The organism is Chryseobacterium sp. C3 (assembly GCF_014218905.1).
Taxonomy (GTDB): domain Bacteria; phylum Bacteroidota; class Bacteroidia; order Flavobacteriales; family Weeksellaceae; genus Chryseobacterium; species Chryseobacterium mucoviscidosis.
In genome coordinates, this window is record NZ_JACLCU010000007.1 from 229001 (window position 1) to 286671 (window position 57671).

At 35.2% G+C, this 57671-nt stretch carries 58 protein-coding genes and 1 tRNA gene (2 of these 59 running past the window's edge); 33 read left to right on the plus strand and 26 right to left on the minus strand.

All coding sequences use genetic code 11. The annotated features are described in order from the left end of the window. Nucleotides 1–221: the 3' end of an LLM class flavin-dependent oxidoreductase gene (locus tag H6W53_RS16545; protein ID WP_185208416.1), read on the plus strand. It extends 784 nt beyond the left edge of the window; the window shows 221 of its 1005 coding nt (coding positions 785–1005); the start codon falls outside the window, past its left edge; its stop codon occupies nt 219–221. Between the two features lie 68 nt (nt 222–289). After that, a complete protein-coding gene (ribB, locus tag H6W53_RS16550; protein WP_076390916.1) occupies nt 290–1411 on the plus strand; it encodes a 3,4-dihydroxy-2-butanone-4-phosphate synthase in 1122 nt (373 codons plus the stop codon). Between the two features lie 118 nt (nt 1412–1529). Here ribB and fmt read toward each other — a convergent pair whose 3' ends face one another. The 5 genes from fmt to folK form a co-directional block, all read right to left on the minus strand. Next, entirely contained in the window at nt 1530–2477 is a 948-nt protein-coding gene (fmt, locus tag H6W53_RS16555) for a methionyl-tRNA formyltransferase (RefSeq protein WP_185208418.1), read from the minus strand. A gap of 100 nt (nt 2478–2577) precedes the next feature. Continuing rightward, a complete protein-coding gene (locus H6W53_RS16560) occupies nt 2578–4479 on the minus strand; it encodes an ATP-dependent DNA helicase RecQ (RefSeq protein WP_185208420.1) in 1902 nt (633 codons plus the stop codon). A 79-nt stretch (nt 4480–4558) separates the two neighbouring features. Then, a complete protein-coding gene (locus tag H6W53_RS16565) occupies nt 4559–6016 on the minus strand; it encodes an OmpA family protein (protein WP_185208422.1) in 1458 nt (485 codons plus the stop codon). A 41-nt stretch (nt 6017–6057) separates the two neighbouring features. After that, nucleotides 6058–7173, minus strand: a complete 1116-nt coding sequence (locus tag H6W53_RS16570) for an outer membrane beta-barrel protein (protein ID WP_185208424.1) — start codon at nt 7171–7173, stop codon at nt 6058–6060. A 17-nt stretch (nt 7174–7190) separates the two neighbouring features. Next, nucleotides 7191–7610 (minus strand): 2-amino-4-hydroxy-6-hydroxymethyldihydropteridine diphosphokinase, encoded by a 420-nt coding sequence (gene folK, locus H6W53_RS16575; protein ID WP_185208426.1) that lies wholly within the window; start codon nt 7608–7610, stop codon nt 7191–7193. 19 nt (nt 7611–7629) lie between these two features. On the opposite strand from folK, the gene sppA reads away from it, so the two are divergent. Next, the gene (gene sppA, locus H6W53_RS16580; RefSeq protein WP_185208428.1) at nt 7630–9387 is read left to right on the plus strand and encodes a signal peptide peptidase SppA; all 1758 of its coding nucleotides are present in this window, start codon (nt 7630–7632) and stop codon (nt 9385–9387) included. 78 nt (nt 9388–9465) lie between these two features. On the opposite strand, the gene H6W53_RS16585 is transcribed toward sppA, so the two are convergent. From H6W53_RS16585 to lnt, 6 genes are all read right to left on the minus strand, one after another. Beyond that, nucleotides 9466–9735 carry a GlsB/YeaQ/YmgE family stress response membrane protein gene (locus H6W53_RS16585; RefSeq protein WP_076390923.1) on the minus strand — a complete coding sequence of 90 codons (270 nt, stop codon included), beginning with the start codon at nt 9733–9735 and terminating at the stop codon, nt 9466–9468. A 63-nt stretch (nt 9736–9798) separates the two neighbouring features. Next, complete coding sequence (ftsY, locus tag H6W53_RS16590; RefSeq protein ID WP_087712363.1) at nt 9799–10752, minus strand: signal recognition particle-docking protein FtsY; 954 nt, start codon at nt 10750–10752, stop codon at nt 9799–9801. Nucleotides 10753–10948: 196 nt separating this feature from the next. Further along, nucleotides 10949–11098 carry a DUF4295 family protein gene (locus H6W53_RS16595; protein ID WP_087712364.1) on the minus strand — a complete coding sequence of 50 codons (150 nt, stop codon included), beginning with the start codon at nt 11096–11098 and terminating at the stop codon, nt 10949–10951. A gap of 20 nt (nt 11099–11118) precedes the next feature. Next, nucleotides 11119–11301 carry a 50S ribosomal protein L33 gene (gene rpmG, locus H6W53_RS16600; protein WP_027379950.1) on the minus strand — a complete coding sequence of 61 codons (183 nt, stop codon included), beginning with the start codon at nt 11299–11301 and terminating at the stop codon, nt 11119–11121. A gap of 3 nt (nt 11302–11304) precedes the next feature. Next, the gene (gene rpmB, locus H6W53_RS16605) at nt 11305–11547 is read right to left on the minus strand and encodes a 50S ribosomal protein L28 (RefSeq protein WP_002976757.1); all 243 of its coding nucleotides are present in this window, start codon (nt 11545–11547) and stop codon (nt 11305–11307) included. A 192-nt stretch (nt 11548–11739) separates the two neighbouring features. Next, complete coding sequence (gene lnt / locus H6W53_RS16610) at nt 11740–13374, minus strand: apolipoprotein N-acyltransferase (protein ID WP_185208430.1); 1635 nt, start codon at nt 13372–13374, stop codon at nt 11740–11742. Between the two features lie 55 nt (nt 13375–13429). On the opposite strand from lnt, the gene H6W53_RS16615 reads away from it, so the two are divergent. Continuing rightward, nucleotides 13430–13852, plus strand: coding sequence for a VanZ family protein (locus H6W53_RS16615; protein WP_185208432.1), 423 nt, complete (start codon nt 13430–13432; stop codon nt 13850–13852). A 400-nt stretch (nt 13853–14252) separates the two neighbouring features. On the opposite strand, the gene proC is transcribed toward H6W53_RS16615, so the two are convergent. From proC to H6W53_RS16640, 5 genes are all read right to left on the minus strand, one after another. Continuing rightward, on the minus strand, nt 14253–15056 hold the full coding sequence (gene proC, locus H6W53_RS16620) for a pyrroline-5-carboxylate reductase (RefSeq protein ID WP_185208434.1): 804 nt from the start codon (nt 15054–15056) through the stop codon (nt 14253–14255). Nucleotides 15057–15181: 125 nt separating this feature from the next. Then, complete coding sequence (gene murB / locus H6W53_RS16625) at nt 15182–16195, minus strand: UDP-N-acetylmuramate dehydrogenase (RefSeq protein WP_185208437.1); 1014 nt, start codon at nt 16193–16195, stop codon at nt 15182–15184. A 4-nt stretch (nt 16196–16199) separates the two neighbouring features. Next, a complete protein-coding gene (locus H6W53_RS16630; RefSeq protein WP_185208440.1) occupies nt 16200–16679 on the minus strand; it encodes a hypothetical protein in 480 nt (159 codons plus the stop codon). 16 nt (nt 16680–16695) lie between these two features. After that, a complete protein-coding gene (locus H6W53_RS16635; RefSeq protein WP_076390929.1) occupies nt 16696–17901 on the minus strand; it encodes a pyridoxal phosphate-dependent aminotransferase in 1206 nt (401 codons plus the stop codon). A 452-nt stretch (nt 17902–18353) separates the two neighbouring features. Further along, complete coding sequence (locus H6W53_RS16640) at nt 18354–18524, minus strand: hypothetical protein (RefSeq protein ID WP_185208442.1); 171 nt, start codon at nt 18522–18524, stop codon at nt 18354–18356. A 510-nt stretch (nt 18525–19034) separates the two neighbouring features. Between H6W53_RS16640 and H6W53_RS16645 the strand changes: the two genes are divergently transcribed. From H6W53_RS16645 to H6W53_RS16655, 3 genes are all read left to right on the plus strand, one after another. Beyond that, entirely contained in the window at nt 19035–19493 is a 459-nt protein-coding gene (locus H6W53_RS16645; protein ID WP_185208445.1) for a DUF1801 domain-containing protein, read from the plus strand. Next, the gene (locus H6W53_RS16650; protein WP_185208447.1) at nt 19468–20127 is read left to right on the plus strand and encodes a YiiX/YebB-like N1pC/P60 family cysteine hydrolase; all 660 of its coding nucleotides are present in this window, start codon (nt 19468–19470) and stop codon (nt 20125–20127) included. The genes H6W53_RS16645 and H6W53_RS16650 overlap by 26 nt, the downstream gene beginning before the upstream one ends. Before the next feature lie 245 nt (nt 20128–20372). Continuing rightward, nucleotides 20373–20684, plus strand: coding sequence for an NIL domain-containing protein (locus H6W53_RS16655; RefSeq protein ID WP_185208449.1), 312 nt, complete (start codon nt 20373–20375; stop codon nt 20682–20684). 86 nt (nt 20685–20770) lie between these two features. On the opposite strand, the gene murA is transcribed toward H6W53_RS16655, so the two are convergent. Together murA and H6W53_RS16665 are read right to left on the minus strand one after the other, a co-directional pair. Then, the gene (gene murA / locus H6W53_RS16660; RefSeq protein ID WP_116097508.1) at nt 20771–22078 is read right to left on the minus strand and encodes a UDP-N-acetylglucosamine 1-carboxyvinyltransferase; all 1308 of its coding nucleotides are present in this window, start codon (nt 22076–22078) and stop codon (nt 20771–20773) included. 2 nt (nt 22079–22080) lie between these two features. Continuing rightward, nucleotides 22081–22749 carry a DUF4290 domain-containing protein gene (locus H6W53_RS16665; protein WP_185208451.1) on the minus strand — a complete coding sequence of 223 codons (669 nt, stop codon included), beginning with the start codon at nt 22747–22749 and terminating at the stop codon, nt 22081–22083. A gap of 191 nt (nt 22750–22940) precedes the next feature. On the opposite strand from H6W53_RS16665, the gene H6W53_RS16670 reads away from it, so the two are divergent. Further along, entirely contained in the window at nt 22941–24377 is a 1437-nt protein-coding gene (locus H6W53_RS16670) for an alpha-amylase (protein WP_108411211.1), read from the plus strand. Nucleotides 24378–24460: 83 nt separating this feature from the next. Here H6W53_RS16670 and H6W53_RS16675 read toward each other — a convergent pair whose 3' ends face one another. Both H6W53_RS16675 and H6W53_RS16680 read right to left on the minus strand, forming a co-directional pair. Beyond that, nucleotides 24461–24874: a thiol-disulfide oxidoreductase DCC family protein gene (locus H6W53_RS16675; RefSeq protein ID WP_185208453.1), complete on the minus strand. Its 414-nt coding sequence runs from the start codon at nt 24872–24874 to the stop codon at nt 24461–24463. 11 nt (nt 24875–24885) lie between these two features. Then, a complete protein-coding gene (locus H6W53_RS16680) occupies nt 24886–25347 on the minus strand; it encodes a heme-binding domain-containing protein (protein ID WP_087712380.1) in 462 nt (153 codons plus the stop codon). A gap of 333 nt (nt 25348–25680) precedes the next feature. Here H6W53_RS16680 and katG point away from each other — a divergent pair, with 333 nt between their 5' ends. The 3 genes from katG to H6W53_RS16695 all read left to right on the plus strand — a co-directional run bounded on the left by katG (nt 25681) and on the right by H6W53_RS16695 (nt 29986). Beyond that, nucleotides 25681–27960 carry a catalase/peroxidase HPI gene (gene katG, locus H6W53_RS16685; RefSeq protein ID WP_185208456.1) on the plus strand — a complete coding sequence of 760 codons (2280 nt, stop codon included), beginning with the start codon at nt 25681–25683 and terminating at the stop codon, nt 27958–27960. Nucleotides 27961–28094: 134 nt separating this feature from the next. Next, nucleotides 28095–28649, plus strand: a complete 555-nt coding sequence (locus tag H6W53_RS16690) for a hypothetical protein (protein ID WP_185208458.1) — start codon at nt 28095–28097, stop codon at nt 28647–28649. A 95-nt stretch (nt 28650–28744) separates the two neighbouring features. Next, nucleotides 28745–29986, plus strand: coding sequence for an IS5 family transposase (locus tag H6W53_RS16695; RefSeq protein ID WP_185208460.1), 1242 nt, complete (start codon nt 28745–28747; stop codon nt 29984–29986). Between the two features lie 75 nt (nt 29987–30061). On the opposite strand, the gene H6W53_RS21680 is transcribed toward H6W53_RS16695, so the two are convergent. Then, nucleotides 30062–31795 carry a helix-turn-helix domain-containing protein gene (locus H6W53_RS21680; RefSeq protein WP_185208462.1) on the minus strand — a complete coding sequence of 578 codons (1734 nt, stop codon included), beginning with the start codon at nt 31793–31795 and terminating at the stop codon, nt 30062–30064. A 249-nt stretch (nt 31796–32044) separates the two neighbouring features. Between H6W53_RS21680 and H6W53_RS16705 the strand changes: the two genes are divergently transcribed. The 7 genes from H6W53_RS16705 to H6W53_RS16735 all read left to right on the plus strand — a co-directional run bounded on the left by H6W53_RS16705 (nt 32045) and on the right by H6W53_RS16735 (nt 39941). Next, on the plus strand, nt 32045–32263 hold the full coding sequence (locus tag H6W53_RS16705) for a hypothetical protein (RefSeq protein WP_076390943.1): 219 nt from the start codon (nt 32045–32047) through the stop codon (nt 32261–32263). Between the two features lies 1 nt (nt 32264). Next, nucleotides 32265–34433, plus strand: coding sequence for an outer membrane beta-barrel family protein (locus tag H6W53_RS16710; RefSeq protein WP_185208464.1), 2169 nt, complete (start codon nt 32265–32267; stop codon nt 34431–34433). Between the two features lie 99 nt (nt 34434–34532). Beyond that, a complete protein-coding gene (locus H6W53_RS16715) occupies nt 34533–34688 on the plus strand; it encodes a hypothetical protein (protein WP_165796729.1) in 156 nt (51 codons plus the stop codon). 69 nt (nt 34689–34757) lie between these two features. Beyond that, a complete protein-coding gene (locus H6W53_RS16720; RefSeq protein ID WP_185208466.1) occupies nt 34758–36065 on the plus strand; it encodes a hypothetical protein in 1308 nt (435 codons plus the stop codon). 1 nt (nt 36066) lies between these two features. Beyond that, nucleotides 36067–37356: a hypothetical protein gene (locus H6W53_RS16725; protein WP_185208468.1), complete on the plus strand. Its 1290-nt coding sequence runs from the start codon at nt 36067–36069 to the stop codon at nt 37354–37356. A gap of 11 nt (nt 37357–37367) precedes the next feature. Next, a complete protein-coding gene (locus H6W53_RS16730) occupies nt 37368–37733 on the plus strand; it encodes a hypothetical protein (RefSeq protein ID WP_185208470.1) in 366 nt (121 codons plus the stop codon). Further along, complete coding sequence (locus H6W53_RS16735; protein WP_185208472.1) at nt 37734–39941, plus strand: peptidase domain-containing ABC transporter; 2208 nt, start codon at nt 37734–37736, stop codon at nt 39939–39941. 525 nt (nt 39942–40466) lie between these two features. Here H6W53_RS16735 and H6W53_RS16740 read toward each other — a convergent pair. Beyond that, nucleotides 40467–40537, minus strand: a tRNA-Gln gene (locus H6W53_RS16740). Between the two features lie 302 nt (nt 40538–40839). On the opposite strand from H6W53_RS16740, the gene der reads away from it, so the two are divergent. The 6 genes from der to H6W53_RS16770 all read left to right on the plus strand — a co-directional run bounded on the left by der (nt 40840) and on the right by H6W53_RS16770 (nt 45848). Beyond that, nucleotides 40840–42150, plus strand: coding sequence for a ribosome biogenesis GTPase Der (gene der, locus H6W53_RS16745; protein ID WP_116097518.1), 1311 nt, complete (start codon nt 40840–40842; stop codon nt 42148–42150). Between the two features lie 81 nt (nt 42151–42231). After that, nucleotides 42232–42885 (plus strand): uracil phosphoribosyltransferase, encoded by a 654-nt coding sequence (gene upp / locus H6W53_RS16750; protein WP_185208474.1) that lies wholly within the window; start codon nt 42232–42234, stop codon nt 42883–42885. A 135-nt stretch (nt 42886–43020) separates the two neighbouring features. Beyond that, complete coding sequence (locus H6W53_RS16755; protein ID WP_185208477.1) at nt 43021–43548, plus strand: RNA polymerase sigma factor; 528 nt, start codon at nt 43021–43023, stop codon at nt 43546–43548. Further along, complete coding sequence (locus H6W53_RS16760; protein ID WP_185208479.1) at nt 43538–43822, plus strand: hypothetical protein; 285 nt, start codon at nt 43538–43540, stop codon at nt 43820–43822. The genes H6W53_RS16755 and H6W53_RS16760 overlap by 11 nt, the downstream gene beginning before the upstream one ends. Next, nucleotides 43815–44264 (plus strand): Spy/CpxP family protein refolding chaperone, encoded by a 450-nt coding sequence (locus tag H6W53_RS16765; RefSeq protein WP_087712410.1) that lies wholly within the window; start codon nt 43815–43817, stop codon nt 44262–44264. Before H6W53_RS16760 ends, H6W53_RS16765 begins: the two co-directional genes overlap by 8 nt. A gap of 384 nt (nt 44265–44648) precedes the next feature. After that, complete coding sequence (locus tag H6W53_RS16770) at nt 44649–45848, plus strand: cytochrome-c peroxidase (protein WP_185208480.1); 1200 nt, start codon at nt 44649–44651, stop codon at nt 45846–45848. Nucleotides 45849–45888: 40 nt separating this feature from the next. Here the strand turns inward: H6W53_RS16770 and H6W53_RS16775 are convergent, their stop codons facing one another. Beyond that, nucleotides 45889–46542 carry a ComF family protein gene (locus H6W53_RS16775; protein WP_185208481.1) on the minus strand — a complete coding sequence of 218 codons (654 nt, stop codon included), beginning with the start codon at nt 46540–46542 and terminating at the stop codon, nt 45889–45891. Between the two features lie 340 nt (nt 46543–46882). Continuing rightward, the gene (locus tag H6W53_RS16780) at nt 46883–48358 is read right to left on the minus strand and encodes a helix-turn-helix domain-containing protein (protein WP_185208482.1); all 1476 of its coding nucleotides are present in this window, start codon (nt 48356–48358) and stop codon (nt 46883–46885) included. A gap of 125 nt (nt 48359–48483) precedes the next feature. On the opposite strand from H6W53_RS16780, the gene aceB reads away from it, so the two are divergent. From aceB to H6W53_RS16795, 3 genes are all read left to right on the plus strand, one after another. Further along, entirely contained in the window at nt 48484–50058 is a 1575-nt protein-coding gene (aceB, locus tag H6W53_RS16785; protein ID WP_185208483.1) for a malate synthase A, read from the plus strand. 150 nt (nt 50059–50208) lie between these two features. Then, a complete protein-coding gene (gene aceA / locus H6W53_RS16790; RefSeq protein WP_185208484.1) occupies nt 50209–51489 on the plus strand; it encodes an isocitrate lyase in 1281 nt (426 codons plus the stop codon). Between the two features lie 97 nt (nt 51490–51586). Beyond that, nucleotides 51587–51973 (plus strand): acyl-CoA thioesterase, encoded by a 387-nt coding sequence (locus H6W53_RS16795; protein ID WP_185208485.1) that lies wholly within the window; start codon nt 51587–51589, stop codon nt 51971–51973. Here H6W53_RS16795 and H6W53_RS16800 read toward each other — a convergent pair. Beyond that, entirely contained in the window at nt 51965–52468 is a 504-nt protein-coding gene (locus H6W53_RS16800) for a TlpA family protein disulfide reductase (protein WP_185208486.1), read from the minus strand. The two genes, H6W53_RS16795 and H6W53_RS16800, sit on opposite strands and share 9 nt — an antisense overlap. Nucleotides 52469–52567: 99 nt before the next feature. Here H6W53_RS16800 and H6W53_RS16805 point away from each other — a divergent pair, with 99 nt between their 5' ends. The 4 genes from H6W53_RS16805 (at nt 52568) to H6W53_RS16820 (ending at nt 55833) form a co-directional block, all read left to right on the plus strand. Then, entirely contained in the window at nt 52568–53014 is a 447-nt protein-coding gene (locus H6W53_RS16805) for a 6-pyruvoyl trahydropterin synthase family protein (RefSeq protein WP_087706037.1), read from the plus strand. A 26-nt stretch (nt 53015–53040) separates the two neighbouring features. Then, nucleotides 53041–53853, plus strand: a complete 813-nt coding sequence (locus tag H6W53_RS16810; RefSeq protein WP_076390961.1) for a UDP-2,3-diacylglucosamine diphosphatase — start codon at nt 53041–53043, stop codon at nt 53851–53853. A gap of 155 nt (nt 53854–54008) precedes the next feature. After that, entirely contained in the window at nt 54009–54989 is a 981-nt protein-coding gene (locus H6W53_RS16815) for an acyl transferase (RefSeq protein WP_185208487.1), read from the plus strand. A 298-nt stretch (nt 54990–55287) separates the two neighbouring features. Continuing rightward, entirely contained in the window at nt 55288–55833 is a 546-nt protein-coding gene (locus tag H6W53_RS16820; protein ID WP_185208489.1) for a hypothetical protein, read from the plus strand. 53 nt (nt 55834–55886) lie between these two features. On the opposite strand, the gene aqpZ is transcribed toward H6W53_RS16820, so the two are convergent. Continuing rightward, a complete protein-coding gene (gene aqpZ / locus H6W53_RS16825) occupies nt 55887–56621 on the minus strand; it encodes an aquaporin Z (RefSeq protein ID WP_185208524.1) in 735 nt (244 codons plus the stop codon). A gap of 218 nt (nt 56622–56839) precedes the next feature. Here aqpZ and H6W53_RS16830 point away from each other — a divergent pair, with 218 nt between their 5' ends. Further along, complete coding sequence (locus tag H6W53_RS16830; protein WP_185208490.1) at nt 56840–57460, plus strand: DUF5715 family protein; 621 nt, start codon at nt 56840–56842, stop codon at nt 57458–57460. Nucleotides 57461–57540: 80 nt separating this feature from the next. Next, nucleotides 57541–57671: the start of a hypothetical protein gene (locus H6W53_RS16835; RefSeq protein WP_185208491.1), read on the plus strand. It continues 610 nt past the right edge of the window; 131 of the gene's 741 nt are visible here — the first part of the coding sequence; it begins with the start codon at nt 57541–57543; its stop codon lies beyond the right edge, outside the window.

Below are 57671 nucleotides of genomic sequence, written 5' to 3' on the forward strand. Positions count from 1 at the left end.
TGGACGACATCTGGTCGCCTATGGAAAAATCTATGGTTTTGCAGAAACTGAGATATACTTTTATCGGAAATCAGAGTGAAATCGAAGAAAAGCTGAAAAGTTTTCAGGAAAAATTTAATGTGGATGAACTGATGATTAATTCCCACATTTACGATCGTCAGAAAAGACTGGAATCATACAGTATTTTCAGAAAAGCCAGAAACTCCGTATTTAACGAATAATAAAGAATTTATAATATTGGGAGATGCATATTTTTATAAGTATCTTTGCACAAATTTAAAAAGTAAAAATGTCTGATATTAAGTTAAATACTATTCCAGAGGCAATAGAAGACCTTAAAAATGGTAAAATAATCATAGTAGTGGATGATGAAGACAGAGAAAACGAAGGCGATTTTCTTTGTGCGGCAGAACTTACAACACCTGAAATTATCAACTTTATGGCGCTTCACGGAAGAGGTCTTATCTGTATGCCGCTTCCTGAAAAAAGATGTGATGAGCTTGGTCTTGAAGTAATGGTAAGCCGAAGCAGCGATCCGAAAGAGACCGCTTTCACGGTGTCTGTAGACCTTTTAGGAAACGGAACTTCTACCGGAATTTCTGCAAGCGACAGAGCGAAAACCATTCTGGCTTTGATGGATGAAAAATCTAAACCGACAGATTTTATGCGTCCCGGTCATATTTTCCCATTGAGAGCAAAAAAAGGAGGTGTTCTGAAAAGAGCAGGACACACAGAAGCGGCAATTGATTTAACTTGTCTTGCCGGTCTTAAAGAAGGAGGCGTAATCTGTGAAATCATGAATGAAGACGGTTCGATGTCTCGTTTGCCGGAGCTTTATGCTTTTGCACAGAAACACGATATGAAAATTGTTTCCATTGAAGATCTAATTCATTATCAGCTTAAAAAAGGAAATCTTATTGAAAGAATTGAAGAAAGAAAAGTAAAAACCGCTTACGGAGATTACGATTTCTTCGCTTTCAGAGAAACTTCCAACGATCAGATCCATTTTGCTTTAACGAAGGGTTCCTGGACTGTTGATGAGCCTGTTTTGGTAAGAGTTCAGTCATCAGATTCTTATTTTGATGTGTTAACGAGACTGAATAACGGCGAAAAACCTCAGTTGGAAAAAGTAACCTCTATGGTGAATGAAGCAGGAAAAGGAGCCATTGTTTTCATTAATAATGTTTCCAGCTCTGAAAATACATTAAGAAAACTTCAGCAGTTCCTGAATTATCAGGACGGACAACAGCAGCATCCTACTTTAGCATTCAATTACAGAGATTACGGTATCGGAACACAGATTCTTAAAAATCTCGGAATTAATAAATTTAAAGTAATCACCCAGAATCCTAACGTAAAACCTCAGGTTGGCGGATATGACGTTGAGGTAACGGAAATGGTGCAACTATAAAATGTGAATTGTTAATGGTCAATTTTGCTCTGAAAGTGAATTTTTAATGCTAAAATTGATAATGAAATGAATTCACTGTTGACAATTCACTTCGACGAAATAAAAATGGCTTGAGAAATCAAGCCATTTTTATTTCGTCGAAATTTCTGAAACCGTTCAGAAAATCTTTGATGTTCATTCTCTTTTTTCCTTCAAGCTGTAATTCTGATGGAAAATATTCGCCGTCTTTGGTAAAAATCTTAAATCCGTTTTTAGAAATTTCAAGACTTCCGGCTGTTTTTCCATGATCTGAAATTTCAAATTTTCCACCGAAAATTTTAAGTCCTTTTTCTTCTTCGCCTATCTTTAAAGTGGTGAAAGCTGCAGGATAAGGAGACATTCCCAGAATAAACTGATGAATTTCTTTCGAATTTTTTGTCCAGTCGATTCTTGTATCTTCTTTAAAAATTTTAAAGGCATTTTTCGGATGCTCAACTTCCGGCTGCGGTTTTTCGGTAATTGAATTTTCTGCCAATCCGTCTAATGTTCTTACCACAAGCTCAGAGCCCATTTCCATGAGTCTGTCGTGAAGGCTTCCCGCATTTTCATCTGGTAAAATAGGGAGTTCTTCCTGAAGGAGAATATTTCCTTCATCTATTTTTTCATTGATAAAAAAGGTTGTAGCTCCGGATTTTTCTTCTCCGTTGATAATCGCGTAATTGATCGGCGCCGCACCTCTGTAATCGGGGAGTAAAGAAGCGTGAAGGTTGAAAGTTCCCATTTTTGGCATTTCAAACAAAACTTTCGGCATCATTCTGAAAGCGACCACCACAAAAACATCGGCTTCCAGTTTTCTTAATTCCTCTAAAAATTCGGGATTTCTCAGTTTTTCCGGCTGAAAAACAGGAAGATTATGTTCTACGGCAAAAACTTTTACCGGAGACTGATTGATTTTCTGCCCGCGTCCGCTCGCTTTGTCCGCAACCGTTACAACGCCTACAACTTCGTGATGAGAATGATGAATGGCTTCCAGAGAAGCTTTGGCAAACTCCGGAGTTCCTAAAAATACAACTTTCAATGATTTCATACTGCAAAGATAAGGTCTTTGAGGAAGGATTGAAAGATTTGGTTTTAGAATTGAGAGTCAGGATCAGAAAAATATAATCTTAAGCTTGCTGTGAAGCATTTTAAGCCAAAGCATACGTTCTGAAATTCAGCATTTTTACTTTTCCGGTATCCAGCAGAAAAATTAAATTTTCCAGAATATTCTCTTTGGAATGATAGCTTAGCTGGATAGAAAGTTCTTCAATCGTTGCCGGTCTTTTACTCAGCAAATTGAGGATTTGGTGTGAAATATTTTTCCCGAAAATCGACTGTTTATTTCGCTCACAGACAGAACATTGCCCGCAGTTTTTAGCGTTTTTTTCACCGAAATAGTTGAGAATGAGCTTCATCTTACAGTATTTTTCATCTTCGATGTAAAATTTCATCTCTTCCCACTTTTGGATTTTATTTTTCTGAATATGTTCAAAAAGTTTCCAGTACACAGAGCTGTTTAATCTTTCATCTCTTGGTTTCAGGAATTTTATGCTTGATAAAGCACCGTCAATATATTCCACATAGCCTTTTTGCTGAAGTTCTTTTAATCGTTCTTTGATTAATTCGACACTGGATCCGATTTTTCCGCTTACCTGCTGTTCGCTGAACATCACTTTATGTGTAGTAATTCCGGAAATGGTACGAAGCATCAGTTCTAAAAAATAGGCATCTTTTCTGGGCAACTGATCAATTTCATGGGCTTCCATCAATAACTGAAGCGATGATAGACTTTTATGTTCGTTGAAATAAATTATTTCCTGATTGTGAAGAAAATTGAGAACATTTCTGATCTTCGCATTCGAAAGTTTCGTGAAATTATAAATTCCGTTGATATTCAGTTGAAAAACTTTTTCCGGAAGCTCAAATTCGGCAACCTGAAAAATAGAGTAGAGGTAAGTAACGATCTTTAAAAACTCGGCTTTATTGGGAATCTGGTTTTTTAAAATTTGGTCAAAGTTTAAAATTTCCTGCTTATTCCAAAGCAGAAATGCGAAACTTTCTTTTCCGTCTCTTCCGGAACGCCCGATTTCCTGATAATAATTTTCAATGGATGGAGCAGGAGAGTAGTGCAATACAAAGCGTACATTATCTTTATCAATTCCCATCCCAAATGCATTGGTGGAAATTAAGACATGATTATTGCTTCTGTTCCATACTTCCTGTTTCGTGTTTTTTTCTTTCGTGGATAAACCAGCGTGAAAATAATCTACATTTTTAAGCTGATTTTTTTTCAGAAATTCACTGAGGAGTTCGGCTTCCTTTCTTGTTCTCACATAAACAATTCCTGCTTCATTCGAGAATTTTAAAATATCATATACTTTCTGAAATTTATCCGAAACTTCTTCCATGAAAATTTTGATGTTGTCTCTTTTAAAACTTTTCTGAAAAACCTGCGGATTTTTTAGTTCCAGTTTTAATTTTATTTCCTCCAAAACTTTTGGCGTAGCAGTTGCCGTTAAAGCCAGACATGGAATTTTAGGATTATTTTTTCTGAATTCTTTGATATTCTGATAACTCGGGCGGAAATCCTGTCCCCATTCTGAGATACAGTGCGCTTCATCTACCGCGATGAAAGACAGTTCGATTTCTTCAATATTCTGGAGAAACTGCTTATTGGTGATTCTTTCAGGAGAGACATACAGCATTTTTGTCAGTCCTTCTTTGCATCGGTCATAGATATTTTCAGCATCATATTCATCCAGTTCCGAAGACAGATATTCTGCTTCGATTCCTCTTGATTTCAATTGGTTTACCTGATCTTTCATCAATGCCAATAAAGGAGAAATGACCAGACAGGTTCCTTCTTTTAATAAAGCGGGAAGCTGATAACAAAGAGATTTTCCGGCTCCTGTAGGCAATAGGACAAGAGTATCTTTTTCATTAATGACAGAATCTATAATTGCTTCCTGAGAATCGCGAAAACCATCATACCCCCAAAAATGTTTCAGGGTTTTAAATTTTAGCTCTTGAAAATCTTGCTGAGAAATCATAGGATAAAAGTAATAAAAGTATTCTGACAAAAAAAGCCACGCAATGCATGGCTTTTATATATTTAATAATAAATTTTTATTATTTAGCTTCGAAGTAAACTCTTCTGTTTGCTCTGTTTTTCCATTCAGGACATTTCGTAGCAGGGTCGCATTCAGGATATTTAAGGTCTTTTTCACCTCTACCTACTGCGTTTAATTTACCAGACTGAACTCCGTTTTTAATTAAATAATCTTTTACATTGTTCGCTCTTCTTTCAGAAAGTTTTTGGTTGTATGCATCAGAAGCTCTTGTATCTGTTGCTCCAACTACTGTGTAAGATCCATTAGAAGAATTAATATAATTTACGGCGTTGTTAAGAATTGGAGTATTAGAAGGTAAAATTCTGTCTGAATTCAGATCAAATTCAATTCCTTCCAAAGTTCTTGTAGAATCAGTTACAGGTCCAACCGGAGTTGTAGTTGTAGGACAACCTTGATTTTCAACCGGTCCAGGAACGGTTACACACTTATCGTATAGATCAATAACACCGTCTAGGTCAGTATCAAGAGCTACACCCGCACCGTCCACTCTTGCACCTGCAGGAGTATCAAGCTGTCTGTCCCAATCGTCGCAAACACCATCGTTATCAAGATCTCCTTTTTTACAAACTTCGATATCCTGATTTTTGTTAGCCAAAACATCTAATTTATAATAGATCTCCTGAAGCGGATCGTGCCACATTAAGTGAGATTCGTGTTTTCCAAGTTTTAAAGAAACCCCTAAAGTAGCGTTGAAGAAGTTATCAGAAACCTGCTCTTCACGTTGGTTGATCGTGCTGTATTTGTCTCCTCCACCGTCAAATTCATCATCACCGGTAACGGCATACATTACTCTACCTTCGATATCGATTCTTCTGTTTACTTTAAATTTCAAACCGGCACCTGCCTGAGCAAACATAGATCCAAGTTGAAACGGCTTAATTTCCGTTACCAGTCTTTGCCCTTTATCATCTTTCTGATAAGCTCTGTAAGCTAAAGTTCCGATACCTGCATATCCATGTAAAGCCCATCTGTAAGGAGAATGGTTATCCACTCTTCTGAATAGGTTTGAGAAGTTAATGTCTCCTAATAATGAGATTGCATCATATTGCGTTCTTGCAGCTACACGTTGATACGCTGAAGCGTCAGAAGGCGCAGAATCTTTTGTATTAAACCATCCCTGTCTCGTTTCTCCTCTGTCGTATTGTAAATTAAGACCAAAAGCGTGAGTAATGGCTTTATCAATACTTACATATGCAGAATAACCAAAAAGATTTTTACCGTTTCCGCTTTTTATAGATGTTAAGTCTGCAGATTGAACTAATGGTACACCAGCACCGAAAGAGATTGCCCAATCGTTAAATCTTTTAGATTTATTTGTAAACGGGGAAACATTTGCAGAGCCCGAAGAAAACGTATTTGGATATTGTCCGTTTGAAACTACTGCAGTTGAGTCCTGTGCAAAGGCAACTGTAGGAACAGTAAGTGCTAATGCAACAATTGCTAAACTTAATTTCATAGTGTATTTTTTATTTAGTTAATTAAATGATTTAGTTATAATTATTTGGCTGTAGTAGGACAACCTTGATTTTCTACCGGTCCGGGAACCGTTATACACTTATCGTATAAATCGATTACGCCATCCAGATCCATATCTAAAGCAACTCCGGCTCCGTCTACTCTTGCTCCTGCAGGAGTATCAAGCTGTCTGTCCCAATCGTCGCAAACACCGTCGTTATCAAGATCTCCTTTTTCACATACTACAAGTTCCGTGCTTTTGTTTTCCAGAACATTGGTTCTGTAATATGCTTCCTGTAAAGGATCGTGCCAAGCCAGATGAGAATTGTGTTTTCCTAGTTTGAAAGAAACACCTAAGTTCACTGTCCATGCATTATCAGATCTTCTTTTATCAAGCATATTATACTTTGATACTTTAGAAGTAACATCATAATCTGCAGGACCTGCATTACCACCACCGTCGAATTCGTCGTCTCCACTGATGATGTACATCGTTCTTGCTTCAATGTCGATAAGTTTTGAAACTTTATATTTCAAACCTGCACCAAGCTGATAATAAATTGAGTTGATGTCTAACTTTTGGTTAATGAATAACGGAATTCTTGCAGGAGTAGTGCTCCATCTGAATTCATTATTATCATATAAAGAAGTATTGAAATTCATTAAACCAACACCGGCATAACCATGCAATGCCCATCTGTAAGGAGAATGATTGTCTACTCTTCTTAAAAGATTAGAAAAGTTAACATCTCCCATTAAAGCAATCTGGTTATATTTCGTTTTGGCTTCTGCCACTCCGGCAGCTACACCTGCAGCTCCTTCAAGCTGTCCTCTCTGATTTGTTTCTCCTCTCTGATAAATAAGGCTGATTCCTACAACATGGGTAATCTGTTTGTCTAAACTCACATATGAATTGTAGCCCCAGTTGATTTTTTTATCTGTAATAGACTTCAGATCGGAGTGAACCATAAATGCAGCACCTCCACCTACTGATACAGACCAGTCGTTGAATCTTTTTGCTTTTGTGTCGAAAGGTTGAACATTGGCAGAACCTGAAGAAAATGTATTGGGATACTTATCATTTGAAGTAACAGCTATACTATCTTGTGCATAAGCAGCAATAGGCAACGTAGCCAATAATAATAAACCTAATTTCATACAATATGTTTTATGTTTTATTTGATAAAATTGCTTAATAATGTTTTTGAAAATTCTCTTTCAAAAAGATGCTTTTTGTGAGGGATTTCCAATCTTTCTGAGACAAATTTTAGTTCATTATAGGTAACGATATCTATGTCTATTACTCTATCAGAATATCCTCCTGAAGCTTTAGAATCGTTAGCTCTTCCCATTTCTTTTTCAATACTTTTAACAAAATCAAGCAGTTGAATTGGCGAAAGACGAGTAAACATTATCAGTGCAATATTACAAAAAATATTAGAACTGGCAAATTCTACGGGCTCGGATATTAAAAATTCACTTAATTTTAATATTTCATTTCCACCATTTTGCAGTTTTTTTATAGCGGTTTCAAGATTTTTTTTTTGATCTCCAAGATTACTTCCGAGTAACAAAACGACTTTATGTTGCGACATATTGTAAAATGATTGATTTATGAAAAGCTTTTTTAAAAATGTACTGGCAAATATAGTGGCTATTGTCATTTTAGGCGCTGTGTTTTTCTTCTTTTTTATCATCATGCTGGTGTTCAGCGCAATGGGAAGTGAGAAATCTGTGGTTGTAAAGAAAAATTCTGTCCTTACGATTAATTTAAAAACTAATATAATAGACAGTCCTACAGAAGAGCAGAAAGGCCTTTTTAATATTAGTGAACAGACAAAAAATGTGTTGATTTATGATGCTATTGAAGCCATCGAAAAAGCAAAAACCGATGATAATATTAAAGGAATAAGCATTGAAGCCGATTATTTAAATGCAGGAATTACTCAGATTGACGATCTCAGAAATGCCATTCAGGATTTTAAAAAGAGCGGCAAATTTGTTTATGCTTATGGAAATACGGTTTCTCAGGCTGCATATTATTTAGGGTCGGTTGCAGATCAGTATTATCTTAATCCTTCCGGAATGATCGAACTTAAAGGTTTGGCAACTGAAGTCGCTTTTTATAAGGATTTTGCCGATAAATATGGAATCGGGATTGAAGTTATCCGTCACGGAAAATTTAAATCTGCGGTTGAGCCTTTTTTAAGAAATGATATTTCTCCAGAAAATAAAGAACAGCTAAGCACACTTTTAAATGATATCTGGAAAAACACTTCTTCAAGAATGGCGGTTTCCAGAAAGATCGATACGGCTCAGTTCAGAACGGTGGTCGATAGTTTGTACGGAATGATCCCGGATTTAAGTTTAAAATATAAACTGGCGGACAAATTAATTCAGAAAACAGAATACGATCAATTAATTAAATCGAAATTAAATTTATCAGGAGACGATAAGTTAAATAAAATTTCTTTAGGAAAATATATTGCTTCTTATTCTGATGATGAAAAATCGGGAGACAGAGTCGCGGTTTTGTATGCTTCAGGTTCCATTAACGGAGGAGACGATTATAATGATATCCATTCGGAAAAATACATTAAATACATCAAGGAACTTCAGGATAACGATAAAGTAAAGGCGGTTGTTTTCAGAATTAATTCTCCGGGAGGAAGTGCAAATGCTTCGGATGAGATTTTATTTGAATTACAGCAGTTGAAAAAGAAAAAACCATTAATTGTATCTTTTGGTGACTATGCCGCTTCAGGAGGATATTACATTGCAATGGCGGCAGATAAAATCTATTCGGAACCTAATACGCTTACAGGATCTATCGGCGTTTTCGGAGTGATTCCTTACTTCAAGGATATTGCAAATAAAAACGGAATCCGTTCCGATATTGTTTCTACCAATGCCAATTCTCAATATTATTCTTCTTTAAACGGAGTTACGCCTTACGGAGTAAGCTTAATTACCAGAAGCGTGGAAGGTACTTATAAAAGATTCGTACATTTTGTAACGCAGAACAGAAAACAGACTTTTGAACAGATCGACAGTGTAGGAGGAGGAAGAGTATGGAGCGGAACCAGAGCCAAACAAATCGGTCTTGTAGATGAATTGGGAACATTGAATGATGCTGTGAAATTTGCCGCTCAGAAAGCTGGTTTAAAGTCTTACGCAGTTTCTTCTTATCCTAAAAGCATGACGCCTTTCGAGCAGATTTTTAAAGATCTTAATGAAGAGGATATCTCTGCAAGAGTGGTAAAAAGTAAAATTGGAAAAGCAAATTATGAACTTTTAGAGCAGATCGTAGAAGAAAGAAAACTACAGTCTGAAGTAAAAATGGAAATGCCTTACCAGATCAAAATCAACTAACTAAATTATATATTGTACAAAGAAACGGCGGATTTGAAATTCAAATCCGCCGTTTTAATTTTTTATGGCTAATTAAACTTAGCTTTTTTTGGTAAGCATTCCGTAAATCCACAGAACGATTAAAGCGCCTCCCACTGAAAAAATAATGGGCCAGAAGTGAAACATTCTTTCATCGCTTGCTCCGCCTCCGCCAAATATGGCATTGGCAATAAACCCGCCGACAAAAGCTCCGATGATTCCTAAAATACAGGTCATTAGCCAACCCATATTTTGTTTGCCAGGCATTATCATTTTAGCCAAAGCACCTACAACCAGTCCGAAAATAATCCAAAGAATAAATGTGAACATAATAATTATTTTTTTAAAATTAGTGTTAATAGATACAGCTAATTTATAAAAAAATATGAGCTGTTATCTTTTCTTGAAAAAAGAATCTACAAACTCCGTACCATTAAACAACTGCAAATCCTGCATCTTCTCTCCAACGCCTATATATTTTACAGGAATCTGGAACTGGTCTGAAATCCCGATCACAACGCCTCCTTTCGCAGTTCCGTCAAGTTTGGTTACCGCTAAAGCATTAACTTCCGTAGCGGCTGTAAACTGTTTTGCCTGTTCAAAAGCATTCTGACCGGTAGAACCGTCAAGAACCAGTAAAATCTCATGAGGCGCATCCGGAATAACCTTCTGCATTACTCTCTTGATTTTAGAAAGCTCATTCATTAAATTGATCTTGTTGTGAAGTCTTCCTGCCGTATCAATAATAACCACGTCTGCATTTTGGGCAACGGCACTCTGTACCGTATCAAAAGCAACGGAAGCCGGATCTGAGCCCATCTCCTGCTTTACGATAGGAACTCCGACTCTCTGGCTCCAGATTACTAGTTGATCCACCGCAGCGGCTCTGAATGTATCTGCCGCTCCTAAAACCACCTTTTTCCCTTCTGAAGTAAACTGATGTGCCAGTTTTCCGATAGTGGTTGTTTTTCCTACGCCGTTTACCCCGACAACCATAATGACGTAAGGCTTTTTGGAAGTGTCGATATTTCCGGTTCCGGCGTGTGGATTTTCAAGCAGAAGACCTGAGATTTCTTCACGAAGGATTTTATCAAGTTCGTTTACACCAACGTATTTGTCTCTTGCAACGCGCTCTTCAATTCTTTCTATAATTTTGATGGTGGTAGATGCTCCGACGTCGGATGCAATGAGTACTTCTTCAAGATCATCAAGAACTTCATCATCTACTTTGCTTTTGCCGACTACGGCTTTCGTCATTTTTTCAAAGAAACCCTGGCTGGATTTTTCCAATCCTTTATCTAACGTTTCTTTTTCTTCTTTTTTAAAAATATTCTTAAACCAACTCATCTTATGAATTACGGAATTTTATGTTTTAATGATGGAAGCGAGAGATGGAGGATTAAAGTTTACAATCTTACTTTACAATGATATGTAATAAACTTCCTGCATCCAGCTTATGACTTCCAGATTAGATTAAAAGCAAAGATAACAAAAAAACTACCCAAAATATGAGTAGTTTTTTATATTGTAAATAAAGTGGAGATTATTTTTTCAAATAACCGTCAACTTCGTCTGCATTCATTACTTTTTCTTCGAAAACGTAAGCTCCTGATTTTGGAGACTTTACCATTTTCACCACTTTGGTCATTTTTTTAGACCCGGTTTGTAGGGTTGCTACTACTTTCTTTGCCATGGTAAATTATATTTTATAAATTACTTGATTTCTTTGTGAACTGTAACTTTCTTAAGAACAGGATTGTATTTTTTCAATTCCAATCTTTCTGTAGTGTTCTTTTTATTTTTTGTAGAAATGTATCTGGACATTCCTGGCATACCGCTTTCTTTGTGCTCTGTACATTCAAGGATTACTTGAACTCTATTTCCTTTTTTTGCCATGATTTAGTTCTTTTTTATCAATCCGTTTCTAGTAGCTCTTTCAATAGCTTCCTCGATTCCAATCTTGTTAATCACTCTCAATCCATGAGCTGATACTTTCAGTGTTACGTGCTTATCTTGCTCCGGAAGGTAAAATTTCTTCTCTAATAAGTTAATTTCAAAACGACGCTTCGTTTTGTTATTAGCGTGAGAAACGTTGTTACCAACCATTGCACGCTTTCCTGTTATTTGGCAAATTCTTGACATATCTCGATGTTCTTATTTGTACTATAATATTTGAGTGTGCAAAATAACGAAGAATTTTTCAGATAGACAAATCTTTTACAAAATTATTTATAAATAACTTATACATTAATCGTTCAGATTTTATGTTAATGTCACTCTCAGTACGTGTTGGCTTTAAGAATGATAGTATTCATATCCGGAAAAGAAAAATTTTTAAGCCTTTTTTTTCTTTCTCTGAAACCAGCGGATTAAAAAATAAAACAGCAGAAATCCTAAAGCAAAAACAGAAAATCTCGACAGAAGATCTCCGGATCTTGCGTAAAAAGTCATCCCGTCATACAGGTTTATTTTAGAAAATAAAGCCGTTTTATCACCGTAAAAAGTATCTTCCATGATTTCCCCTTTCGCATTAATATGCGCAGAAATTCCGCTGTTTGCAGCTCTTGCGATTTCTCTTCGGGTTTCAATAGCTCTTAATTTTGCGTAGGAAAGAAGCTGTTTATGCCCTTCTGTAACGCCCCACCATGAATCGTTGGTCATGATGGCTAAAAAATTCGCCCCTTTTTTTACATACTCTCCCGTAAATTCTCCGTAAATGCTTTCATAACAGATGATCGGTGCAATTTTTCCTTTGTTGAAAGGATTTGAAAAAGCAACCCTTTCTTTATCGGTTCCCAAAGAAGCTACCGTTCCGCCCAGATTAATCATTGCATCGCCTAGAAGAGGCTTTAAATAATTCATATAAGGGAAAATTTCCACACCCGGAACCAGCTTTCCTTTATGATATACTTCTACTTTCTGGTTCGGAATAACCTGCACCGCCGAATTGAAACTTTCTACCCAAAGTCCCGTATGAATCTGGTAAGCTTCTTTTGGCAGATTGTTTTCATTTGTAAAAAAACGATGCGAAGAAATTCCTGTTGCGAAAACCGAACCCGGATGTTGTGCTAAAAATCCTTTAAGATTGTTTAAAATAACACTCTTTTCAAAAGCGGTTTCCGAAATAGAACCTCTTCCCGGAAGCGCAGTTTCGGGGGCAATGTAATAATCTATTTTTGTTTTAGAATTTCTTTCGGCAAGGCTTAGAAGATCGTTTTCGATGGTTAAGCTGTCCTGCGTATATTTTTCTGCATACGGATCCAGATCAGGCTGAAGCATCAGAACATTAACGCTTCCGATGGGTTTTTCATCAAAATTATTATATTTCACCACAGAAATAATCATCGGAATAATGATTAAAGCGGCAACAATGGAGGTGTTTTTAATAAGTTCTTTTCTTTTTCTCCCTGCTTCCCAAATTCTGATTGTATAGAAAATCAGGACGTTAATTAATAAAATCCAGAAACTTCCGCCGGTCGCTCCTAAGGTATCATACCATTGTATAAGTTTAGGATAATCGGAAAAAACATTTCCCAGATTCAGCCATGGCCATGTTAATTCCCATCCTAAATGGAACTTTTCAAAGCTCATCCAGATCGCGATCAGAAATCCTAAACCCCAATATGTTCCCTGTGCATTTTTGTACCAGTGATAACATTGGAAAACCAATGAATACAGGAAAGAATTGACCAATACCGGAAATACAACCGCCATCATAGAATGGCTTCCGTCCGGATTTTTGGAACCATAAAGCCAGCCTGTTGTTACTACATTCCAGATCACAAAACAGAGGTAGGAAAGTCCGAAAACCACCCAGCTTTTTCTGCTGTAATCTGAAAATTTGGAGACGCCGTGCTCCATCATCAAAAGCGGGACAAGCGCAAAAAATATAAAAAACGGAACTCCGTAAGTAGGCCACGAAACGGACAAAAGCATCGCTGAAATGAGCGTAAGTAAAACGTATTTCATTAAATTGATTTAACATACAAATTTAATGTTTTTGAAATGAATAAATTTGCAAACGATGTTAAAGAAATCTTATAAAATTATTATTGTTCCCTACACGCTGTTCTTGCTGTACCTCATGTTTTTCGGGATGGGCAGAACGCAGATGGAAGATAATCTGTTAACCATAGAGCCGATATTTTCTACCATCAATTTCATCAAAGGATGTATTTCCTGGAAAGAAATAGTGACTATTGTTGCGGGAAATGTGGTGATGTTTATTCCCTTCGGATTTCTAGGCTGGATTTTTCCCAGACTTCAGGATTTACAGAATCTCCTTTTTACGTTTATTTCGGCAATTACCATTGTGGAAGCAATTCAGTACTTTTCCAGAATGGGGATTTTTGAAGTGGATGATATTATTCTGAATACTTTTGGTGTATTTCTAGGCTTTTTAATGAAGAATTTTATCGAAAAACGATTTCCAAACGGGATAGTTTGAAATGTTTAAGAATACATGAACAGGAATCGGTTTTTAGTTCATTATAATGATGAAAAAGACTCAGTTTGGATAAGAAATAAGTTTAAAATAATTGATTTGTAGTATTGTATTAATTTATCGCAAAGAAAAACAAAAGATTTTTTTAATTATTAAAAGTTGATAAGCTAAACAAAGGCACTTCGTTTATTTAAAAAAAGACAAAAATGGTATTACTTTGATAAGTTTTGCGCCTTTGTATATCTTAAAAGGTGAATTCCTGATAATTGAATCTCTTTGTTTAACCTTGCGATTAAGAAGACTTATCCCGAACTCAGATTAAAAAAAGAAAATCGGCTTTAGCCAAAACGTAGCATAAATTCAGGCTGAAGTCGATTTTGATTTATCCTCTGAAAAAGTCTGATTATCCGTTCAGTTCTTTCGCGCGTTTTTCTGCACTCAGAATTCCGTCCTTCAGAATTTCCTTTAAATTATTTTCATTGAATGATTTCAGGGCAGCTTCAGTGGTTCCGCCTTTTGAAGCTACGTCTTTTATGAGCTCTTCCAGACTTTTATCCGAATTGTTGATTAAATGATACGCTCCCAACATTGTTTGTTTTACAAAAAGCTGAGAAAGATTTTCCTCGATTCCCATTTCTACACCCGCTTTTATCATCGCATCGATAATGTAATAAAAATAAGCAGGTCCGCTTCCCGAAAGCGCGGTAACGCTGTCCAACAATTCTTCATTTTCCAGATAAACAGATCTTCCGGTAGAATTTAATAGTCTCTCGATATTAATTAACTGGCTGAAAGAAATTCCCTCTGCAGAAGTGTAGCCTGTAATTCCCATTCCGAGAAGAGTAGGAGAGTTGGGCATGGCTCTTACAACCAAAGGATGATTTAATAATTTCTGAATTTTCTCGATTTTAATTCCTGCCATAATCGATAAAACCATCTGGTTTTCTTTTAACTGAAATCGGAAATTTTCCGCTACGTGCTGAAAATCCTGAGGTTTTACGGCAATGATAATTAAATCTGTGTCCAGATCTTTCACTTCATCGAAAGTAGAGATCTTAGACTTTGGAAATTCTTCCGAGATTTTTGAAAATTTAGACTGGTTTCTTGTAATTAAATGAAGGTTTTCAGGCTTTATCAGTTCGTATTTCAAAAAAGATTTTGAAAAGGATAAGCCCATATTTCCGGCTCCGAGAATTGCTATTTTCATATTTGTGTGTTTTTATTATTCTGATAATTAGTTCTAAAGTTAGTAAAATTGTTTAAAATCACGAAAATCACAACAGGTTGGATTTTAAATAGTTTTTGTGATTAATTTTTTGACATGATGAGTTTTTAAATAATATTCACTTCCCTTTCCAGTTCAATCCCGAATTTTTCTTTCACGGAATTAATAATCTCCGTCGAAAAATCAAAAATTTCCTTTCCGGTTGCGTTTCCTGTTGCGTTAACGATGACCAGAGCCTGCAACTTGTGAGAGGCAACATTTCCTATTTGTTTTCCTTTCCAGCCGGATTGTTCAATCAGCCATCCTGCAGGAACTTTTACAGAATTTCCGTTCGGATATCCCGGAATGTTTTCAAACTTCTGCTGTAATGCTTCAAACTGAGCCAAAGGAATCGTAGGATTTTTAAAGAAACTTCCCGCGTTTCCTGTTTCTTTAGGATCGGGTAATTTGCTTTGCCGGATATTGATAACCGCTCTGGAAACATCCTGAATCGTAGGATTCTCAATACCTGAACTTTCAAGTTCGGATTGTATTGCGCCGTACTCTGTTTTAATTTTATGATTTCGGAAGGTAAGTCTGAACGAAACTTCTAAAATCACATATTTACCTTTTCCTTCCTGCTTAAAAATTGAGTCTCTGTACCCGAATCTGCATTTTTCAAGATCAAAAGTTTCAATTTCCAGTGTTTCAAGATTTAAAACCTTGCAGTCATAAAAAACATCTTTAATTTCAGTTCCGTAAGCTCCGATATTCTGCATCGGCGAAGTTCCTACATTCCCCGGAATTAAAGAAAGATTTTCCAGTCCGCCAAAATTCTTATCCAGACAGAACATCACGAATTCGTGCCAGTTTTCGCCTGCTTTTGCGGTAACCAAAACTTCGTTCTCATTTACAGGCAGCACAGAAATTCCTTTCAGGTTTAATTTAATCACCAGTCCGTCAAAATCTTTTGTAAATAAAACATTGCTTCCGCCTCCTAAAAATAAAGTAGTAAGCGAATGAGAATTGGAGAAACTAATGGCTTCTTTCAGTTCTTCAACGGTATGTATTTCGGTGAAATATCTTGCTTTTACATCTACCCCGAAAGTATTGTATGGCTTTAGTGAATAATTTTCGTGCATTATTTTAGTTATATTCTGTTGGAAGAAGGGCGTTAATCTGGTCTTTTAATTTCTGAAGCTGTTGATAATAAATAGTATCTGAATACGAATTTACATAAACGTGGTATTTTTTCGGCGTTCTGATCTGGAAAGTTTCATCAAAACCGTCAACCGGCTGTTTGCTGGGAGAACTTTTTATTTTGTCTAATGTTTTTATATTAAGAGGCGCCGTTACTCTTTTCCAGATTTGTGGCGTTATTGCAGATTTCCATTCTTTATGGATTTTCTTTGCTGAAACTCCCTGTTCTGCAAAAACAGAATCCTTGTTAATTTTTACGATTTTGTAATTTCCGAGATCTCCGCCGATATCTGAATAGCTTATTGAAATAATTTCGTTGGGATTTCCTGAATAATTTTCTTCCTTTTTGCGGTTACATGAAAAAAATATCAGCAATAAAATAAATAGTGAGAACAATTTCAAACTATGATATTTTATTGCTGACATATTATGTTAGTTTAAATTAAAGACTGAATTCTGATTTGTATTTTTCAAGAGCATCTTTAAGGATTGCTGCACTTCTTCTTAAATCTTCCTCTTTCAGAACGTAAGCAATTCTTACCTGCTTTTTCCCCAGTTCCGGATTGCTGTAGAATCCTCCTGCAGGAGCCACCATAATGGTTTCGTTGTTATGGGAATAGCTTTCCAGAAGCCACTGAGCAAACTTTTCAGTATCGTCTACCGGAAGTTCCGCAACGCAGTAGAATGCGCCTTTCGGTTTTGGGCAGATTACTCCCGGAATGGCGTTCAGTAAATCTACCAGAACATTTCTTCTGTGCGTATATTCTTCTCTTACCGCTCTGATGTAAGCTCCGTCATTTTGGTGAGCCGCCGTTGCCGCGATCTGTCCCAGTAAAACAGGACTTAATCTTGCCTGTGCGAAAAGCATTGCCGCATCGTGAATTTTTTTAGAACGCGTGATCATACATCCGATTCTTACACCGCACATTGAGTAACGTTTTGATTCTGAATCGATAATGATGCAGTTTTCTGCAAGTTCAGGAAAAGCCAGCATAGAAACCTGCTGTTTTCCATCGTAAACATACTCTCTGTATACTTCGTCTGAAATAACAACGATGTCATATTTTAAAGCAATCTCTGCCAATTTCTGAAGTTCTTCACGGGTGTAAAGATAACCGGTAGGATTTCCGGGGTTGCAGATAACGATAGCTCTTGTTTTTTCAGTGATTTTTTTCTCAAATTCTTCAACCGGAGGAAGCGCAAAACCAGTATCAATGGTAGAAGGAATTGCCACTACATTTACATTGAACGTACTTGTAAATCCGTTATAATTGGCATAATAAGGTTCAGGAATAATTACTTCATCACCATCATCACATAAAGTAGAGATGGCGAAATTTAAAGCTTCTGATCCTCCGTTGGTTACAATGAAATTATCCGGTGTAAGATCTGTGAAATCCAAAGAATGATAATATTCTGTAAGTGCTTTTCTGTAGTCGATATTTCCTTCAGAAAGTGCGTATTCCAATACTTTTAAATCAATATTCTTTAAAGCATTAAGTGCCGTTTCCGGAGTTTCAATATCCGGTTGCCCGATATTAAGGTGATAAACTTTTGTCCCTTTCTGCTTCGCTTTTAGGGCGAAAGGAACCAATTTTCTTACCGGCGATGGCGGCATGTGGAGTGCTCTGTTTGAAATATTCGGCATTGTTCAAAAAATTTGTATGGCAAAAATAAGATATAATTTCTCAATAATAAAATAAAGCTTGTAAAGAAAGAATTTTAACAGATTGAGTTGAATGATTTGCTTTAAGAACCCCTTTAAAGTGAATATTTCCTTAATAATAGATACAAAAAGTGTTTTATTAACCTCAGTTCGAAATAAGAAATGAATTTAAATAATTGATTTATAGTGTTATATTAATTTATCGCAAAGAAAAACCAAAAGATTTTTTTACTTGTTGAAAGTTGGTAAGCTAAACAAACGCACTTCGTTCATTTAAAAAAGACAAAAATGGTATTACTTTGATAAGTTTTACGCCTTTGTATATCTTAAAGCTAAATTCCTGATAATTGAATCGCTTTGTTTAACCCTGCGTTTAAGAAAACTTATCTCGAACTCATATTAATTAAAAAATCCTTTGTGAGCTTTATGTTCAATTAAGCATCATTAAAAAACTGAAAAATAGGTAAATTCAATCCGTTTCCGTAAATGATCATATTTTCCAGATTCTCGTGGAAAAGTAAAAAGAGTAAAATTCTAAAACCCTGCAATCGCCTTTCCAGAGCCACCGCCGAAAGGAGGAAGCCTTCGGGAACTGCCGAAACCATATCGCCAAGAGGAGCAAATTTTCGGAACTCTCCGAGGGTATTCCGCCCAAGATGATATACTATCGGGAACTCCCGAAATCATCTCGCCAAAAGGAATATGATTTCGGAAACCTCCGAAGCTAAAATGCCAGAGTGAGCATATTTTAGGAACTTCTTTAAATTAATTTCGGAATTAACCGCAAAAGATGCAAAAGATAATGATAAAGCGAATTTCCAGAATAATCAAAGCGCTCAAAAGAATAAAAATCAAAGATTTTTAAAAACTATTGTGATCTTTTTTATTTATAATCGCCAGCTTTAAATAAACAATTAGTTCATCTTTTACGACTTTTGCGGTTAAATAAAATGTGTAAACAGATTTCATAACTAAAAATCCTTCGTGAGCTTTGTGTTCAATTAAGCATCAAGGTTAAAACCTGTGAATCAAAAAAAGTTAAAACAAAATAATTCATTTAAAAGCCTGTTCCGCTAAATTTTTGTTAATTTGGATAATTATTAAAACTGAAAAATATGCAGATTCCATCCGTTTCCGTTGATGATTATATTTCCCAGATTCCCGAAGAAAGACAGGAAATATTCAGAAAAATGTATCAGACAATTAATGATAATTTACCCGAAGGTTTTACGCAGGGCTCAAGCTACGGAATGATCGGTTGGGCAGTTCCTCTGGAAACATATCCCGACGGTTATCACTGTACACCGGGATCGCCTTTGCCTTTTATTAGCATTGCTTCCCAGAAAAATTTCGTCGCGTTGTATCACATGGGAATGTATGCGAAACCAGAACTGCTGAACTGGTTTGTAGAAGAATTTCCGAAACATTCCAAAAAGAAGCTGGATATGGGCAAATCCTGTGTGCGCTTCAAAAAAATGGAAGATATTCCGATGGAATTACTGGCAGAAATGAGCAGAAAAATGACTGTTGAAGAATGGATTGATATTTATGAAACCAATTTTAAAAAGAAATAATCTTTTACTGAAAGTTTTTACGGTTTTTTTCCTTTTTGTCCTGATTACAGCCTGTAAAAACTCGCAGGGTTCGGGTTTGAAAAACGGAGATTTACTTTTTGTAACGGCAAAAGATACGGGACTTTCCGGGGCAATCAATAATGTTACCCAAAAGCAGGAAAATGCTTCTTTCGACCACATCGGTATTGTGGAAAAAGGCAAAGACGGAATTTTCGTACTTCACGCCGCTCCAAAAGGCGGTTCGCAGAAGCAGGAGATAAAAGATTTCCTGAAAGATCAGTCCAAAGAAGGACAGCGGGTTATGGTATACCGTCTGAAATCCGAATATCAAAAATCGATTCCTTCCGCGCTTGAAAAGGCAAATTCCATGTTAGGGAAACCGTATAACTTCAATTATATTCTGGACGAAAATTCGTATTACTGTTCAGATTTCATAGAAAGAGCTTTTCGTCAGGATCATATTTTTAAGCTGGAATCGATGACGTTTATTGATCCGAAAACAGGAAAAACCAATGTTTTTTGGGAAGAATTTTATCAAAAGAAAAACTTGAAAGTTCCCGAAGGTGAATTAGGCTGCAATCCGAATGGTCTGGCTGCTTCTCAAAAACTGGAAAGAGTGATGAAACTTAAATAAAAATAAATTATATTAAGATTCAATAGGAACGGGCTAAGCCCGTTTTTTTATGAAAAAAATCAAATGGTTTTAACCGAAAAATAAACATCACAGAAAAAATTGATTAAAATTAAAAAATATTATCCTACTAATTTGGTGGACTAATATTTTTTTATATTTTTGTCAGACAAATTAGCACAGAGCAACAGAATATTAAATCTGAAAAAAAAGTTTTCTCTGAAAGTTTAACCCTAAAATGTTGAGTTATGATAACACCAAATCCGGGACTACAGGTTTTACAAAATCAATTAAACCTGCCCAAAAAAGAATGGATACTGGAAATAGAGTTGAATGGTAAAATGAAATTCGAACATTTAATGAATACCATTTACCATCAGTTCGGGATCTGTCATAAAGTGTTATCGGCTAATGTAGAATATGTAGACGGAAGAAGTTTCGGCGCAGTTCAGCTTTATATTAATGTAAGCTCAGAAGATTTTAAGCAATTAGAATTTTATTTGGAAAAAAATAAGCTTTTGAGTACCACGGTAGAATATACGTGCAGAAAATATACTTAAGAAATTCATATAGTTTTAATTACAACAAACGACCGTTGCATTTTTGTGAACGGTCGTTTTTGTTTTTGTTGAAAATTAAGAACCTCTTAAATTCTTTCAATATCCGCTCCGATTGCTTTCAGTCTTCCGTCGATATTTTCATAACCTCTGTCGATCTGTTCGATATTGTGGATAATAGATTTTCCTTCCGCGGAAAGGGCAGCAATTAAAAGAGCATTTCCTGCTCTGATGTCAGGAGAAACCATCGTCGTTCCTCTCAGCGGAGTTTCCTGATTTAGCCCGATTACCGTTGCTCTGTGCGGATCGCAAAGAATGATCTGCGCTCCCATATCGATCAGTTTATCTACGAAGAATAATCTGGATTCAAACATTTTCTGGTGAACCAGAAGACTTCCTTTTGCCTGAGTTGCCACCACTAAAATAATGGATAGCAAATCCGGAGTAAATCCTGGCCAAGGTGCATCGGAAATCGTTAAAATAGATCCGTCGATAAATTTCTGAATTCTGTAATTTTCCTGCGCCGGAATAAAAATATCGTCATTGCTCTGCTCAAGCTGAATGCCTAATTTTCTGAACGTATTCGGAATAACACCAAGCTGATTCCAGTTTACGTTTTTAATGGTGATTTCAGATTTCGTCATCGCAGCAAGACCAATCCATGAACCGATTTCCACCATATCCGGAAGCATCGTATGCTCCGTTCCGTGTAGATGTGAAACCCCTTCGATGGTTAATAAATTGGATCCGATTCCTGAAATATTGGCTCCCATTCTGTTCAGCATTTTGCAAAGCTGCTGAAGATACGGTTCGCAAGCCGCGTTATAAATTCTTGTTTTTCCTTTTGCCAAAGCGGCAGCCATCACGATGTTGGCTGTTCCTGTTACAGAAGCCTCTTCAAGCAGGATAAACTTACCATTGAGTTCTTTCGCTTTTAATGAATAAAAGAATTCTTCCTCATCATAATGAAATTCAGCACCCAGTTCTACAAGTCCCTGAAAGTGAGTGTCTAATCTTCTTCTTCCGATTTTATCGCCTCCCGGAGTCGGCATATACGCTTCACCGTATCTCGCCAACATTGGTCCCATCAACATGATCGAACCTCTCAGTTTTGCGCCGTCTTTTTTAAATTCGTTTGATTTTATATAATCAAAATTTACTTTATCAGCTTTGAAAGTATAATCGCCGTGTCCGTTTTTGGTAACCTGTACACCAAAGTCGCCCAGAATCTCAATTAATCGATTAACGTCGTGGATATCGGGAATATTTTTAATTCTGACTTCCTCATCTGTCAACAAAACAGCACAAAGAATCTGAAGAGCTTCGTTCTTAGCTCCCTGTGGAGTAATTTCACCTTGCAGTCTTTTTCCTCCTCTTATTTGAAATGTTCCACTCATGTCTACTTTCTTTTATTATGATTGTTGTTGTTATTGTTGTTGTGCCTTCTTTTGTTGTTCTGGTTGTTTCGGTTGTTATTCCTGTTGTTATTGTTATTATTTCGGTTGTTATTATTGGTCGTGTAATAGATCTTGCTCTTCTCAAGAGAATCTATTCCGGTAAGATCCAGCCTGTTTTCCGAAAGTTCTTTCAGGTGACGGAAGATTGCATCGTCTGTTACGTGTTCTTTATTATAGACATTGTAAGATTTCTTCATATTGTTGGCAATCACCTCGATCAAAGCTTCTTTTTCGTCGCCCTGTTCAAGTTCGATGGCTTTTTCAATTAACTGAAGAATACTTTTCCCGTAAAATTTAAAATCACCCTGAAGTTTTGGATATTCCATTCTCTTCGGTTTTTCTTCAAGTTCTTCTTTCGTAGGAAAAGGGTAGGGAGAATCTACATCCAATTCATGATTGGCTAAAATATAGAGATGATCCCAAAGTTTATGTTTATAATTTTCTTCGTCTCGCAGCTGCGGGTTTCTCTGACCCATAAAATCAATGATCGCCATTGCCATTTCGCTTCTCTCTTCTTTTGTAGGAAGCTCTTTACAACGTTCAACCAACTGTTGTATAATTCTGCCGTATTCCGGCAAATGAAGCTGAGTTTTTTGGGTATTGTATTCCATAGTCTGCAAATATATGGAATAATGGAAAAATTGTACCGAAAATCTTAAAAGTTTATGATTTTTTAATGAATCTTCCGAATAACGATTTGAAGAGATTTGTTAGATAAAATTAAAATTATTTCACTTGGTTTAGAATTTATTTCAATAAAATTGTATTTTAGTTGATACTTTAATAATTTAAAATTTTTAACATGAAAAAAACACACATTTTACTCTCATTGCTGGCTTTAGGCATTCTGAGTTCTTGCCAGAACAATGATGAGATCGTCACTGAAAACTCTAAACAGTTAGAGATTCATGATAAAATTGTGAATGTCACCAATCATGACGGGCGACCTTTCAGTACAGGAGCGGGAGTTTCTTCCACCTCAAAATTTGTTGCCGGACCGGGTGGAAGTGTCCTTATGCAGGGATTTTACTGGGATGTTCCGGATGGCGGAAACTGGTGGAATACCGTAAAAACCAAAGTAACCGACTGGTCGAATGCAGGAATTGGAGCGATATGGCTTCCTCCGGCTTCAAAAGCCCAGAACGGAGCCTATTCTATGGGTTACGATCCGACGGATTACTACGATTTCGGAAATTTTAACCAGAACGGAAGTGTGGAAACACGTTTCGGATCAAGAGCGGAACTGGAAGCTCTGATTACAAAAGCTCATGACGAAAATATGCAGGTGTATGCCGATATTGTCATCAATCACAACAGTGGTGGTCAGTCGGAAGCGAATCCTTACACAGGAACCAGTACCTGGACCAATTTTTCGGGGGTAGCATCAGGAAAATTTCCAAGAAATTACAACGATTTTTACAAAAATTCTTACGGCAATAATGATGAAGGTGCTTTTGGCGGTTTTCCGGATCTTTGCCATGCCAATCCTTATGTGCAGAGCTGGCTTTGGGAAAGAGATGATTCTGTTGCTAAGTATTACAAAAACGTCATGAAGTTTGACGGATGGAGATTCGATTATGTAAAAGGTTTCGGACCATGGGTGGTTAATAAATGGAATGCGAACGTAGGTGGATTTTCTGTGGGAGAATTATGGGATTCTAATGTAAATACGCTGGAATGGTGGGCAAATAATGCCAACAGTTCGGTTTTCGATTTTGCAGCCTATTATAAAATGGATGAAGCATTTGATAATAATAATTTGAATGCTTTGAATGATGATATGATGTGGAAAAGAAATCCTTTTAAAGCGGTGACTTTTGTTGCCAATCACGATACAGACATTATTTACAATAAAATGTTGGCATATGCTTATATTTTAACGCACGAAGGATATCCTACGATTTTCTACAGAGATTATGAAGAATGGCTAAACAAAGAAAGACTAAACAATCTGATCTGGATTCACAATAACAAAGCTACCGGAACAACTTCTATTTTATATACGGATAACGACGAATATATTGCAAGAAGAAACGGCTACAACGGAAATCCGGGATTGGTAGTTTACATCAATAACTCTTCAACGTGGCAGGAAAGATGGATTCAGACGAACTGGGCAAGTCAGCAGATTAAAGATTTTACAGGAAGTTCAGGCTGGTATCCTACAACGCAGGGCGACAAATGGGTGAAAATTCAATGCGCTCCGAAGTCTTATTCTGTATGGTCTTTGAACCAGTAGGATTCGACAATTTAAAATGAAAAGACTGCTTTTTTGAAAAGGCAGTCTTTGTTTATTCGTGAGAAAAGTAACTTAAATACAAATCAAACTTCTATAAATTTTTTCCTTTCATCCGGAGTCGGCAGATAACATTTCTGATTTGCCAGTTTCATTCTGTTTTTTGAAATCAGATCATAAATTGTGTCACTTAAAAATCGGGGAATTATTTTTCCGATGACTGAAAGTTTATAAATTCCGCCTAAAATATTGGCAATTTGCAGAACCGCATTGGATTTTTCAAGATAATAATGATTTGGTTTCCACAAATAAAGCGTGTTGAAGACTTCCGTATTTAGTTTTCTTTCGGATAAAAATGTCTGTCCGAAATCCGATTGCAGGGAGGCAAAAAGAAATCTGTTGTTGTGATCTCTTTTAAGAATCCACTGTACCCAGAAATTGCAGACTCCGCAATCGCCGTCAAAAAATACAATATGTTTCCCCATCCATTTTTCCTCCATGATTTTTGGTTTTAAAGAGCCATTTTCCTTTCGGTTTCCGCTTTTTCTTTTTTGAAGTAATCTACTAATATTTTTCTTTGCGCATCGGTAAGTTTCGCATCCTGATGTCCGATATAATACGATTCCAGAGGCATTTCTTTCTTTTCGACCATCTCTATGCATTCATCAAGCTTATGAACCTGCTGTTTGGGAAGATAAGTCGCAAAAGTAGAGAAATTAAGCTCTTTTCTTCCTTCGTCGATATGATTTTTCAGAATCCATGAGGCAGGAGCAATATTAGAATACCACGGATATCTGGATTCGTTGGAATGGCAGTCGTAGCATGAATTATTAATCAGTTGTGCCACTTCGGGCTGTGTGTTTTTGATCTTTAAAAAATCCATTCCGGGAGTCGGAGCCGGGTTTGTTTTATCAATTGGGAAAAACTGGATGATGATAAAAGCGACAAGAATGACAACCAATATTTTTTTCATTGCTAAAATTTTATGTTTTCTGAATAGATAAAGGTACTTAAATTTCAGATAAATAAAAAGGATAAAATTCAGGAAATCTTATTACTCTCTTGAATTGTTCTAAATATGATTTTTAAAGGCTGAAGATTATTTAAATTAAAGTAAAAAATGCTTAACTTAATTGAATGATTAATTATTTCAAATTTTAAATAACTGCAAAACAGTAATTTGATGTAAATTATTGTTTTTAACTATCGTAAAAATTTTTTCAATAGATTGTATTTATATAATAACAATGGTAAGTTTGTATTGTTCATTCAGTAAAACGTAAAACAACATAAAAATTTAAACAATATGGAAAATACTTCAGGAGACATCAGCAAATGCCCTTTTCACAACGGAACGATGAAAAAAGAAAATGTTGCAGGAGGCGGTACTAAAAATATAGACTGGTGGCCGGATCAGTTAAGAGTAGATATTCTTCGTCAGCATTCTGATCTGTCTAATCCGATGGAGAAAGATTTCAATTATGCAGAAGCTTTTAAAAGTCTGGATCTGGAAGAAGTAAAAAAAGATCTTCATGCTCTAATGACGGATTCTCAGGATTGGTGGCCTGCAGATTTCGGACATTACGGACCTTTGTTTATCCGTATGGCTTGGCACAGCGCAGGAACGTATCGTGTAGGTGACGGGCGAGGCGGAGCAGGAGCCGGACAGCAGCGTTTTGCCCCTTTGAACAGTTGGCCGGACAACGTAAGTCTGGATAAAGCGAGAAGACTTCTTTGGCCCATTAAACAAAAATACGGGAAGAAAATTTCCTGGGCAGATTTAATGATCCTTACCGGAAATATTGCCTTAGAATCGATGGGATTCAAAACGTTCGGATTTGCGGGAGGTCGTGAAGATGTTTGGGAACCGGATCAGGATGTGTACTGGGGAACAGAGAAAACATGGTTGGGCGGAGATCTTCGCTATGCACATGGCTCAGACGGAGTGGTAGAAAACAGAGGAGTTCTTCCTACTGATGATAATGCAGACGGAGATATCCATACAAGAAATTTAGAAAAACCTTTGGCTGCGGTACAGATGGGACTTATTTATGTAAATCCTGAAGGTCCGGACGGAAATCCTGATCCTATTGCAGCAGCAAAAGATATTCGCGATACGTTTGGAAGAATGGCAATGAATGATGAAGAAACTGTTGCTTTAATTGCGGGAGGTCACACATTTGGTAAAACGCACGGAGCAGGACCTGCAGATCATGTAGGAGAAGAGCCGGAAGCAGCAGGAATTGAAGCGCAGGGATTCGGGTGGAACAGTACTTATAAGTCAGGAAAAGGAGCAGATGCTATTTCCAGCGGATTAGAAGTAACATGGACGGAAACTCCAACGGAATGGAGCAATTATTTCTTTAAAAATCTTTTCGAAAACGAATGGGAACTTACCAAAAGTCCTGCAGGAGCGCATCAGTGGGTTGCCAAAAATGGTGAAGAAATTATTCCGGATGCTTTTGATCCTGATAAAAAACACAGACCGACAATGCTTACAACGGATCTTTCGTTGAGGTTTGATCCTGTTTATGAGAAAATTTCAAGAAGATTTTATGAAAATCCGGATGCTTTTGCTGACGCATTTGCAAGAGCGTGGTATAAACTGACACACAGAGATATGGGACCAAAAGCCCGTTATTTAGGGCCGGATGTTCCTGCGGAAGAATTAATATGGCAGGATCCGATTCCGGAAGTGGATCACGCGTTAATCAATAATTCAGACGTTGAAGCTTTAAAATCAAAAATTTTAGATTCAGGTTTAAGTGTTTCCGAATTGGTTTCTACAGCCTGGGCATCGGCTTCTACATTCAGAGGAAGTGATAAAAGAGGAGGTGCAAACGGGGCGAGAATTCGTCTGGCTCCACAAAAAGACTGGGAAGTAAATAATCCGGCACAGCTTCAGAAAGTTTTAAGTATTCTTGAAAATATTCAGAAAGAATTTAATGAAAATCAGACAGGTGGTAAAAAAGTTTCTTTAGCAGACCTTATTGTTCTTGCAGGAAGTGCTGCTGTTGAAAAAGCGGCAAAAGACGGAGGTTATCAAGTAATCGTTCCTTTTGCGCCGGGAAGAATGGATGCTTCACAGGAACAGACGGATGTAGAATCTATGGGATATCTTGAGCCTGCAGCAGATGGATTCAGAAATTATTTAAAGAAAAAATTCTCGGTTTCCACAGAATCATTACTGATTGATAAAGCGCAATTATTAAATCTTACAGCTCCTGAACTTACCGTACTGATCGGAGGAATGAGATCTCTTAATGCGAATTTCGACGGATCTTCTCACGGTATTTTTACACAGAATCCGGGAGTACTCTCTAATGATTTCTTTGTTAATTTATTGGATATGAGTACCCAGTGGAAATCGGCTTCGGAAGATAATGAACTTTACGAAGGAACAGACCGAAAAACAGGAGATAAAAAATGGACAGCCACGAGAGCGGATCTTGTTTTTGGATCAAATTCTGAATTAAGAGCTATTGCAGAAGTATACGCAAGTTCTGATGCTAAAGAAAAATTTGTGAAAGATTTTGTTTCAGCATGGGTAAAAGTGATGAATCTTGATCGATTTGATTTAAAATAATTTAATTATTTAACATAATATTTAAAAAGACAACCATATCGGTTGTCTTTTTGTGTTTTAAATGTAATTTTATTGGTTTAAAATTAGGATTTGTGTAATAAAAATATATTTTTGTTAAAAAAACAAATTCTAATATGATAAGAAAATTATTTCCTGCCTTACTATTGGTAGGTTCTTTTAGTTACGCTCAAATCGGTATCAACAGTGAAAATCCAAATGCGACATTGGATGTTATTGGCAATCCGGGAGATCCATTCAAATTTGACGGGATTATTGCCCCGAGAATTACAGGAGATCAATTGAGAGCAAAAAATTATACTGCATCACAAAACGGAGCAATTGTTTTCGTTACACAGGAAGATACAGCTCCTGCAGGACAGACCATAGATGTTACGGCTTCCGGATATTACTATTTTGACGGAAATTCTGGGAAATGGATCAAGCTGATCTCTGCTGCAGCTTCACAAAAAATCAGGACATTATCAACCGGAACTGTTGCAGACGACGATTATACCGTTTTAATATCCGGAGATGTTACTTTACCATCTGCAACTTCGTCGAACAGAGGAAAGGTCTATCAACTCATCAACGATACTGCAGGAAATGTAACGGTAAATGGATTATTCAGGATCAACGGAGGTACTTTTTCTAACTATGGATTAAATAGTCATTCCTTAAAATCGGGATAATATTTTGATTTTCATTATAATGCATTAAAAATATGGTTAAAAGGATTGTTAAAAATTGCAATAAATCTTATTTTTAGGGTATGGAAAGTGGCAAAATGTTAGGAAAAATAAAAGAGGATTTACAGCAAGATTTATTCAAGACCAGACTTACCGAACTCATTAATATGGAGCATCCGTTGGTAAAATTAGCCCATGAGATTTCTTGGGATAAAATGGAGTCAGAGTTTGAAAATTTATTTTCAGAGGGAGGAAGACCTTCTATTGCGATTCGCAAAATAGCAGGAATGCTTTTGTTGAAGGAGATGTTTAAAGAAAGCGATGAGACGGTTGTAGAACGGTGGATTGAGAATGCTTACTGGCAATATTTCACCGGAGAAACCTTTTTTCAGACCGAACAGCCATTTGACCCCAGCAATTTTGTACATTTTAGAAAGAGAATTGGGGAGAAAGGTTTGGAATTCCTTTTGGGACAAAGTGTTTCCCTTCATCCGAAAGCCAAAAGAGAAGATGAAGTTCAGATAGACACCACCGTTGGGGAAAAGAATATTACTTTTCCTACGGATGCCAAACTGGCAAAAAAGGTGATTGATAATTGCTGTAAAATAGCCCAGGAAGAAGGTGTTGTACAAAGACAAAGCTACAAAAGAGTAAGCAAACAATTGCTTCGGACTGCCTATTTCGGTCATCATCCCAAAAGACAAAAGGATGCTAGGATGGCAAGAAAAAAGCTCAGAACGATTGGCAAAAGGGTGCTTCGGGAATTGGAAAGGAAGCTCCCGGTAAGCGTTTTAAAAGACTACGAAGAAGTTTTTAAAATTTACCTCAAAGTACTCACTCAAGAACGCAACACGAAAGATAAAATTTACAGTCTTCACGAACCACAGATTGCCTGTATTGCGAAAGGAAAATCGGGAAAGAATTACGAGTTTGGGACAAAAGTGGCGGTAGTACGGGGTCGGAAAACAGGCATCATCAGTTCCGTAAAAAGATTTTCCGGCAATCCTCACGACAGCAAAACCTTGGAAGAATCATTGGCACAAAGTGAGCGGGTAAGAAAATCAATTGGAGGAACAAGACCTACGAAAGCAGCCACAGACCGAGGATTTAGGGGAGTAAAAGAAGTAGAAGGAACAGCAATTTTGCTTCCCACAAAAAAAGAGAAAACAAAATATGGGCAACAAGTAGCCAGATTAAGATTCCGGGCAAGAGCAGCAATAGAACCTTGTATCTCACATTTAAAAAGAAACCACTCCTTAGGATTAAACTTCCTTAAAGGAGTGGCTGGAGATATTAATAATGCCTTATTAGCCGGGATTGGATATAATGAAGTCATTTAAACTTTTTTCCAAAGAAAAAAGTTTAAATGACTTCATTATATAAGCTTTAGTGGCTACAACTTAATCTTAAAATATTTACGATACTCTTTTTAGTCTTATCTCCTCTTTTCGTTTTTTGAGAAAATCAGCAGGTCGAATGCCATTTTGTTCATAAAATAAATTTGAAAAACTTTGCCGATTGCTAAAACCACAGGCAAGTGCTATATCTTCTACAGAGTATTTTTGCCAAAGTTTATTATTGTATATTTTTTCTGTTGCGTAATCTATTCTTAATTTATTGATATAAGTATTGAAATTACAGCCCTGATATTCATTCATAAATTGTGAAATATAAGTTGCATTGGTTCCAAACTCTATTGCAAGTTTTCCAGCAGTAATTCCTTTTTCAAGAAAGCCATTATTTTTTTCAAAATCAGAGAATTTACTTTTAAGAAGCTGAATTGTTTTTATTTCTATCTTTGAGTTCTTTTCGGTAAGTTTATTAAGATCTGCATTTTCTTTTATTTTTGTATTCTTTGAACTGATTTTTTCTAACAGCTCCTCATATTTAATCTGAATTTCTTTTTTCTTTCTCAGCCAATATGCTAAAAATAATATAAGAACTAAAATTACGACGAAGCTTAATATGAGTAAAAACTTTCCGAAAGAATTGGTTTTTTCAAGATTTGATTGAGCTTCAAGTAAAGATTTTGTATCGTAGTCTCGGTGTATACGATTGGAAAGATATTTAAAATCAGTGGAGATGATGCTGTCTGCTTTTAGCAGTTGCTTGGTATAATATAATTCTTCTTTTGGTTGGTTTTTATTTCTGTGAAATGTAATAAGTTTTTCGTAGTTGTTTCTTAATTCAGGAAGAATAAATTGGTATTTATTGAAGATAGAATCTACTTTCTTATAATCAGAAAGAGCTTTTTCAGTATTTTTTAGTTCATCATAAGCAGATCCCCGATAGTAGTAAATGACAGATGCAAAGGTGTAATCATTAATTTTTATGAATTCAGGCAATGCATTGTTAAATATTTGAATAGAATTTTGATAAGATTTTTTATTAAATTCTGTAATAGCTTCACTTTTATAGAAATAACTTTTTTCGAGATTGAAAAAAGGATCTTTTGGAAGAGCATCTAATCCTTCTTTTATAAGTTTTTCAGATTCAGTATAATTTCCCAGTTGCTGATAACAGACAATCATTTGGTGTAAGCAATTGAGATAGCCTTTTTGATGATTCTTGATAAGATTAGGGTGTATACTTGTTTTTATTTTTGATTTAAAATATACATTACATGACTTAAATAATTGTAATGCTTCTTCATAATACCCCAGATAGCTTTTTACAACACCAATATGGTATAGATTTTGGTATTTTAGAAATTCATCATCTGTATTTTTTGTATACTCATATGCCTTCAAATATTCATTCAGAGCTGGTTGAAATTTTCTGTAGGTAAAATAATATACCGCTCCTTTACTTATATATGAACTGCCAATAAGATCAGAATTTCCAGATAATTTTGCAGCAGAAATAGCACTGTCTGCATATTCTATTTTTTTGTTTGGTGAATATCTTATAGCATCATCATAAGCCTGAAACAATTCTGCATAATTTTTTTCTTTTTTTGCTCTAGATATATAAATGTTGAGATAATGAAAAGCTTTTTGATCATTCTCTTCATATATCCAATATTTATTTCTTAACGCAGAATAATAATCCTGTGCTGACAGTTGACAGATTGTAAAAAAAACAAAAAAGCTGAAAATAGTTTTATTCATTCCTTTTTTAATTTGTTTTTCATGGAATTCTTTTTTCACTTCAAATGTAATTATTTTAATATAATAAAAGTTTATATGATATAAAAATGTTTTTTACTGATGAGAATAAATCACTGATGATTAGAGTAATAAACAGGGGAAATGTAAAAATTATAAAAAATATTACGTAATAATTTTTATAATCTTACCCACAACTGTTTGTGAAACAGGATGTACTCTTTTAATATTGCTAAAAATAATCGATGACTTTTGGTCGGAAATTATCAACCAAAAAAATATTGAAAAAGTATGAAATTCAAAATCACTATAATCTTACTTGGGCTTTTTTGTGTGTTGTTAAATTCTTGCAGGGAAACTGAAGATCTAAATTATCCAAATACTGTTTCAGATAATATTACTCTACAAAAGGATAGTAAAAAAGAAAAAGACTCTAGTGAAAACCAAAAGGATCCTCCAATAAAAGGAACTCACTGGAAAACTCAAAGTGTAGGTTCCGCTGAAAAATAGAATGAAAAAACATACATTACTTTTTTTATTAATATCTGTCTTTTCTTTTGCTCAGGACTCGATCAATAAGATTGTAGAAAAGCAAATAGAGCAAATAGAAATTGTTACAAAGAAAAAATTGATTGAAAGAAAAATCGACAGATTGGTATTTAATGTTGAAAATTCAATTTCTGCAACGGGGGGAGATGCGCTTGATGCCTTAAAAGTAACACCTGGAATACGCGTGCTCAATGACAAAATTTCGATGATAGGTAAAAGCGGAATGATTGTGATGGTGGATGATAAAGTAATAAAACTCTCAGGAGATGATCTTATCGGTTTTTTAAAAACAATACCATCAGACAATATTAAAAGTATTGAAGTAATTACAGTGCCGCCGTCCAAATATGAAGCACAAGGAAATAGCGGGATCATTAATATAAAGCTTAATAAAGTAAAACAAAATAGTTGGAACAGTTCAGTGAGAAGTACTTATACACAAACCACTTATCCTGCGGGAACTATAGGAGGGAGTTTTAATTATAACAAAGATAAAATTTCTATTGAATCTGATTTGGGGTATACAAACGGATCGATTGCTCCCAGCTATAATACAACTTTCTTTTATCCTAATCAGATATGGAGAGAAGTAAATACAAACAGAAACTATTACGATTTGGTTCGTGGAAAATTGGGTGTAAATTACAGATTTTCTGACAAGTTTAATATTGGTGCACAGTATATGTCCAGTAATAACAAGAAAAGAAATTTAGAAAATGATTATTCAACCATAACAGATAATATTAGTAATTCTATTGACTCCTTAATCGTTAATAAAGCTGAAAACAGAATAAGAAATAGATTTAATACTGTAGATTTTTATTCCGTTTATAAATTAGATACGCTGGGTAGAAAAATTTCAGCAAATTTTAACTATTTGAAATTTAAAGATACACAAGACAGGATTTTTAGCTCAAATAATTTGTTGGCAAACAATATGGTAATTCCCAATTCATATTATTCTGCCAATAATATTTCAAAACAGAATATTGAAAATTATTCGGCAAATGTTGATGTGGATTTTCCGACTAAGTTCGCAGATTTTATTTTTGGTGGGAAAGTTTCTTTTACAAAGAATAAAACAGATCTGGCTTTGTACAATCTTAGTTCAGGAAGTTCAATATATGATGCTGCACAGAGTAATCGGTTTGTTTATAAAGAAAATACAGAAGCTCTGTATTTTTATGCCAGCAAAAAATTATCCGAGAAATGGGAAACCCAGCTGGGTCTAAGATTTGAAACTACACAAACTGAGGGGAATTCAATTTCTTTGGATAAAATAAATAAGAATAATTATTCTAAATTATTTCCAACATTTTATCTGACATATACTCCTGATGAAAATAATATTTTCTCATTTAACTATAGCAGAAGATTAGATAGACCCAATTTTGAGGATTTAAATCCATTTAGATTATATAATAACAAATATCAGTATTCTGAAGGTAATCCCTTTCTTCAGCCAAGTTACAGTCATAACATGGAGTTGAGTTATACTCTTAAAAATAATTGGACAAGTAAGCTTTACTACTCTAAAATAATAGATGGTTCAGGCGGTATTATTTTGATAGATCCAGTGAATAATAATTTACAGGCAAATATAATTTTAAATTATTTGAATTCACAAATCATAGGTCTTTCAGAATCGTATACATTAAACTTAAAAAAATGGTTTCAAAGTTATAACAGTTTTGATGTGTATTATTCTAACTCAAAATCAACAGTGCCATATATAAACTCTAATGTGGACGGATTTAATTATAACCTGACTACCAATAATACTTTTAGTCTTAATAAGGAAAAGACCGTTTTATTTGGACTGAATTATTCTTACAATTTTAAGGGAGTTTCGGGAGTAGACAGAATTTCCGCATACAGCCAGCTTGATGTATCATTAAAATTTTTGTTTTTAAATAAAAATCTGAGTCTTGCAATTATTGGAAATGACATTTTAAAAAGCAGTATCATAACCCAGACTTCAATAACCAATAATTATCAGATTATATACAAAAACTATGAGGATATAAGGTTTTTAAGGCTGTCATTAGTTTACAAATTTGGTAATAAAGATATTAAAAGTACTCAGATAGAAGGAAGTAACGAAGAAGAAAAAAACAGACTTAAAAAATAAACGCATAAACAAAGACCAACGAGGGTATAAAACAGAACGTTAAAGTTCTGGTGTCTTTAAAAGTTTGCCGATTGTTTAACCCATTAAAAAATTAATAACATGGAAAAGAAAAAATTCAATGCCAAAGATTTTTTGAATGTTAGCACTTTATCACCGCTTGAATCTGCAGAGATCAAAGGAGGTATGGCTGACACTATTAAAACTGTAAGAACAGTTAAAACTGTTGTAGATGTAGTAACAACAGTAACAAACTAAAAACTAAAGTTTTTACAGCTAAAGGCGGTGGAAAATCCACCGCCTTATAAAATTTAAAAACATATAACTATGAATACAGAGATATTAGCAGAAATAAAACCATTTTCTTCGGAATGGTGGGATTTTTTCCTAAAAGAAAATGGAAACTTTACAGAGACCAAAGTATTTAAAGATGTAATAAATGATGCGGATGTTGTTCTTTTAAATGAAGAAATAGTTAAAATTCTACAAGAATTATATTTATTAAAAACAAATAAGTATGGTTTTAGAATATACTTAGATGGGAAGGAACAGGATAATACTTTTATGACCAATTTATTCGAAAACCACGCGCCTTTTGATAATGAAAATATTACAGAATATTTTAATAGAGTGTTTTCAGATAAGAAATTTGGAATGATCATTAATCATACTGAAAAATTTTCTGAAGAATTAGCTCGTAATGTATTATTAAAAATACAGCCATTGCTCGATAAAGTAGGTATTCCTCTAACAGGATTAAGTGCTCACATACTAATTGGAAACTACGGATGGACTCCTTTAGGAATTCATCAGGATACCAGAGGTGAGAATGTTATTCATTTTCATTTAGGTCCCGGTCCTAAAATTATGTACAATTGGAACGAGGAAGATTATAAGGAACTTACAGGTAAAAAAGATAACAATAAAGATGTCGAACCACTATTACCATACGCAGAAAGTTATCCCTTTGAAACAGGAGATCTCTATTATATGCCTTGGAATAAATATCATATAGGGTTCTCTGACCAATTTTCCGTAGGACTTACAATTTGGTTTAACAATCCTACAAAAAGGAATTTTACTACGGCAATTCTAGATGCCTTTCATCTGCAGCATCTTAATGAGGATGACGAAATTTTAAGCCCAAACAAGGATAAAGATATAGATTTAACGTTTGAAAATATTAAATCCGTACTAAATCTCAATGAAAATCTAAGACAACTGACTTTCATTGATTTATTAAAATATCTCCACAAAGAGTATAAATTAGCGATTTTAAGCAACGGAGGATGGGCGAGTATTCCTGTGACCTTAACTGATAAAATCAAGTATGAAATTGATAATTATGAAATATTGGATAATAAGAAAATTATCACTCCATATCCCTTTAAAACATTTTATGAAAAGATAGATGATGAATTGGTGATTTTTGCAAGAGGATATAAGGTTAAAATTAGATATCATGATGAGCTAATAAATATAATTGATAAATTAAACCAGAATAAAGAAGAACTGGTAACGGATTTACTCAGTAATTTGATAGTTGATTGGCCTGTAGAAGCAGGTTTATACTTTTTATCGCTCCTTTATGACAAGAGAGCTATTAATATTGTTGAAACTAATCAGTTGAAATAAGATGGAACAAACAATTATCGAAAAAGTAGAATCTTTTTCTGCTGAGTGGTGGGATCATTTTTTAGAAGATAGTGGTAATTTTACTAAAACAAAAGTATACAAGAATGTAATTTCTAATGATGATATTGATATATTAAAGAACGAAGCAGTAAAGATTTTACAGGAGATTTATACTCATAGAACTAATCAGTATGGGTTTAGGGTATACATAAAAGGTGAAGAACAGGATGTAAACTATATATCCAAACTTTTTGATGCTCCACCAACTGAAAAAGAAACTTTGGAAAGTTATGCCGAAAGAGTTTTTGAAAAACAAAAATTCGGTATGATTGTTAATAGAACTGAAAAATTTTCAGAGAAAGTTTCACAGAATATTTTATTAAAATTACAACCTTTACTGAATAAAGTAGGAATACCTTTAACAGGACTGGAAATGACTCTGTTTGTAGGGAATTATGGATGGACACCTTTGGGTATTCATATTGATATTAAGGGGGAGAATATAATGCATTTTCATCTTGGACCCGGTCCAAAAATAATGTATAATTGGGAGGAAGATACATATAAGAATTTAACTGGCAAAAAAGAAAATAATACAGATATAGAACCACTTCTGCCTTATTCGGATGCATATCCTTTCGAAACGGGAGATTTTTATTTTATGCCATGGAATAAGTATCATATAGGATTTTCTGATGAATTGTCTATCGGATTTATAGTTGGATTTAACAATCCTACAAGAAAAGGTTTTACATCTGCAATTTTAAATTCTATTTCTCAGCAATATTTAAATGATAACAAACAAATATTAAGTCCGGATAAAAATGTAGAAGTTGAAGATTCATTTAATGCCATTGAATCAGTAATTAATTTAGATGAAAATCTTAGACACCTGTCTTTCATGGATTTGATGAAGTACTTACACAAAGAATTCAAATTAGCAATTTTAAGTAATGGCGGATGGGCAAATATCCCAATAACCTTAAATGATAAAATAAAATATGATGTAGATAATTATGAAGTACTAGAGAATAAAAGAATAATTACTCCTTATCCATTTAAAACATGTTATGAAAAAATTGGAGATGAGCTGGTCATGTTTGTGCGAGGTTATAAAGTAAAAATTAAATATCATGATGAATTACCTGGTATCATTGATAAATTAAATAGAAATAAAGAGGAGGAAGTAACGGATTTATTAAGTACTTTAACGCAAGATTGGCCTGTAGAAGCCGGCTTATACTTTTTATCATTACTTTATGATAAAAGAGCAATTAATATCATCGAATAACAAAATAAAAAATGAAAAAAATAATACTTTTAATACTTATGACTGCATTATCAAATTTAGGAACAGCCCAGACAAAAACTACCAGTAGTACAAAGTCTTCCGAAAGCTATAGTTATTCGACTTCTTTTGATGCAAAGCAAAAAGAGTCGATACTGAACTATTTAAAAAAAGAGCTAGGCAAAGAGTATAAAACAACGAACCAGAAGTTAGTATGGTCGAAGATTAGTGATCTTGAAACTAAAAATGACAAAACGTTTGTTAAACTAGAAGGTAATGAAATTGAATTAAATTATCAAAATAAAAACGATTTATTGAATCCCCTTATATTGAAAAAACTGAAAAAAATATCTGATTTTATTGAATCAACCAACAAATAAATGAAATTTATTCCTCAGTATAATATCATGGACTGTGGTCCGGCTTGTCTGGCTATGATTGCCAATGAGTATGGAAAAAAATATACTCTGAAATATTTAAGAGAAAAATCATTTCTTACAAGAGATGGAGTATCTTTATTAGGAATCAGCGAAGCGGCGCAAAGCATAGGATTTGAAACAGTAACAACAAGAATAAATTTAGACCAGCTTTTAGATTTACCTACACCCTGTATATTACATTGGGATCAAAACCATTTTATAGTTTTAGAAAAAATAAAAGGATCCAAAAAAGGCAATAAGTCTTTTTTTAAAAGAGGCTTATTGTTTAAAATTGTTGATCCTTCCTATGGCATATTATACCTCAAGGAAACTGAATTTTTAAAGCATTGGATTAGCAGTGACAACAAAGGTGTTGCACTATTTCTTAATCCTACAGATGCTTTCTATGAATATTCTCCTCCTGCGGAAAATAAAATAAATATCAAATATTTAGCAGGAATTTTATTTCAGCATAAAAAACAGTTTTTGTGGATGTTATTATCCTTGCTTTTAGGCAATTTAGTAAACATCGCTTTCCCGTTTTTAACGCAAAATCTTATAGACAAAGGGATTACTGACAAAAATCTGTCAATTGTTCAATTGATACTTTTTGCGCAGATCAGCTTGTTTCTGGGAGCTATGATTGTTGAAATCATTAGAAACTGGCTGGTTTTAAAAGTAGGAACAAAAATCAGCATAACAATTATTTCAGACTTTCTAAGAAAATTATTACAGTTAAAAATAAAATTCTTTGATACTAAAATGATGGGCGATTTCACTCAAAGAATTCAGGATAATGAAAGAATAGAAAATTTTTTAACTTCACAGAGTTTAATCACTATTTTTTCCATTATTTCATTTTGTGTATTTTTTGTGATTTTGGGATATTACAACTACACAATACTGTTCATTTATTTGCTTCTTACAGTTTTAGCTGTTTGTTGGTCTGCATATTTTCTGAAGAAAAGAAGCATACTCGATTTTTATAAATTTAAATTAAAAAGTGAAAATCAAAATGCCATCTATGAGATTATAAATGGTGTAACAGAGATGAAGCTAAATCAGTTTCAGGATTTTAAGAATAAAGAATGGCAGAAAATTCAGGATAAATTATTACAAATAAATGCAAGAGTTCTGAGGTTAACTCAATTTCAGATCGGCGGTTTTGAAATAATCAACCAGATTAAAAACATTATTGTAACCTATATATCAGCTGTTTGTGTGATAAAAGGAGAAATGTCATTAGGTGAGCTTATGGCAATTTCTTTTATATTGGGACAAATGATCTCTCCTCTTAACAGTATTACAACATTTTTTTATTCTCTACAGGATGCCAAGCTTAGTTTGGAAAGACTCTCCGAAGTTCAGTATCATGAAGATGAAGAAAATGAAAATTTAATCCCTCTTCCAAAAACATCTTTATTAAATAATCAAGGGATCAATATTAATGATGTTTCATTTCAATATGAAGGTCCTAAATCTCCATTTGTTCTTAAAGATATTAGTTTTAAAATTCCGGAAGGAAAAATAACGGCAATTGTCGGCGCAAGCGGTAGTGGAAAAACCACTTTAATGAAACTGCTTCTGAGATTTTACGAACCAACAAGAGGGGAACTTTTCTATAATTCTGAAAATATATCAAAAATTTCCCCAAAAAGTTTACGGGAAAATTGTGGTGTCGTAATGCAGGACGGCTTTATATTTTCAGATACTATTGAAAGAAATATTGCCACTGGTGATGAAGAGGTAAACAGAGAAAAACTTCAAAATGCAGTAAAAATTGCAAATATCGAAGAGTTTATAGAAGAACTTCCCTTAGGATATAATACCAAAATCGGAGCATCAGGAAATGGTATTTCTGGTGGACAAAAACAAAGAATACTTATTGCAAGAGCAGTTTATAAAAACCCTCATTACATTTTTTTTGATGAAGCTACTTCTGCACTTGATGCCGAAAATGAAAAAATCATCCATGACAATTTACAACAGTTTTTCAAAGGAAAAACAGTTTTAATAATCGCACACCGTTTAAGTACAGTGAAAAATGCCGATCAGATTATTGTTTTAAAAAATGGAAGAATTGTAGAGCATGGAAATCATCAGACATTGGTTGATAATAAAGCAGATTACTATAATCTGGTAAAAAACCAGCTGGAGTTGGGCAGCTAATTTATATAAATTAAAATTCTTTAAAGATCAATACCTTTTTGATGAAAAGCAGTCATAATTAATATCAATAGCACAAAACATTTTTATATACAAAAAAAGGTAATGTGGTCAAAAATAGTTGGTGTTTTTCACAAAAATAATTCGTAATATTTAGCTGTTGATTGGAAGAGGAAATGAGCAATGCTGAGGAGCAACTCATCAGCAATACAATCAACGCTGTAAACAATAGTTTAGAGGATGGCTTTTGCCATCCTTTTTTTTCAAATTATTGGAACAGCACTATGGCTTAAAAACCTTTTACGAACGACGCTTACTGTTTTGCTTTCCCAAAAAAATCACATCCATACTTTTTGAAACTCCAACAACGATATTTTTTGAATTTTCAGCTACAAAAAAAGTTTATTGAAACAAAGTTCAATAAACTTACTGTATCATTAGTAATAATAAGTGTTGCGAAGAATTTCACCAACTATTTTTGACCATTAAACCCAAAAAAACCGTTAATTTGATAATTAACGGTTTTTGTAGACCCACAGGGATTCGAACCCCAGATGACTGAACCAAAATCAGTAGTGTTACCGCTACACCATGGGTCTGTATTTCTATGACGCGAAATTATATAAATTATTTTAAAAATAAAAATGATATTAAAAGAAAAGTGCGTGGCAATCGATTATTAATTGATTTACAAAGATTTATTTTTTTAACTTTTTTATTCGGAATGAAAGTTTCTTTGCATATTAATTATGAGAAAGTATGATTTGAAATCAGAGCTTTTCTGCTACAAATATCAAATTAAATAAAAAGCGTATCTTTGCAAAAAATTGGGCTCCAAAAGTTGGAGAAACCCATTAATAACGTGTCCTGAGCTTTGTCGAAGGATTATTAAACATTTTTTATGTCGAATATTGTCGCAATCGTTGGACGTCCCAACGTAGGAAAATCAACGCTTTTTAATCGTTTACTGGAAAGAAGAGAGGCTATCGTAGACTCTACCGCCGGTGTTACCAGAGACCGTCATTACGGAAAATCCGACTGGAACGGAGTAGATTTCACGGTGATTGATACCGGAGGATATGATGTAAACAACGATGATGTTTTCCAGGGAGAAATTTCAAAGCAGGTTCAGTTGGCGATTGATGAAGCAACTTCTATCATTTTTATGTTGAATGTAGAAGAAGGACTTACAGATACGGATTACGAAATCCACGAAATGTTGAGAAGATCAAACAAGCCGGTTTATATCGTAATCAATAAAGTAGATTCTTCCAAAGAAGAATTGGCAGCTACAGAATTTTATCAGTTGGGAATTGAAAAATATTACACTTTGTCCTCTGCAACAGGTTCAGGAACAGGAGATTTACTGGACGATGTGGTAAAAGATTTCCCGACAACCGAATACAAAGATCCTTTTGAAGGATTGCCTAAAATTACCATCGCGGGTCGTCCGAATGTAGGTAAATCTACCATGACGAATGCTTTGCTTGATGCCGACAGAAATATCGTAACAGATGTTGCAGGAACTACAAGAGACAGTATCCAGACCCTTTATAACAAATTCGGACACGAATTCGTATTGGTAGATACAGCCGGAATGAGAAGAAAATCCAAAGTAAGCGAAGACTTGGAATTCTATTCCGTAATGCGTTCTATCCGTTCCATCGAATACTCTGATGTTGTGATTATTATGGTGGATGCTACTCAGGGATGGGAATCTCAGGATATGAACATCTTTGGTCTGGCTCAGAAAAACAGAAAAGGAATTGTGATTCTTGTTAATAAATGGGATTTGATTGAAGGTAAGGAAACCAACACCATGCGTGATTTCGAAAAACAGATTAAAGACAAGATCGGGCAGTTTCAGGATATTCCTATTTTATTCGTTTCTGCATTAACGAAACAGAGAATCCTGAAAGCGGTAGACATGGCAATGCAGGTGTATGAAGACCGTAAGAAAAAGATCAAAACTTCAAAACTTAACGAAGTGATGCTTCCTATTTTTGAACAGACACCGCCTCCTGCAAACAAAGGAAAATACATTAAAATCAAATACTGTGTACAGCTTCCGACGCCGTCACCACAATTTGTATTCTTCTGTAACTTACCGCAATACGTAAAAGAACCATATAAAAGATTTACTGAAAACCAGTTGAGAAAAGAATTCGGATTTACCGGAGTTCCTATCGAAGTGTATTTCAGACAAAAATAAATTGTAATCCCTTTCAGATTTTTCTGAGAGGGATTTTATTCTTCATTAAATATATATTTTAGATAAAAGCTTTTCAAAATAATGAACACAATCGTTTTATCAGAACAATTTTCTTTAGTTAATTCATGGATCAATGAGCTTCGAAATGTTGAAATCCAGCACGACCGTATGAGATTCCGCAGAAATATGGAAAGAATCGGCGAAATTGCTGCGTTCGAGATCAGCAAAACACTGGAGCATAAAGAAATTGAAATTCAGACTCCTTTGGATACGATTAAAGTGAAGGAAATTGCTGTTCAGCCTGTTATTACGACCATTTTGAGAGCCGGAGTTCCTTTGTTTGAAGGAATTTTGAATTATCTTGATAAAGCAGACTGCGGATTTGTTGCCGCTTACAGAAAACACGACGCCAACGATTATTTCTCTATCAAACAGGATTATTTAACGTGTCCGAATATCGAAGGCAGACCTTTAATTGTTGCTGATCCGATGTTGGCAACCGGAGCTTCTCTTATCGAAGCCATCAAAGATCTGTTAACCCATGGAAAGCCGACTGAGCTTCACATTGTTGCTGCAATTGCTTCAAGGCAGGGAGTTGAAACCATAGAAAAAGCGTATCCCGATGCCAAAATCTGGGTAGGAGCCATTGATGAAAACCTTACCTCAAAAGGCTACATTACTCCGGGACTGGGTGATGCGGGAGACTTAAGCTATGGCGAAAAACTACAGCGATAATATAAATCTGATCAATCTTTCTCAGGATCATTTTTACACCTGAATTTCTTTTATTTTTACGGAAACTGAAAAAGCCGAAGGAAAAAATATTTTTTCTCGTCTAATATAAAAAGTGACCGTAATGAAAACCGGAATATGAATTTCGAGTTTGTCTTCCGTGAGCATCAGAAGATGGTGTATAATCTTGCTTTGCAGTATACCCAGAATACCGAAGATGCGGAAGAAATAACTCAGGATGTTTTTGTAAAAATATCACAAAAAATGGATGGCTTTAAAAACGAGTCATCCTTAAAAACATGGATTTACCGCATCGCGATTAATACCTCTTTAGATTTTCTTAAACATAAAAACACTAAAAAACGATTCTTTTTCGGTCTTTTCAGAGATTCGGATTCGGAAAACAGGCAGAATGAACTGGTAGATTTCAATCATCCCGGTGTGGTTCTTGAGCAGAAAGAAGAAGTCATGAAAATTTTCAGCTTTATCAATATGCTTCCGAATGATCAGAAAACAGTGGTTATTTTAATGAAAATTGAAGGCAATTCTCAACAGGAAACCGCTGAAATCATGAATATCAGTCAGAAAGCGGTGGAATCTCTTTTTCAGCGCGCCAAAAAAAATCTTATCCAAAAACTAAATCAACAGAAGGAATATGAAAAATAAATCGTCTAAATATGTAATGGAAGATCAGTTGCAGATATTAGAAAAAATTCAGAGCGTGGAGGCTCCTTCAGAATTGTACGGAAAGATTCTCAGTAAAATTGAGAATCAGAAGAAAGATGTTGTTTCCCCAAAATGGATTTTCGCCGCGGCAGCCGTGATTGTTATTCTGATCAGTTTGAACGTAAAAGTTATTCAAAACACAAAAGATAATTCAAAATCAGATTTTGATACCTTATTTATGATGAAATCACAAAATACTTTTTCGTATGACTAAAAACAGATTTTACATTTTTATCATCATCGGTTTGTTGATTTCTAATCTACTGTTGGTTGTCTTCATGCTCATGCGAAAACCTCCGCATCATTCAGGGCCGAGAAATCTTATTATTGAACGGCTGCATTTGGATGAAAAACAAATACAGCAATATGACGTACTGATTCAGCAGCACAGAATGCAGATCAGAGAAAAAGAACACGAAATGATGGATGCGAAAACGCAGTATTATTCATTATTAAAAAATAAAGATCAGAAAAACGGAGATTCTTTGGTACAGCAGATCGGAAAGATAAGTATGGAAACCGAGAAAATTAACTTTAAACATTTTCAGGACATCAGAAAAATTTGCCGTCCCGACCAGTTGCAGGATTTCGATCATCTTATTGATGAATTTGAATCTCTTTTTGCTCCCGGACCGAAACCTCCACACGAGCGATGAAAAAAAAATATTTCGTTTTTATTTAGTTTTCGTGGGTTTAATTTTCTCTTTCGCAGACAATATTTACCGGAAACAAGTCAATTGAAAAATAATTCAGAAAGAAGATCATAACTGTCGATAAACAATTTTCCCAAAAAGTTTTATCATCCGAAGGAAAATAAATGTATTGTCGTCTAATAAAATAATGATGGCGTAAAGAATAAATAGAATGAAATCGGAGAGCTTAAAAAGTAAAACAGTCTTTGTCAGCTTAAAAAACAATGTGTAATAAAATTAAAAGGTTAGCACAAATCTTAAGAACTACGATTAATCATGAAGAATCAATTTTTTTATTCCGAAAATAGCCTCTAAAAACTTTTAAACTAAACATTCTAAAAACCTCTTATGAAAAAACTTACATCATGGCTTGTTCCTGCATTCTTCACAGCAGTAGCCTTATATTCCTGTTCGGGCAGCGATACCTATGAAGCAACTCCGGTTACACAGGAAGAATATCCCGGAATTCTGGCTGCTTTTGGTTCCAATATCAATCTCAGCAGTCTTGAAAATTATGCCAATCAGCCTAAACCGGCTTATATTACAAGAGATAATACCGCCGGAAATCCTATTACGGATAAGGGCGCTACATTGGGAAGAATGCTGTTTTACGACAAAAATCTTTCGAAAAACAACACCATTTCATGTTCAAGCTGTCACAAACAGGAACTTGCTTTTGGAGACAATGCAGTTGCGAGTACAGGAGTGAACGGAACAACAGGCAGACATTCCATGAGACTGGTGAATGCAAGATTTGGCAATGAAATGAAATTTTTCTGGGACGAAAGAGCAGCTAGTCTGGAAGCACAGACTACGTTCCCGATTCAGGATCATAACGAAATGGGCTTCAGCGGAACAAATGGAGACGGTACACTTCAGGATTTGATTGCAAAACTTCAGAACATTAAATATTATCAGGAAATGTTCAAATTTGTTTACGGAGATGCTACCGTTAATCAAACAAGAATTCAGAATGCATTGGCGCAGTTCATCAGAAGTATTCAGTCCTTTGATTCTAAATATGATGTAGGAAGAGCTGCAAGCGCAAATGATCAGCAGCTGTTTGCAAACTTTACGGCACAGGAAAATCAGGGAAAAAATCTATTTCTGGCTCCTCCTGTTTTTGATGCGACAGGAAACCGTACCGGTGGCGGATTGGGTTGTGCAGCCTGTCACGCCGCTCCGGAATTTGATATTGATCCGAATTCCAGAAACAACGGAATTATTGGGAAAATCAGCGGAACCGGAATCGATGTTTTTAACACCAAAGCTCCAAGTTTAAGAAACATTACCAACAGCAGCGGAATAGAAAACGGACAGTTTATGCACACCGGAAACCTGACAACGCTTCAGCAGGTAATTGGTCATTACGGAAATATCAATATTGCACCGGGAAATACCAATCTCGATCCTCGTTTGGTGCCTAACGGAAACGGACAAAAGCTAAACCTTACATCAACGGAAGTGAATGCAGTAATCGCATTTCTGAAAACACTTTCCGGAACCGATGTGTATACCAATAAAAAATGGAGTAATCCTTTTAAATAATTACAATTTCTTAAAGCTGTTCTTTATAGAGCAGCTTTTTTTATTCATCAATCGCCATAACCAAAACACTCACTTTGTTATCGCCCGATTTCAGAATCTCCCATGCAATCGAAGCCAGCGTATTTCCCGTTGTAAAAACATCATCAATTAACAAAATATGCTTACCTGAAATATTTTTAGTCATTGAAAATACATTTTCTGTTTTCAGCCGGTTCTGCTTATCCTTCAAAGCCTGAGCTTTAGAATAATGATTTCTTTTCATCACATCATGATCAAACGGAATAGCATAAAATTCTGAAAGCGTTTCGGCGAACCAATGCAGTTGATTATATCCTCTTTCTTTTAATTTTCTCGGATGAAGCGGAACCGTCACCAAAAGATCAGGCTTCTGATTTTTAAAATCAAGTCTTTCCGTCGTCCATTCAGCTAAAGTTTTCCCGATTTTCTCCCGACTCCTGTACTTCAGTTCATGAATTAATTTCCGGCTCACATTTTCTTTTTCAAACTGCATGAGTGCAAAAGCATTTTCGATAGGAAAAAGAAGTCTGCATTTTTCTTTAACAAAATTATCTTCAGAATAATCGTTGTGGGTAAAGTGGATCTGTTCAAAACAAAGATTACAGACCGGGAAATTGGCATCAATAATGCGGCTGCACCGAATACAGCGATTCGGAAATAAAATATCGAGCATCATTTGCGGATTGAATAACTAAATGATTATTAATTTTTTACAGGAATAAAATATTATTAATTCTTTCGATTAAATAACCCGAATAATTAAATTGTTTTTTATATCCCTAATTGGTGTAAAAATAATCATTTCATCCGAAAATGAAGTGAATAATTAAAAAAATAGAAAAAAATATGATTGTCCGTAACTTGTCATAATTAGAAAACCTTTGAGTTCTTCGCTTTATGCTGAGCTTGTCGAAGCACCTTTGCAAACTTAAAAACAGTTGGTATATAAAAGAATCTTAGCGATTCTTTGCGTGAAAATTAAGCATTATGATCAATAACGGATAATCATAAAAAAATTACAAAATATCTTTTCGGATTTTTTCAATTGCGTTTTTCATCCCCGAATTAAAATATTCCTTCTCCAGACGGATTGGCGGCGATTGTCTTACTTCACAATCCGCAATGCTGCACGATTCGCAGGTTACTCCTACATTGATGGTGTTCAGGGTGGGAGACTTAATAAAATTGATTTTTTTAATGGTCTGTGAGTTCAGTAAAATTCCCAAGCAGTAACTTCTGTTGCTTCCGTCGGAAAAAGGATTTTTTTGCGATGTAGAAATCACCAGATAACTGATTCCCTGATCTTTGTAATGCGAAATCTGGGCGTCCGTTAAGGTTTCGTTTTCTTTTAAATGATGAAGATTTTTCACGGCAATCCATCTTCTGCAGTAATGCTCGTTCGTTGCATTCGCATGAGGAGCCTGTTGATGATTGAGGTGTAACTCTTTTAAGATCTGTATTTTATCTGAATTTTTCTTTTTGACTAAGCATAAATAAAACAAATCTTTTATTCCCAGTTCGGAAGAAAGAATATTGGTCAGGCGATAATAAAATGTTTCGGGAGAATTGGTGAAATTATCGATCAAACTTTCAAAATTCTGGGGATTCCATTCGTTTTGCAGAAAAAAATCTGAAGTTTTTTCAATTGTTTTCTGTTTTGAAATCAACAAAGCTCCCGCAAAATACGAAGCATAAAAATTATTTAAAATTTCTTCAAAACTTCCGAAATCCAGCCACGAATACGTATTCGGTCGGTTTTTCAGCTCCAGAACATTAAATCCGATCTCTTTCGCGAGAATAAAGGTTTTCTGATCTTTTTCTAATTTCCGGTTTAAAAGCAACAGCTTTTTTTCAGGGACAAACAATGAGCGTAAATTATCCAAAGTCCCGTACTTCTCAAAATCTTCCGACTGAATCTGGTAATTAAATTTTTCATTCAGAATAGTCTCCAGAACATCAGACTGTAAATTTTTGTCGATCTTCAATCCGTTTTCCTCAGCAAAGAGCTGGACTTTTTCTTCAACTTCGGGAAAATAATTATCATAAAGTTCCTGAAATGAACGTAAAACAGCAAAGTAAAATCTTTCCTTTCCTAAATTATAGTTTTGTGAAATTTCAATTAGAGCATTGATAAAAGCGGTTACTTTTTTAGGCGCATCACTAATGATACTGATCAGGTTATTTTTATTGATCCCGAAAAGATCCAGAGGAATTTCTTTAAAAAAATCTGACTGAAGAATTTCATTAAAAGGAGTGAGGCTCTTATCCAGTTTTGTGGAAACCAGATCGTCAAAAGTACAGTTCAGCGCTTCCGAAAGCTGAATGATCTTATCATGCTTCGGATATTTTTTCCCATTTTCAATTTCGTTAAGGTAAGATTTCGATAAACCGGTCTTTACCGCAAGATCCTGTAAAGACCAGTTTTTCTTCTGTCTCTGCTGTTTCAGTTTCAGCCCGAAAACTGTTTTAATAAAGTCACTGTCCGAATTCATAATTCAAATATAATATTTAGAAGCGATTATTCGCATAATAATTTTTAAAATAATTTAGCGAACGTTCGCTGTTTGTGAAAATTTTTATTTATGTTTGCAATGTTGAATTACAAAACCAAAATGATATGAAAACCAAGACTCAATTGAAAATCAACGCTCAGCAAAATTTTGATGAAATTTTCACCAATGATTTAATCGATTTTTTGGTTGAGCTTCATCAGAATTTTAATCCGAAAAGAATACAACTTTTAGAAGACAGAAAAATCAGACAAAAAGAATTTGATGAAGGAATTCTCCCGAAGTTTTTAGAGGAGACAGAAGAAATAAGAAATGGAAACTGGATCTGCGCTCCGCTTCCGGAAGATTTACTGGATCGGAGAGTTGAAATTACAGGACCGGTAGACCGGAAAATGATCATCAACGCGTTAAATTCCGGAGCTTCCACTTTTATGGCAGATTTTGAGGACAGCAATTCTCCGACATGGAAAAACTGCATAGAAGGTCAGTTAAACCTTTCTGATGCGGTGAACCGAAGAATAGATTTTACAACTGAACAGGGAAAATCTTATCAGCTAAATGAAAAAACGGCTGTTTTATTGGTTCGTCCGCGAGGTTTACATTTAAATGAAAAACATATTGAAATTAATGGAGAACAGGCTTCGGCGTCATTAATCGATTTCGGAATTTATTTTTTCAGAAATGCTAAACAATTAATGGAAAATGGAAGCGGCCCGTATTTTTATCTCCCGAAATTAGAGCATTATCAGGAAGCAAGATGGTGGAACGAAGTGTTTGTTTTTGCACAGAATTACTTAGAAATTCCGCAGGGAACCATTAAAGCAACGGTTTTAATCGAAACAATTACCGCTTCTTTTCAGATTGATGAAATTTTATTTGAATTGAAAGACCACAGTTCCGGACTCAACTGCGGAAGATGGGATTATATTTTTTCTTTCATTAAAAAATTCAGAAACCTTCCCCGCTTTATTGTTCCCGACAGAGATCAGGTAGCCATGGCTTCTCCTTTTATGAGTGCCTATTCAAAACGCGTTATTGAAATCTGCCACAAAAGAAATGTTCACGCGATAGGAGGAATGGCGGCACAGATTCCGGTTAAAAACGATTATGAAGCGAACAGCATTGCTTTCGGAAAAGTAAGAAGCGATAAAGAACGAGAAGTAAAAAACGGGCACGACGGAACCTGGGTAGCGCATCCTGCGTTGGTTTCTGTGGCTAAAGATATTTTTGATAAATATATGCCTTCCAAAAATCAGATCGATAAAAAAGTTCAATACCATATCACCGAAAAAGATTTACTGGAAGTTCCAAAAGGTGAAATCACCGAAAAAGGGGTTCGGAAAAATATCAACGTCGGAATTCTTTACATCGAATCTTGGTTAATGGGAACGGGAGCTGCAGCCATTTATCATTTAATGGAAGATGCGGCAACCGCAGAAATATCCAGAACCCAGATCTGGCAATGGCTGAAAAATGATGCGGTTTTAAATGACGACCGCACTTTAACCAGAGAAATGATTCTTCAGTGGGAATTTGAAGAACTGGAAAGAATTGAAAAGTATGTGGGTGAAGAACGTTTCCGTAAAGGGAAATTCAATCTTGCCAAAGAACTTTTTAATGAATTGATTTTCAGTGAGAAATTTGATGAATTTTTAACTCTGAAAGCGTATCCTTTTATTTGAGTGGGAGAGTAATGAGAGTGGGAGAGTGGGAGAGTTTTAGGGTTTGAGCGTTTAATGTAATTGCAACGATCAACCATCAATTATCAATCATCAATTATCAATTATCTATCAACCGTTAACAAACAACAATTAACTAAACAAAAAAATAGTATGAAAACAAAACAAGAACAAATTCAGGAGATCGAAAAAGACTGGCTGGAAAACCCACGCTGGAAAGGAATAAAACGTCCTTACACAGCGGAAGATGTTTTAAAACTTCGCGGTTCTTACAAACTGGATTATACCATTGCAACGGAAATGTCTAAAAAATTCTGGAATTTACTCAACACTCAGGATTTCGTTGCAGGACTTGGCGCGTTAACCGGAAATCAGGCGGTTCAGGAAGTGGATGCAGGTTTACAGGCAATTTATCTTTCCGGATGGCAGGTTGCAGCAGATGCCAATTTATCGGGGGAAATGTATCCCGATCAGTCATTATACCCCGCCAATTCAGTTCCTTCTGTGGTAAAGAAAATTAACAATGCTTTATTGAGAGCAGACCAGATCCAGTCTGTGAACGGAGGCGGAGAAAAGGAATATCTGGTTCCGATTATTGCCGATGCAGAAGCAGGTTTTGGCGGAAATTTAAACGCGTATGAACTGATGAAACAGATGATTGAAGCAGGAGCTGCGGCAGTGCATTTTGAAGACCAGCTTTCTTCTGCTAAAAAATGCGGTCATTTGGGAGGTAAAGTTTTGGTTCCTACACAGGAAGCCATCAATAAACTAATTTCTGCTCGTTTGGCAGCAGATGTTTTGGGAGTTCCGAGTTTAATTATTGCAAGAACAGATGCAGATGCAGCAGATTTGCTGACTTCTGATATTGACGACAGAGATAAAAAATTTGTAACAGGCGAAAGAACTTCCGAAGGTTTCTATGTCGTAAAAAACGGAGTGGAGCAGGGAATCGACAGAGGTTTATCTTACGCTCCTTACGCAGACCTGATCTGGATGGAAACCTCTAATCCGGATCTGGAACAGGCAAGAAAATTTGCAGAAGGGATTCATGCGAAATTTCCTGATAAAATGTTGGCGTATAACTGTTCTCCATCCTTCAACTGGGCAGCAAGACTTTCTGTGGAAGAAATGCAGAATTTCCGTGAAGAACTGGCAAAATTAGGGTACAAATTCCAGTTTATTACTTTGGCAGGTTTCCACGCATTAAATACGGCGATGTTCGAGCTTGCTTTAGCTTATAAAGAAAAAGGAATGGCAGGATATTCTGAATTGCAGGAGCGTGAGTTTGCGTTGCAGCAAAAAGGTTTCAGAGCAGTAAAACATCAGTCGTTTGTAGGAACTGGCTATTTTGATGAGGTACAGAATATTGTTACCAACGGCTCTTCTGCAACAGTTGCTATGAAAGATTCTACCGAGACCGCACAATTTCACTAAAAAGTTTCGTTTTAATTAAATTTAATTGTTAGAACCTTCTCGATTTTGGGAAGGTTTTGTTTTTTATGTGCTAATTTTGAATTTATATTTGAAGGAGATGAGTTTGATTTTTGAAAAACAGATACAGGTTACAGAGCAGCATATTGATGGAAATAATCATGTAAATAACGTTCAGTATGTGCATTGGGTGGAAGAAATTGCAGCAGCGCACTGGGATTTTGTAAAACATAAAACCGAATATCCGAAAGATATCTGGATGCTTCTGGATCATCATATTCAATACAAAAAGCAGGTGTATCTTAATGATGTGATTACTGTTAAAACTTATCCGAAAGCTCCTGAAGGAATTCGTCAGCCCAGAAAAGTGGAGTTTTACTGTAATGATCAGTTGGTGGTGGATTCTGCCACATTGTGGGTTTTGGTAGATGCCGAAACGCAGAAAATCAAAAGACTGGAAAGTGACTGGCTGGAAAAGCTAAAATGATTCCTTTACAATTTTTTGCAGAATTTCAAACTTTGTTTCTTCGATGGTTCCAGTGATTTCCTGAATATTTCCGTTTTTGTCAACCATAAAAGTCATTGGATTTCTCAGCAGTGTAAAGTAGGATTTCAGCTCCTGTCCGGAATCTGTAATGTGCTGAAAATTGAAAGGTTTTTTGGTTAAAAATTGATTAACTTTTTCTTTACTGTCATACGTAATGGCTATAAAATTGATTGTTTCTCCTGAAAGTTCCTTCAGTTTATTAAGATAGGGAAGCTCTTCAACACAGGGTTCGCAGTGAGTTGACCAAAAATTGATAAAAGAGATTTTCCCCTTTAAATCATTAGAATTGAAATTTTTTCCTTCAGAATTTTTATAGTTTTCAATAGGAAAATGGGTTCCTATTTTATTTTCCAGATCGGGGTAAGTCCAAAACTGTCTCTTTTGAGCATTAAAGATTACGCTGAAAAAGATTAATAATAAGGTTATTGTTTTCATGATGAAGTAACGGTTCATCTTCAATATTATTTCATGAAGAATATTTTCTTGTACTCAAAGAACATGAACGGAACAAACCAAATTCCTTATCTTTGCATTATGATACGTATTACAAAAATTTTTACATTCGAAACCGCTCACGTTTTATACAATTACGACGGGAAATGTAAAAATATGCACGGACATTCCTACAAGCTGTTTGTAACAGTGAAAGGAAAGCCTGTTAATGATTTGGAAAACCCTAAGAATGGGATGGTGGTGGATTTTGGTGATATTAAAAGTATCGTAAAGTCTGAAATTGTAGATGTCTGGGATCATGCCGTTCTCATCAACGGACTTTCGCCGCACAGAGAACTCGGGGAAGATCTTGAGGAAAAAGGGCATAAAGTGATCTATTGTACATTTCAGCCGACCTGCGAGAATATGTTGTATGCCATCGCAGCAAAAATAAAATCGAAACTTCCGGAAGGAATTTCTTTGGCTTATCTTAAACTTCATGAAACCGAAAACTCTTACGGAGAATGGTTTGCGGAAGATAATCAGTAATTTTTTATTCAGAAAAACTCAGAACGGTGTTAAAAACAACCATTAATTTAGAACCCGGTAAAAAAGTATATTTCGCTTCAGACCAGCATTTCGGTGCACCGAATCCAAAGGAAAGTAAACTGCGCGAAGAGCGTTTTATCCGTTGGATGGACGAAATAAAGCATGATGCACAGGTTCTTTTTTTAATGGGAGATTTATTTGATTTCTGGCATGAATGGAAACACGTAATTCCGAAAGGATACGTTCGTGTTTTGGGAAAAATCGCCGAACTGAAAGACCGTGGAATCCATATTTACTTCTTTGTGGGAAACCATGACCTTTGGATGAAAGATTATCTTGAAGAAGAAATCGGATGCACGGTTTTCTATAAAAAGCAGTATTTTGAGATGGGCGGAAAACAGTTTTTGCTGGCTCATGGCGACGGTTTGGGACCGGGAGACAAAGGATATAAGAGAATGAAAAAAGTCTTTACCAATCCTGTTGCGCAATGGTTTTTTAAATGGCTGCATCCCGATATTGCGATGAAAATAGCATTGTACATGTCTCAGAAAAATAAAATGATTTCGGGAGATGAGGATAAAGAATTTCTGGGAGAGGATAAAGAATTTCTGATCATTTATTCAAAAGAAAAACTTAAAACTCAGCCAATCGATTATTTTATTTACGGACACCGTCATCTTCCGATGATTCTGGATCTTGAAGGAAAAGCAAAATACATCAATTTAGGAGACTGGATTTCTTATTTTACCTATGGTGTTTTTGAGCATGATTTTGAACTGAAAACCTTTGGAGACAGCACAAAAAAAATTACCCCAAAAGCTGAGGTAATTTCCGAATGAACCGAAATTCATTCATGTTTTTAATCCATATTCCGCATTACTCATTGCAATAATCTGACCATTTTTTAATTTTAAGATTAAAAATGATTAAAAAACAATATTTTTTATGATAAGTAATTATAAATGATATTGAAAGAATAAAAATGTTTTTAGAAGTGAAAAATATATTCGGCATACAGACAGAGCAGGATTTTTTGGCTGCATCACTGGAAACCTTCCGTTATCAGTATGAAAATATTGAAGTTTACAGACGTTTTGTAGATTATCTCAACATCAAGCCAGATCATGTAGATCAGCTTTCAAAAATTCCTTTTCTGCCCATTGAAATGTTTAAAAACCATCGGGTTTTGGATAAAAATGCAGCTACTGATCTTTTTTTTCAAAGCTCCGGAACTACACAGATGAATTTATCGAAACATTTCATTGCCAATCCTCAACTGTATGAAGAAAGCATCTATAAAAGTTTTGAACAGTTTATCGGAAAACCGGAAGACTTCATTTTCCTCGGACTTCTGCCAAGTTATCTGGAAAGACAAAACTCTTCGCTGATTTACATGGTAGATTACCTGATGAAAAAATCCGGAAAACCTGAAAACGGATATTTCCTTTACAATCATGAAGATTTATTTACACTTTTAAATGAATTGCAAAATAAAAAAGTTATTCTGTTCGGTGTTTCCTTTGCATTGCTGGATTTTTTAGACTTCTGTGACAGCAGTTCAAAAACGCTTCAGTTCTCCGATTCATTAACCGTAATCGAAACCGGAGGAATGAAAGGCAGAAAAGAAGAAATGACCAAAGATGAGCTGTTGAACATTTTGCAGGAAGGTTTTAAAACTGATAAAATTTATTCAGAATATTCCATGACGGAGCTTCTTTCACAGTCATATTCTTTAGGAAATAACGAATATCAGTGTCCAAACTGGATGCGCATCATGATCAGAAATGCAGAAGATCCCTTTAATTATGAAAAAGAGGGAAGAACGGGAGCGATTAATATCATCGACTTGGCAAATGTACATTCCTGTGCATTCATCGCAACACAAGATTTAGGAAAAATTGTCGGAGATAAATTTCAGGTTTTAGGCAGAATCGATCATTCAGATATTCGCGGATGCAGTCTGCTGGTAAGTTGATTGATTTTGTAGTTGAAGTGTTTTAACATTGTAGAATTTTCAGGCTCAAAATTTAAAATTCTGCTATCATTAGCTTAGTGAAACGCCTTTGCGAACGAACTATGGAGAACAGATAATAAATAAAATCTTTGCGACTTCTGCGTTAAAAACAAAAAGTTTTATCAAAACAGGATTTTTGTTTAAATTTAAAAATTCTGCTATCATTAGCTTAGTGAAACGCCTTTGCGAACGAACTATGCAGAACAAATACTAAATAAAATCTTTGCGACTTCCGCGTTAAAAAAACAAAAAAACAAAAGTGTTAAAAATAGAAGAATTGGTTCACGCATTTATTCATTCTCAATGTAATTTTGAGAAAGAAATTGTTTTAACCAATCATTTTCAGGCAGACTGGGAAGCCGATATTCTGATTGTTGATTCCGAAGGATTCAGCCACGAAATTGAAATCAAGCTTTCGAAGAGCGATTTCAAAAACGATTTTAAAAAATCCTATACCAATTCAAGTACCGGCGAAAAATTTTTAAAACACGATAAAATTTCCTGCGGAGATTATGTCTGCAATGCGTTCAGTTTTCTGCTTCCGATGGGAATGGTAGATCATGAAATGATTCCCGAACATTGCGGAATTATCGAATTTTACCACAACGTAGACTCTTGGGAAACGGAATTTTATATTGTAAGAAAACCCAGAAAAGTACACGAAGATTCTTACTGGAAACTGAATGATAAAGATCTTTTCATCCGGAAAATGGCTTTAAATCTATTATATAAGAAAATGGAAATCAAAGGAAAGCATGAAGAGCTTATTTTTAAAAATCCATTTGATCTTAAAAAATTAAAGTAGTCTTTCAAAATGTCAAACATAAAAAAATCCTGTCGGCTGACAGGATTTTGTGGTTAACTATCTAATTCTTCCATGCCGTTTCGCTGCAGCAGGAATCTGTAAATCAATCCTCCCGCAATTCCTCCTAAAATCGGAGCAACCCAGAACAGCCAAAGCTGAGACATTGCGTTTCCGCCTACAAAAACTGCCTGAGAAAGTGATCTTGCCGGATTCACGGAAGTATTCGTAATCGGGATGGAAATTAAATGGATTAACGTTAATCCCAAACCAATCGCAATACCTGCAAATTTTCCGTTGGCAAACTTATCTGTTGCGCCAAGAATGATGATCAGGAAAAAAGCAGTCAGTAAAAATTCTGTTAAGAAAGCAGCACTCATCGAGTAGCTTTTTCCAAAATAGACCGCTTCACCGTAGAAATTGGTGGCAAAAGCTCCCGGTCCCGAAAAATCCGGAGTTCCGGAACCGCTCAGAATAGTAAACAATGCTCCTGCAGCTCCTATTGCTCCTAAACATTGTGCCACAACATACGGAACAAGATCTTTGGCAGAGAATCTTCCACCTGCCAGAAGTCCTACAGAAACAGCCGGGTTGAAATGACCTCCTGAAATATGTCCTACTGCATATGCCATGGTAAGAACGGTAAGCCCGAAAGCCAGCGAAACACCCAGAAGAAGAATCCCTAATTGTCCATTAGATGCCGCTACAATCTGCGAGGCGAAAATTGCACTTCCGCAACCTCCGAAAACAAGCCAGAATGTGCCGAAAAATTCAGCAAAAAGTTTTTTTATCATATTGTTTATTTTTAAAAAGTATTTCAAATTTATCATTAATATATTGAATTAAAAAGTATAATTTTAAACTTATTGAAAATTAAATTTTGATTTTATTATTGATTTAATAATTTAAAATAAAAATAATAGTTAATTATTTTCATATATATGTTTATTAGAGTTTATATTTATTTCATAAATGATTATTTTAGTTTATAATTTTTAAAATTTCTTTCATGAAAAAGTTTTTGTGTGTGATCTTTGCTTCCTTTCTTCATGGCATATTTTCTTCACAGGCGGCTCAAAAAACATTACCATGCTATGATCTTACAGAAGTTTTAAGAGTAGAACCCACTTTTCTTTATAAGCCGCATCTGGATGCCTCAAAAAGTTTTGGGATAAAGCTTCTAAAGGATTCGAAGACTGTTCAGAATTATATCAGCAAAGGAAAATTTCATAAAATAAAAAAATCAGGAACCGGATATCGTGTTCAGAAACTGGATTACAGCAGAGCTTACATGGTTTCTAAAGGGAAATCGATGCTCGAGAAAATAGGAGCGCGTTTCAGTAAGGAAACAAAAGGGAATGTCTTTACGGTTTCTTCCATTACCAGAACACTGGAAGACCAGTGCAGACTGAGAAGGGTGAATTCTAACGCGGCATTGGGAATAAGCTCTCATAATTACGGAAATTCTTTTGACATTTCGTATGTACGGTTTAATGGTGTTTTAAAGCATAATCCTAAGTTGGAAGCTGCTTTGGAGAAGGTTCTGAAGCATTATTATGATCTGGGAAGAATTTATTACATCAAAGAGAAACAACAGAGCTGTTATCACATTACAGTAAAGAATTATTAACTAATTTTCAATTATACGTGAGATACTTGCATAGATAATTTAGTTTCTATAATTTTATGCCTTAGAAAAACCGTGAAAATATGAATACATTCAACAGAGAACAATGCGAATTAGCATTTGCAGCGTGGGACAATTGCCGTGGAAATTACAATGCCATTAAAGATCTGATTCCTACCAATTATGTTTTTGATTTTGATGCAGAACAGATCAA

Excerpts from the sequence above, each read along its gene's own strand:
- ribB (WP_076390916.1), top strand. The coding sequence starts at position 290 with ATGTCTGATATTAAGTTAAATACTATTCCAGAGGCAATAGAAGACCTT.
- fmt (WP_185208418.1), bottom strand. The coding sequence starts at position 2,477 with ATGAAATCATTGAAAGTTGTATTTTTAGGAACTCCGGAGTTTGCCAAA.
- H6W53_RS16560 (WP_185208420.1), bottom strand. The coding sequence starts at position 4,479 with ATGATTTCTCAGCAAGATTTTCAAGAGCTAAAATTTAAAACCCTGAAA.
- H6W53_RS16565 (WP_185208422.1), bottom strand. The coding sequence starts at position 6,016 with ATGAAATTAAGTTTAGCAATTGTTGCATTAGCACTTACTGTTCCTACA.
- H6W53_RS16570 (WP_185208424.1), bottom strand. The coding sequence starts at position 7,173 with ATGAAATTAGGTTTATTATTATTGGCTACGTTGCCTATTGCTGCTTAT.
- folK (WP_185208426.1), bottom strand. The coding sequence starts at position 7,610 with ATGTCGCAACATAAAGTCGTTTTGTTACTCGGAAGTAATCTTGGAGAT.
- sppA (WP_185208428.1), top strand. The coding sequence starts at position 7,630 with ATGAAAAGCTTTTTTAAAAATGTACTGGCAAATATAGTGGCTATTGTC.
- H6W53_RS16585 (WP_076390923.1), bottom strand. The coding sequence starts at position 9,735 with ATGTTCACATTTATTCTTTGGATTATTTTCGGACTGGTTGTAGGTGCT.
- ftsY (WP_087712363.1), bottom strand. The coding sequence starts at position 10,752 with ATGAGTTGGTTTAAGAATATTTTTAAAAAAGAAGAAAAAGAAACGTTA.
- H6W53_RS16595 (WP_087712364.1), bottom strand. The coding sequence starts at position 11,098 with ATGGCAAAGAAAGTAGTAGCAACCCTACAAACCGGGTCTAAAAAAATG.
- rpmG (WP_027379950.1), bottom strand. The coding sequence starts at position 11,301 with ATGGCAAAAAAAGGAAATAGAGTTCAAGTAATCCTTGAATGTACAGAG.
- rpmB (WP_002976757.1), bottom strand. The coding sequence starts at position 11,547 with ATGTCAAGAATTTGCCAAATAACAGGAAAGCGTGCAATGGTTGGTAAC.
- lnt (WP_185208430.1), bottom strand. The coding sequence starts at position 13,374 with ATGAAATACGTTTTACTTACGCTCATTTCAGCGATGCTTTTGTCCGTT.
- H6W53_RS16615 (WP_185208432.1), top strand. The coding sequence starts at position 13,430 with ATGTTAAAGAAATCTTATAAAATTATTATTGTTCCCTACACGCTGTTC.
- proC (WP_185208434.1), bottom strand. The coding sequence starts at position 15,056 with ATGAAAATAGCAATTCTCGGAGCCGGAAATATGGGCTTATCCTTTTCA.
- murB (WP_185208437.1), bottom strand. The coding sequence starts at position 16,195 with ATGCACGAAAATTATTCACTAAAGCCATACAATACTTTCGGGGTAGAT.
- H6W53_RS16630 (WP_185208440.1), bottom strand. The coding sequence starts at position 16,679 with ATGTCAGCAATAAAATATCATAGTTTGAAATTGTTCTCACTATTTATT.
- H6W53_RS16635 (WP_076390929.1), bottom strand. The coding sequence starts at position 17,901 with ATGCCGAATATTTCAAACAGAGCACTCCACATGCCGCCATCGCCGGTA.
- H6W53_RS16640 (WP_185208442.1), bottom strand. The coding sequence starts at position 18,524 with ATGGTTTCGGCAGTTCCCGAAGGCTTCCTCCTTTCGGCGGTGGCTCTG.
- H6W53_RS16645 (WP_185208445.1), top strand. The coding sequence starts at position 19,035 with ATGCAGATTCCATCCGTTTCCGTTGATGATTATATTTCCCAGATTCCC.
- H6W53_RS16650 (WP_185208447.1), top strand. The coding sequence starts at position 19,468 with ATGAAACCAATTTTAAAAAGAAATAATCTTTTACTGAAAGTTTTTACG.
- H6W53_RS16655 (WP_185208449.1), top strand. The coding sequence starts at position 20,373 with ATGATAACACCAAATCCGGGACTACAGGTTTTACAAAATCAATTAAAC.
- murA (WP_116097508.1), bottom strand. The coding sequence starts at position 22,078 with ATGAGTGGAACATTTCAAATAAGAGGAGGAAAAAGACTGCAAGGTGAA.
- H6W53_RS16665 (WP_185208451.1), bottom strand. The coding sequence starts at position 22,749 with ATGGAATACAATACCCAAAAAACTCAGCTTCATTTGCCGGAATACGGC.
- H6W53_RS16670 (WP_108411211.1), top strand. The coding sequence starts at position 22,941 with ATGAAAAAAACACACATTTTACTCTCATTGCTGGCTTTAGGCATTCTG.
- H6W53_RS16675 (WP_185208453.1), bottom strand. The coding sequence starts at position 24,874 with ATGGAGGAAAAATGGATGGGGAAACATATTGTATTTTTTGACGGCGAT.
- H6W53_RS16680 (WP_087712380.1), bottom strand. The coding sequence starts at position 25,347 with ATGAAAAAAATATTGGTTGTCATTCTTGTCGCTTTTATCATCATCCAG.
- katG (WP_185208456.1), top strand. The coding sequence starts at position 25,681 with ATGGAAAATACTTCAGGAGACATCAGCAAATGCCCTTTTCACAACGGA.
- H6W53_RS16690 (WP_185208458.1), top strand. The coding sequence starts at position 28,095 with ATGATAAGAAAATTATTTCCTGCCTTACTATTGGTAGGTTCTTTTAGT.
- H6W53_RS16695 (WP_185208460.1), top strand. The coding sequence starts at position 28,745 with ATGTTAGGAAAAATAAAAGAGGATTTACAGCAAGATTTATTCAAGACC.
- H6W53_RS16705 (WP_076390943.1), top strand. The coding sequence starts at position 32,045 with ATGAAATTCAAAATCACTATAATCTTACTTGGGCTTTTTTGTGTGTTG.
- H6W53_RS16710 (WP_185208464.1), top strand. The coding sequence starts at position 32,265 with ATGAAAAAACATACATTACTTTTTTTATTAATATCTGTCTTTTCTTTT.
- H6W53_RS16715 (WP_165796729.1), top strand. The coding sequence starts at position 34,533 with ATGGAAAAGAAAAAATTCAATGCCAAAGATTTTTTGAATGTTAGCACT.
- H6W53_RS16720 (WP_185208466.1), top strand. The coding sequence starts at position 34,758 with ATGAATACAGAGATATTAGCAGAAATAAAACCATTTTCTTCGGAATGG.
- H6W53_RS16725 (WP_185208468.1), top strand. The coding sequence starts at position 36,067 with ATGGAACAAACAATTATCGAAAAAGTAGAATCTTTTTCTGCTGAGTGG.
- H6W53_RS16730 (WP_185208470.1), top strand. The coding sequence starts at position 37,368 with ATGAAAAAAATAATACTTTTAATACTTATGACTGCATTATCAAATTTA.
- H6W53_RS16735 (WP_185208472.1), top strand. The coding sequence starts at position 37,734 with ATGAAATTTATTCCTCAGTATAATATCATGGACTGTGGTCCGGCTTGT.
- der (WP_116097518.1), top strand. The coding sequence starts at position 40,840 with ATGTCGAATATTGTCGCAATCGTTGGACGTCCCAACGTAGGAAAATCA.
- upp (WP_185208474.1), top strand. The coding sequence starts at position 42,232 with ATGAACACAATCGTTTTATCAGAACAATTTTCTTTAGTTAATTCATGG.
- H6W53_RS16755 (WP_185208477.1), top strand. The coding sequence starts at position 43,021 with ATGAATTTCGAGTTTGTCTTCCGTGAGCATCAGAAGATGGTGTATAAT.
- H6W53_RS16760 (WP_185208479.1), top strand. The coding sequence starts at position 43,538 with ATGAAAAATAAATCGTCTAAATATGTAATGGAAGATCAGTTGCAGATA.
- H6W53_RS16765 (WP_087712410.1), top strand. The coding sequence starts at position 43,815 with ATGACTAAAAACAGATTTTACATTTTTATCATCATCGGTTTGTTGATT.
- H6W53_RS16770 (WP_185208480.1), top strand. The coding sequence starts at position 44,649 with ATGAAAAAACTTACATCATGGCTTGTTCCTGCATTCTTCACAGCAGTA.
- H6W53_RS16775 (WP_185208481.1), bottom strand. The coding sequence starts at position 46,542 with ATGATGCTCGATATTTTATTTCCGAATCGCTGTATTCGGTGCAGCCGC.
- H6W53_RS16780 (WP_185208482.1), bottom strand. The coding sequence starts at position 48,358 with ATGAATTCGGACAGTGACTTTATTAAAACAGTTTTCGGGCTGAAACTG.
- aceB (WP_185208483.1), top strand. The coding sequence starts at position 48,484 with ATGAAAACCAAGACTCAATTGAAAATCAACGCTCAGCAAAATTTTGAT.
- aceA (WP_185208484.1), top strand. The coding sequence starts at position 50,209 with ATGAAAACAAAACAAGAACAAATTCAGGAGATCGAAAAAGACTGGCTG.
- H6W53_RS16795 (WP_185208485.1), top strand. The coding sequence starts at position 51,587 with ATGAGTTTGATTTTTGAAAAACAGATACAGGTTACAGAGCAGCATATT.
- H6W53_RS16800 (WP_185208486.1), bottom strand. The coding sequence starts at position 52,468 with ATGAAAACAATAACCTTATTATTAATCTTTTTCAGCGTAATCTTTAAT.
- H6W53_RS16805 (WP_087706037.1), top strand. The coding sequence starts at position 52,568 with ATGATACGTATTACAAAAATTTTTACATTCGAAACCGCTCACGTTTTA.
- H6W53_RS16830 (WP_185208490.1), top strand. The coding sequence starts at position 56,840 with ATGAAAAAGTTTTTGTGTGTGATCTTTGCTTCCTTTCTTCATGGCATA.